The 57,671-nt window shown below is 52.2% G+C and carries 46 protein-coding genes and 1 tRNA gene (1 of these 47 running past the window's edge); 18 read left to right on the top strand and 29 right to left on the bottom strand.

Annotated features, from left to right (window positions below; all coding sequences use genetic code 11):
- Window positions 1-4,127 carry the 3' portion of a choice-of-anchor J domain-containing protein gene (locus tag Q1K76_RS03270; protein ID WP_300131017.1) on the top strand. It extends 250 nt beyond the left edge of the window, so 4,127 of the gene's 4,377 nt are visible here — the last part of the coding sequence; the start codon falls outside the window, past its left edge; its stop codon occupies window positions 4,125-4,127.
- A gap of 175 nt (window positions 4,128-4,302) precedes the next feature.
- Here the strand turns inward: Q1K76_RS03270 and Q1K76_RS03265 are convergent, their stop codons facing one another.
- From Q1K76_RS03265 to Q1K76_RS03245, 5 genes are read right to left on the bottom strand one after another with little or no spacing between them, the layout of a single operon-like run.
- The gene (locus Q1K76_RS03265) at window positions 4,303-5,424 is read right to left on the bottom strand and encodes a DegT/DnrJ/EryC1/StrS aminotransferase family protein (RefSeq protein WP_087408617.1); all 1,122 of its coding nucleotides are present in this window, start codon (window positions 5,422-5,424) and stop codon (window positions 4,303-4,305) included.
- The gene (locus Q1K76_RS03260; protein ID WP_087408618.1) at window positions 5,421-5,843 is read right to left on the bottom strand and encodes an FdtA/QdtA family cupin domain-containing protein; all 423 of its coding nucleotides are present in this window, start codon (window positions 5,841-5,843) and stop codon (window positions 5,421-5,423) included. Before Q1K76_RS03260 ends, Q1K76_RS03265 begins: the two co-directional genes overlap by 4 nt.
- Window positions 5,836-6,255 carry an FdtA/QdtA family cupin domain-containing protein gene (locus tag Q1K76_RS03255; protein WP_289541169.1) on the bottom strand — a complete coding sequence of 140 codons (420 nt, stop codon included), beginning with the start codon at window positions 6,253-6,255 and terminating at the stop codon, window positions 5,836-5,838. Before Q1K76_RS03255 ends, Q1K76_RS03260 begins: the two co-directional genes overlap by 8 nt.
- Window positions 6,245-7,123, bottom strand: a complete 879-nt coding sequence (gene rfbA, locus Q1K76_RS03250; RefSeq protein ID WP_298663091.1) for a glucose-1-phosphate thymidylyltransferase RfbA — start codon at window positions 7,121-7,123, stop codon at window positions 6,245-6,247. Before rfbA ends, Q1K76_RS03255 begins: the two co-directional genes overlap by 11 nt.
- 23 nt (window positions 7,124-7,146) lie before the next feature.
- A complete protein-coding gene (locus Q1K76_RS03245) occupies window positions 7,147-8,349 on the bottom strand; it encodes a dTDP-glucose 4,6-dehydratase (protein WP_300131012.1) in 1,203 nt (400 codons plus the stop codon).
- A 349-nt stretch (window positions 8,350-8,698) separates the two neighbouring features.
- Here Q1K76_RS03245 and Q1K76_RS03240 point away from each other — a divergent pair, with 349 nt between their 5' ends.
- From Q1K76_RS03240 to Q1K76_RS03230, 3 genes are all read left to right on the top strand, one after another.
- The gene (locus tag Q1K76_RS03240) at window positions 8,699-10,390 is read left to right on the top strand and encodes a T9SS type A sorting domain-containing protein (RefSeq protein WP_300131009.1); all 1,692 of its coding nucleotides are present in this window, start codon (window positions 8,699-8,701) and stop codon (window positions 10,388-10,390) included.
- Between the two features lie 98 nt (window positions 10,391-10,488).
- Window positions 10,489-12,069 carry a GEVED domain-containing protein gene (locus tag Q1K76_RS03235; RefSeq protein WP_206422483.1) on the top strand — a complete coding sequence of 527 codons (1,581 nt, stop codon included), beginning with the start codon at window positions 10,489-10,491 and terminating at the stop codon, window positions 12,067-12,069.
- Window positions 12,070-12,086: 17 nt separating this feature from the next.
- Window positions 12,087-13,490 carry an arylsulfatase gene (locus Q1K76_RS03230; protein WP_300131006.1) on the top strand — a complete coding sequence of 468 codons (1,404 nt, stop codon included), beginning with the start codon at window positions 12,087-12,089 and terminating at the stop codon, window positions 13,488-13,490.
- Window positions 13,491-13,606: 116 nt separating this feature from the next.
- Here the strand turns inward: Q1K76_RS03230 and Q1K76_RS03225 are convergent, their stop codons facing one another.
- Window positions 13,607-14,608 carry a malate dehydrogenase gene (locus tag Q1K76_RS03225; RefSeq protein ID WP_087408624.1) on the bottom strand — a complete coding sequence of 334 codons (1,002 nt, stop codon included), beginning with the start codon at window positions 14,606-14,608 and terminating at the stop codon, window positions 13,607-13,609.
- A 507-nt stretch (window positions 14,609-15,115) separates the two neighbouring features.
- Between Q1K76_RS03225 and Q1K76_RS03220 the strand changes: the two genes are divergently transcribed.
- Both Q1K76_RS03220 and Q1K76_RS03215 read left to right on the top strand, forming a co-directional pair.
- A complete protein-coding gene (locus tag Q1K76_RS03220; RefSeq protein WP_298663238.1) occupies window positions 15,116-15,733 on the top strand; it encodes a CDP-alcohol phosphatidyltransferase family protein in 618 nt (205 codons plus the stop codon).
- Between the two features lie 19 nt (window positions 15,734-15,752).
- Entirely contained in the window at window positions 15,753-16,235 is a 483-nt protein-coding gene (locus tag Q1K76_RS03215; protein WP_241147826.1) for a GtrA family protein, read from the top strand.
- A 256-nt stretch (window positions 16,236-16,491) separates the two neighbouring features.
- Here Q1K76_RS03215 and Q1K76_RS03210 read toward each other — a convergent pair.
- Window positions 16,492-16,565: transfer RNA gene (locus Q1K76_RS03210), tRNA-Arg, on the bottom strand.
- Window positions 16,566-16,661: 96 nt separating this feature from the next.
- Window positions 16,662-18,965, bottom strand: a complete 2,304-nt coding sequence (locus tag Q1K76_RS03205; RefSeq protein ID WP_300131002.1) for a BamA/TamA family outer membrane protein — start codon at window positions 18,963-18,965, stop codon at window positions 16,662-16,664.
- A gap of 478 nt (window positions 18,966-19,443) precedes the next feature.
- Between Q1K76_RS03205 and ilvD the strand changes: the two genes are divergently transcribed.
- From ilvD to Q1K76_RS03175, 6 genes are all read left to right on the top strand, one after another.
- A complete protein-coding gene (gene ilvD, locus Q1K76_RS03200; protein WP_300131000.1) occupies window positions 19,444-21,270 on the top strand; it encodes a dihydroxy-acid dehydratase in 1,827 nt (608 codons plus the stop codon).
- A gap of 28 nt (window positions 21,271-21,298) precedes the next feature.
- Window positions 21,299-23,011 (top strand): biosynthetic-type acetolactate synthase large subunit, encoded by a 1,713-nt coding sequence (gene ilvB / locus Q1K76_RS03195; protein ID WP_087408628.1) that lies wholly within the window; start codon window positions 21,299-21,301, stop codon window positions 23,009-23,011.
- A 4-nt stretch (window positions 23,012-23,015) separates the two neighbouring features.
- Window positions 23,016-23,561: an acetolactate synthase small subunit gene (gene ilvN / locus Q1K76_RS03190; protein ID WP_087408668.1), complete on the top strand. Its 546-nt coding sequence runs from the start codon at window positions 23,016-23,018 to the stop codon at window positions 23,559-23,561.
- Window positions 23,558-24,322: an acyl-ACP thioesterase domain-containing protein gene (locus Q1K76_RS03185; protein ID WP_300130997.1), complete on the top strand. Its 765-nt coding sequence runs from the start codon at window positions 23,558-23,560 to the stop codon at window positions 24,320-24,322. Before ilvN ends, Q1K76_RS03185 begins: the two co-directional genes overlap by 4 nt.
- A gap of 34 nt (window positions 24,323-24,356) precedes the next feature.
- The gene (ilvC, locus tag Q1K76_RS03180; protein WP_087408630.1) at window positions 24,357-25,403 is read left to right on the top strand and encodes a ketol-acid reductoisomerase; all 1,047 of its coding nucleotides are present in this window, start codon (window positions 24,357-24,359) and stop codon (window positions 25,401-25,403) included.
- A gap of 261 nt (window positions 25,404-25,664) precedes the next feature.
- Complete coding sequence (locus Q1K76_RS03175; protein WP_300130994.1) at window positions 25,665-27,575, top strand: glycerophosphodiester phosphodiesterase family protein; 1,911 nt, start codon at window positions 25,665-25,667, stop codon at window positions 27,573-27,575.
- An 8-nt stretch (window positions 27,576-27,583) separates the two neighbouring features.
- On the opposite strand, the gene Q1K76_RS03170 is transcribed toward Q1K76_RS03175, so the two are convergent.
- The 3 genes from Q1K76_RS03170 to Q1K76_RS03160 form a co-directional block, all read right to left on the bottom strand.
- Entirely contained in the window at window positions 27,584-28,129 is a 546-nt protein-coding gene (locus Q1K76_RS03170) for a hypothetical protein (protein WP_300130992.1), read from the bottom strand.
- Window positions 28,130-28,231: 102 nt separating this feature from the next.
- Window positions 28,232-30,130 carry a membrane protein insertase YidC gene (gene yidC, locus Q1K76_RS03165; RefSeq protein WP_087408633.1) on the bottom strand — a complete coding sequence of 633 codons (1,899 nt, stop codon included), beginning with the start codon at window positions 30,128-30,130 and terminating at the stop codon, window positions 28,232-28,234.
- A 26-nt stretch (window positions 30,131-30,156) separates the two neighbouring features.
- Window positions 30,157-31,761, bottom strand: a complete 1,605-nt coding sequence (locus tag Q1K76_RS03160) for a CTP synthase (protein ID WP_087408634.1) — start codon at window positions 31,759-31,761, stop codon at window positions 30,157-30,159.
- Window positions 31,762-32,227: 466 nt separating this feature from the next.
- On the opposite strand from Q1K76_RS03160, the gene Q1K76_RS03155 reads away from it, so the two are divergent.
- Window positions 32,228-33,682, top strand: coding sequence for a DUF3078 domain-containing protein (locus Q1K76_RS03155; protein WP_087408635.1), 1,455 nt, complete (start codon window positions 32,228-32,230; stop codon window positions 33,680-33,682).
- On the top strand, window positions 33,682-34,251 hold the full coding sequence (locus Q1K76_RS03150) for a hypothetical protein (protein ID WP_300130990.1): 570 nt from the start codon (window positions 33,682-33,684) through the stop codon (window positions 34,249-34,251). Before Q1K76_RS03155 ends, Q1K76_RS03150 begins: the two co-directional genes overlap by 1 nt.
- Window positions 34,252-34,265: 14 nt before the next feature.
- Here the strand turns inward: Q1K76_RS03150 and Q1K76_RS03145 are convergent, their stop codons facing one another.
- The 13 genes from Q1K76_RS03145 to Q1K76_RS03085 all read right to left on the bottom strand — a co-directional run bounded on the left by Q1K76_RS03145 (window position 34,266) and on the right by Q1K76_RS03085 (window position 49,331).
- Complete coding sequence (locus Q1K76_RS03145) at window positions 34,266-34,712, bottom strand: lipocalin-like domain-containing protein (RefSeq protein ID WP_087408637.1); 447 nt, start codon at window positions 34,710-34,712, stop codon at window positions 34,266-34,268.
- Window positions 34,709-36,268, bottom strand: a complete 1,560-nt coding sequence (locus tag Q1K76_RS03140; protein ID WP_300130988.1) for a capsule assembly Wzi family protein — start codon at window positions 36,266-36,268, stop codon at window positions 34,709-34,711. The genes Q1K76_RS03145 and Q1K76_RS03140 overlap by 4 nt, the downstream gene beginning before the upstream one ends.
- A gap of 193 nt (window positions 36,269-36,461) precedes the next feature.
- Complete coding sequence (locus Q1K76_RS03135; RefSeq protein ID WP_300130986.1) at window positions 36,462-37,091, bottom strand: outer membrane beta-barrel protein; 630 nt, start codon at window positions 37,089-37,091, stop codon at window positions 36,462-36,464.
- 45 nt (window positions 37,092-37,136) lie between these two features.
- A complete protein-coding gene (locus tag Q1K76_RS03130) occupies window positions 37,137-37,772 on the bottom strand; it encodes a DUF4136 domain-containing protein (protein WP_258328170.1) in 636 nt (211 codons plus the stop codon).
- A gap of 120 nt (window positions 37,773-37,892) precedes the next feature.
- Window positions 37,893-38,978: a glycosyltransferase family 4 protein gene (locus Q1K76_RS03125; RefSeq protein ID WP_300130984.1), complete on the bottom strand. Its 1,086-nt coding sequence runs from the start codon at window positions 38,976-38,978 to the stop codon at window positions 37,893-37,895.
- A 22-nt stretch (window positions 38,979-39,000) separates the two neighbouring features.
- A complete protein-coding gene (locus Q1K76_RS03120) occupies window positions 39,001-40,068 on the bottom strand; it encodes a radical SAM protein (RefSeq protein ID WP_087408669.1) in 1,068 nt (355 codons plus the stop codon).
- 55 nt (window positions 40,069-40,123) lie between these two features.
- Window positions 40,124-41,338, bottom strand: a complete 1,215-nt coding sequence (locus Q1K76_RS03115; protein ID WP_300130981.1) for a glycosyltransferase — start codon at window positions 41,336-41,338, stop codon at window positions 40,124-40,126.
- 14 nt (window positions 41,339-41,352) lie between these two features.
- Window positions 41,353-42,327, bottom strand: a complete 975-nt coding sequence (locus tag Q1K76_RS03110; RefSeq protein WP_300130978.1) for an acyltransferase family protein — start codon at window positions 42,325-42,327, stop codon at window positions 41,353-41,355.
- Between the two features lies 1 nt (window position 42,328).
- Complete coding sequence (locus tag Q1K76_RS03105; RefSeq protein ID WP_300130975.1) at window positions 42,329-43,441, bottom strand: glycosyltransferase family 4 protein; 1,113 nt, start codon at window positions 43,439-43,441, stop codon at window positions 42,329-42,331.
- Window positions 43,442-43,506: 65 nt separating this feature from the next.
- Entirely contained in the window at window positions 43,507-44,934 is a 1,428-nt protein-coding gene (locus tag Q1K76_RS03100; RefSeq protein ID WP_087408645.1) for a lipopolysaccharide biosynthesis protein, read from the bottom strand.
- Complete coding sequence (locus tag Q1K76_RS03095) at window positions 44,931-46,169, bottom strand: hypothetical protein (RefSeq protein ID WP_300130971.1); 1,239 nt, start codon at window positions 46,167-46,169, stop codon at window positions 44,931-44,933. Before Q1K76_RS03095 ends, Q1K76_RS03100 begins: the two co-directional genes overlap by 4 nt.
- Before the next feature lie 3 nt (window positions 46,170-46,172).
- Window positions 46,173-48,515 (bottom strand): polysaccharide biosynthesis tyrosine autokinase, encoded by a 2,343-nt coding sequence (locus tag Q1K76_RS03090; RefSeq protein ID WP_300130969.1) that lies wholly within the window; start codon window positions 48,513-48,515, stop codon window positions 46,173-46,175.
- 18 nt (window positions 48,516-48,533) lie between these two features.
- Window positions 48,534-49,331 carry a polysaccharide biosynthesis/export family protein gene (locus Q1K76_RS03085; RefSeq protein ID WP_087408648.1) on the bottom strand — a complete coding sequence of 266 codons (798 nt, stop codon included), beginning with the start codon at window positions 49,329-49,331 and terminating at the stop codon, window positions 48,534-48,536.
- A 338-nt stretch (window positions 49,332-49,669) separates the two neighbouring features.
- On the opposite strand from Q1K76_RS03085, the gene Q1K76_RS03080 reads away from it, so the two are divergent.
- Window positions 49,670-50,788, top strand: a complete 1,119-nt coding sequence (locus Q1K76_RS03080) for a glycosyltransferase (RefSeq protein ID WP_300130967.1) — start codon at window positions 49,670-49,672, stop codon at window positions 50,786-50,788.
- A gap of 123 nt (window positions 50,789-50,911) precedes the next feature.
- Here the strand turns inward: Q1K76_RS03080 and Q1K76_RS03075 are convergent, their stop codons facing one another.
- From Q1K76_RS03075 to Q1K76_RS03060, 4 genes are all read right to left on the bottom strand, one after another.
- Window positions 50,912-51,337: an Hsp20/alpha crystallin family protein gene (locus Q1K76_RS03075; RefSeq protein ID WP_087408649.1), complete on the bottom strand. Its 426-nt coding sequence runs from the start codon at window positions 51,335-51,337 to the stop codon at window positions 50,912-50,914.
- 135 nt (window positions 51,338-51,472) lie between these two features.
- A complete protein-coding gene (locus tag Q1K76_RS03070; protein WP_258328160.1) occupies window positions 51,473-52,009 on the bottom strand; it encodes a hypothetical protein in 537 nt (178 codons plus the stop codon).
- Window positions 52,006-52,893 (bottom strand): 1,4-dihydroxy-2-naphthoate polyprenyltransferase, encoded by an 888-nt coding sequence (locus Q1K76_RS03065; RefSeq protein WP_087408651.1) that lies wholly within the window; start codon window positions 52,891-52,893, stop codon window positions 52,006-52,008. Before Q1K76_RS03065 ends, Q1K76_RS03070 begins: the two co-directional genes overlap by 4 nt.
- Window positions 52,886-54,475, bottom strand: coding sequence for a DUF4435 domain-containing protein (locus Q1K76_RS03060; protein WP_087408652.1), 1,590 nt, complete (start codon window positions 54,473-54,475; stop codon window positions 52,886-52,888). Before Q1K76_RS03060 ends, Q1K76_RS03065 begins: the two co-directional genes overlap by 8 nt.
- A 204-nt stretch (window positions 54,476-54,679) precedes the next feature.
- Between Q1K76_RS03060 and Q1K76_RS03055 the strand changes: the two genes are divergently transcribed.
- Window positions 54,680-55,288, top strand: a complete 609-nt coding sequence (locus Q1K76_RS03055; RefSeq protein WP_087408653.1) for a riboflavin synthase — start codon at window positions 54,680-54,682, stop codon at window positions 55,286-55,288.
- A gap of 6 nt (window positions 55,289-55,294) precedes the next feature.
- The gene (locus Q1K76_RS03050; protein ID WP_258328159.1) at window positions 55,295-55,840 is read left to right on the top strand and encodes a nitroreductase family protein; all 546 of its coding nucleotides are present in this window, start codon (window positions 55,295-55,297) and stop codon (window positions 55,838-55,840) included.
- A gap of 110 nt (window positions 55,841-55,950) precedes the next feature.
- Here Q1K76_RS03050 and Q1K76_RS03045 read toward each other — a convergent pair whose 3' ends face one another.
- Window positions 55,951-56,499 (bottom strand): tetratricopeptide repeat protein, encoded by a 549-nt coding sequence (locus Q1K76_RS03045; protein WP_300130961.1) that lies wholly within the window; start codon window positions 56,497-56,499, stop codon window positions 55,951-55,953.
- Window positions 56,500-56,861: 362 nt separating this feature from the next.
- Between Q1K76_RS03045 and Q1K76_RS03040 the strand changes: the two genes are divergently transcribed.
- On the top strand, window positions 56,862-57,122 hold the full coding sequence (locus Q1K76_RS03040; protein ID WP_300130959.1) for a thioredoxin family protein: 261 nt from the start codon (window positions 56,862-56,864) through the stop codon (window positions 57,120-57,122).
- Window positions 57,123-57,671: the final 549 nt, after the last annotated feature.

The raw sequence follows: 57,671 nt of genomic DNA, 5'->3' as shown, positions 1-57,671 counted from the left end.
CCATCAAAACCGACTATACCCTGAATGCGAGCAATGGCGGTGCCGCCCTGGACGGCAAATACATCTGCTGCTTCATGGACCAGTACATGGGGCAGGTATACGGCGCATACTACCGGCTGTTCGACATAGATGACTGGTCGCTGCTCGAACAAAACTACCAGGCCGACTTCAACCTGATGGCCGAGTGTATGACCTCCGACGGCAGCGACATATACGGCTGCTTCTACAAACAGGACCTGAGCGGATACGAGTTGGGCAAAATGAGTCTGACTCCCGTGAAACGGACCGGCACCATCTGCTCGCTCGACGAGCCCTATATCGCACTGGCATGCGATGCCAAGGCGCTATACGGAATCTATGGCGACGGACGCCTGGTAGAAATCAATAAAAGTACGGGCGAAGAGACCCCACTTGCCAACACGGGCATCGTGTCGAACTACCTTACTTCAGCTGCCTATGACAGCAAAACGGAGATTCTCTACTACGCATCCTGTACCGACACCGAGACCGCTCTCTACTCGATCGACTTCAACAACGCCTATGCCGTGGCCAAAATCTGCGACTTGCAGGGCGAGGTATGCGGCATGCACCTCATCGCTCCGCTTGCCGAAGATGGCGCACCGGCTGCGGTTACCGACCTGGCCGTATCGTTCACCGACGGCTCTCTGAGCGGAAACGCCACATTCACCATGCCCGTCCAGACGTTTGCCGGCGGCAGCCTCACGGGCGACCTGCCCTACAGCATCCGGGCAAACGACGAAGAGATAGCTCACGGCCAGGCTGCTCCCGGTGCGGCAATCGACGTACCGGTTCAAGTGGCCGAAGCAGGCATGTACAAATTCACCGTGCTTGTGAGCAATAGCGTGGGCGACTCTCCCTCGAGCAACAAAGTGAACCTGTGGGTGGGCCCCGACAAACCATACGCTCCCGCAACCGTGACTATCGCTTACCAAGAGGGTACATTCGACATCAGCTGGGATGCCGTGACCACCTCTGAGAACAACGGCTATTTCGACGCAAGCCGGGTGACCTATACGGTAGTTCGCTACAACAACGGCGTGGAGGAATCGGTCGTTGCCAGCCACATCGCCGCCACACAATGCACCGACGCCGTAGCCGCACCCGAGAAGCTCTCGATATATACCTATAAGGTAGTGGCCGAGTTCGAAGGGGTAACCTCGAACGAGACCAAATCCAATGCCGTAGTAATGGGTAGCATCATGCCGCCATATACCAACGCATTTGCAACCGGCGACGACTTCCTCCCCTTCACCGTTATCGACTCGAACGACGACTTCAACACGTGGGGCTGGAACGAGTCGGGCTGTGCATACATCGGGTACAGCTGGCAGAACGACATGAACGACTGGTTAGTGTCGGCCCCCGTAAAACTGGAAGCAGGCAAAGCCTATCGCCTGGCCATCGATGCACGAGGTGAGGCTAACTACAAAGATCACTTTGAGGTCAAGATGGGAACTCAGGCCAACGTGGATGCCCTGGTAACCGCACTCATCGATACCGTAGAACTGACCGATGCCACCTATCGCACCTACTACGCTGTCATCGCTCCCGAAACAACGGGTACCTACTACATCGGTATCCACTGCTTGTCCAAGATAAACATGGGAGCCATCTACATCGACAACTTCACCATCGAAGCTCCTATCCCCGACACGGCACCGGCCATTGTTGAAAACGTAAAATTCACGGCCCAACCCGACGGATCGGCAGCTATCGACGTCAGCCTCAATGCCCCCGACAAGAACATCGCCGGCAACCAACTCGCCTCCATCACATCCGTAACCGTAACCCGAGACGGCGAAATGGTGAAACAATTCACCAACGTATCACCCGGCGCTCCCCTCTCCTTCAAAGACGAAGTGGGCAAAGAGACAACCGTTCACTACACCATCGTAGCCTCGAACGAATCTGGAGCGGGCATACCCTATGACCAAGATGCCTATGCCGGTCTGAAACTGCCTGCCACCCCTACCGACTGCAAAATCACGGAGAGTGCCACTACTCCCGGAGAGGTGACGGTCACCTGGAATCCCCTGGCACAAGATGTAGACGGCGACTCCATCAACAGCGACCTGATTACTTATACAATGGTCGACATCAACGAGCAGATTGTGGCCACCGGACTCACGGCCGAAGATGCCAGAAAGGGCTGGACTACCACGATTGAAACACCGGCCGATGAGGAACAGGCTCTGGCCATATTCTATATTTTCGCCGAGAACCGTGTCGGCCGCAACCCCGTCAACGGCTACACCTCGATGATACCCGTAGGCGAGGCCTATCAGGTTCCATTCAAGGAGTCGTGTCCCGAGGCACTGCTCCAACATGTGTGGATGAACGAAGGGGCATACTGGAGCACGGCCCAGTCGTGCTACCAGCCGGTGTGCATGCCGCAAGACGATGACCAGGGCATGTTCTACCTCGAGCCCTTCCTGGCCAAGGAGAACAACCTGCTGCTCTCGGGCAAGATTGCAATTCCCGAGAGTGACAAGATAGGGCTGTCGTTCTACTATTGCGGAACGACCGACGACCTGTTTGACCTCGCCCCCACCGTGCGCATTCCCAGTGGCGAAACCTATTATCTGACCGAACCGATACATACCAATTCGGCAGGCACGGGTTGGCAACGCGTATTTGTTTCGCTGGCCCAGTTCAAAGGTCAAACGGTTCAAGTGGGTGTGAATGTAAATGCCCGCTCACAGCAAGACTACTTCCTGCTCGACAACATCGAGGTACGCGAGTTTGCCGGATATGATGTGGTCGTTACAGACTTCACCACTCCCGCAACCATGACTCTGGGCGTCGACAACCAAGTGACAGCCACCATCTCCAACGCCGGTACTTACGAAGCCGACCACATCGCCGTACAACTGCTTGCCAACGACGAGGTAGTCAAGACCGAAACCATCGATCACCTTGCAGTATCGGCCCAGCAGACGGTCGAAATGACGGTATGCCCGCCCGTTACCCAAACCGAAGCAATCAGCTACAAAATACATGCGGCGTTCGATGCTGACGAAGACCTCTCCAACAACGACAGCGAGGCCAAGACGGTAGAATTTACCGCCTCTAATCTCCCGACTGTAACCCTGAATGGAGAGGTAGAGGGCAATCGGGTCACCCTCTCCTGGGAGGCACCCGACACGGAGAGCAAGACCGTGCAGGTAACCGACGACCTGGAAGGGTACGAGTCGTTCTCGATCGGGAAGGCCGGCAACTATACCTTCTACGATATGGACGGCGACGACACATTCGGACTTGAAGGCGGTGTCATGTTCCAGAATCAGGGACAACCCATGTCGTATATTGTATTCGACATTGACGGTATCGACGAAGCAAGCCAATCGATGGTATCAGACTTTGCCCACTCGGGTTCCAAATGCCTGGCAGCCTTCGCCTCGACAACCAAGGCCAACGACGACTGGCTGATTTCGCCCGAGCTCCCCGGCATTCAACAGGTAATCAGTTTCTGGAACCGCTCGGTGAATGTCAACTATGGCTTCGACCAGTTCGAAGTACTCTATTCCACCACGGGCAACACGCCTGCCGACTTCACGAAACTGGGCGATACCTACGCCTCGAATCTGGGGTGGTCTCAAGTAGAAGTAGAACTGCCGGAGGGTACCAAATACTTTGCCATCCGGTACATCTCCTACATGACCCTGGCCTGGCTGGTAGACGACATCAGCTACACATACGGTACCCCCAGCTACACGATTGCAGGTTACAATATCTATCGCGACGGCATCCGACTCAACGATAAGGTATTGACCGAAACCCAGTATGTCGACGACCTCTCCGGCATCCCGTCGGAGACGGGCTCGCACCGCTACCAGGTAACTGCCGTATACGCCGAAGGTGAATCGGGACTTTCGAACGAATACGAAGCAAGCGTATCCTCCGGCATGGAAGGGCTCTCTGCAGACAGCATCTCCATCCGGGTAGAGCACAGAGTGATTCGGGTCGATGGAGCCGACGACATAGCGGTATATGGCATAGACGGCAAGATTTACGGGATTGGGCACGACACGGCATCCATCGCCGTAGAGCCCGGCATCTACGTAGTAAAGGCCGACGGCCAAGTGACCAGAGTCTGCGTGCGCTAATCTCCCCCCACAGACCATAAAAGAGGGCAACCCCAGAGTCTACGACTCAACAGGGTTGCCCTCTTTCTATTCTTCTTTTTCTTCGGCTTGAATCGACGAGTTACATTCGTCAATATTACTCTTGAAAGGGAATCACCAAACGGTATTCCTCCCATTCAAAAACAAAGATATGGTATTACGCAAACCGATTGATGATAGAGGCAATCTCGTGCACATCGTCGTCGGTCAGATAAGACGACATGGGCAGGCTCAATACCTCGTGGGCTAGCGTTTCGGCCAGCGGCAGATGCAGGTGGTTGTATTCGCGATAGCACTGTTGCTTGTGCGGCGGTATGGGGTAGTGAATGAGACTGCCTACCCCCTGCGACTCGAGATAACGCATCAGCCGGTCGCGCTCGGTGCACCGCACCACATACTGGTGCCAGATGTGTTCGCCGGGCTCTCCGGCCTGTGGCAGGATGAGCCGCTCGTTGTCAATCGACTCGGTATAGAGGCGCGCTATCTCGACCCGACGGCGGTTCTCCTCGTCGAGGTGTTTCAACTTTACCAAAAGGAAGGCGGCCTGCAAATCGTCCATGCGGCTGTTCACCCCTTTGTATTCGTTGACATAGCGCACGGCCGAGCCGTAATTGCCCAAGGCCCGCACCACATCGGCCACCTCGCGGTCGTCGGTAGTCACGGCCCCGGCATCGCCCAGGGCTCCCAGGTTTTTGGTGGGATAGAAACTTTCGCCTGCGGCATCGCCCAGCGCCCCGGTATGGTGCGAACCTTGCAGTCCGGCGACCGACGAGACGGCCCCGAAGGCCTGGGCATTGTCCTCGACAATCTTGAGTCCGTGACGGGCAGCTACCGACTTCAGTGTCTCGTCCCAACAGGCCCGGCCATAGAGGTGCACCACCATGATGGCCCGCGTGCGCGGGGTAATGGCCTGCTCGATCAGCGAGGTGTCGAGGTTGTAGGTATCGACCGAAGGCTCTACAAAAACCGGCACCAGTCGGTTGTCGGTTATGGCCAGAACCGAAGCCACATAGGTGTTCGACGGTACGATAACCTCGTCGCCCGGCTGCATTACCCCCCTCTCGATATAGGCTCGCAACATCAACCGCAGCGCATCGAGCCCGTTGCCCGTAGCCACCGCATAGCGGCAACCCAGGTATTGGCACAACAGCTCCTCGAGCTGCGACACATATTTGCCCCGGATATACCAGCCGCCCTCGATTACCTCGGCAGCGACGGCCTTCATCTCGGCCATATAGGGTTCATTGGCCCGTTTCAAAGAGAGGTGGGGATATTTCATTCTTGACTGTCTATCTGCTTGAAATCGTTATACTCGCGCACATAATCGGACTCGTCGTAATAGTCGGAGGTCAGCACCAGACACACCGAGCCCGACGAAAAGTTGTTGAGGACCCGCCAGATACCCGGCACGATGAGCAAGCCGTAATAGGGACGATTCAACGTCACCGTGCGGGTGTGCTCGCCATCGTCGAGCAACACGTCGAACGAGCCGCCGGCTGCCACCAGAAACTCGTACAGCTGCTTGTGCGAATGGCCGCCACGCTCCTCGCCGCCCGGCACATCGTAGAGATAATAGACCCGCTTCACGGCAAAGGGTAACTCGCGGTTGTTCTCCACCACCGTAATGCTGCCGCTCTCCTGCATGTGCTTGGGCAACTGAATGATGCGGCAATCGTCTACCGAAACCCGTTTACTCATCTCGACCTCCTTTCAACAACGTGCGATACTCCTCGAAATCTTCGATATAATCGGCGGCATCGTAGGGGGTCGACGAAAGCACCAGCGCCAACGAGTTGGTGGAGAAGTTATCGAGCTCGCGCCACATCATACGAGGCACATAAAGCCCGTAGTACGAGCGGGCCATGTGGTAGCGCCGCGTCTCGGTGCCGTCGTTCAGCACCACGTCGAAGCTACCCGAAAGGGCTACGATGAACTCCTCTTGCTGCCGAAAGGCGTGACCGTTGCGCCGCTCGTCGCCCGGCACGTCGTAGAGCCAATAGGTGCGCGCAATCTCAAACGGGATGTGCCGGTCGCTCTCGATAAACGACAGGTTGCCCCGCTTGTCGGCCACTTTGGGCAAATCGATCAATCGCACCCGGTTAAAGCTCATTGTTCGCCAATCTTATCAAATATTGTCCATACTGGTTTTTCTTCATCGGTTCGGCCAGCTCGAGCAGTTGAGTCCGGTCGATCCATCCCATGCGATAGGCCACCTCTTCGAGCGAAGCTACCTTGAGGCCTTGACGGTGCTCGATGGTTTCGATGAAGTTGGAAGCTTCATAGAGCGACTCGTGCGTACCGGTATCCAGCCAGGCAAAACCACGCCCCATCAACTGAACACCCAGTGCCTGCGACTCGAGAAAAGCCTGATTTACCGAGGTAATCTCCAACTCGCCCCGGGCCGAGGGTTTCACCTGCTTGGCCACCTCGACTACCCGGTTGGGATAGAAATAGAGCCCCACCACGGCATAGTTGGACCGCGGCTTGGCCGGTTTCTCCTCGATGCTGATGGCGCGTCCGCTCTCGTCGAACTCGACTACACCGTAGCGCTCGGGGTCTCCCACCCGATAGCCAAACACCGTAGCCATGCCCTTGTCGGCCTCGGCCACAGCCTGCCGCAGCATGCGGGTAAAGCTCTGCCCATAAAAGATATTGTCGCCCAACACCAGGCAAACGGTGTCGTTCCCGATAAACTGCTCGCCGATGATAAAGGCCTGGGCCAATCCGTCGGGCGAAGGTTGCTCGGCATACTCGAACTTCACGCCGAACTGACTGCCGTCGCCCAGCAACCGCTTGAACCCGGGCAGGTCGGTAGGCGTGCTGATGATGAGTATCTCGCGAATCCCAGCTAGCATCAATACCGATATGGGATAATAAATCATGGGTTTGTCATACACGGGCAGCATCTGTTTCGACACACCCCGCGTAATGGGATACAATCTCGTACCGGAACCTCCGGCCAATACTATGCCTTTCATTGTATATCTGTTCTAACAGGCAATCAACGATTGCCATACATTTGTTCGTAATATTTTTGATAATCACCGCTTACTACCTCGTCGACCCAGTCCTGATGGTCGAGGTACCAGCGTACGGTCTTCTCGATACCTACCTTGAAGGGAGTCTCGGGATACCAGCCCAACTCGCGGGCAATCTTCGACGGGTCGATGGCGTAGCGCATGTCGTGTCCCGGGCGGTCGCCCACGAAGGTAATCAAATCTTCGTTGATATTCTCGACATCGGTCTTCAGCACCTTGCGATATTCAGGCTCCTCGCGCATGATGCGGGCAATGATGGAAATCACCAGTTTCACAATGTTGATATTCTTCTCTTCGTTGAAACCGCCCACGTTGTAGACCTCGCCTATGCGGCCGTGCTCCAGCACGGCATCGATAGCCTTGGCATGATCCTCGACATAGAGCCAGTCGCGCACATTGTCGCCCTTGCCATAAACGGGAAGTTTCTGGCCGGCCAGGATATTCTTTATAATCAGCGGAATCAATTTCTCGGGGAAGTGGTACGGCCCGTAGTTATTCGAGCAGCGAGTAATGTTTACCGGCATGCCATAGGTCTCGTGATAGGCCCGTACAAAGAGGTCGGCACTGGTTTTCGAAGCCGAATAGGGCGAACGCGGATCGAGCGGCGTCGTCTCGGTAAAGAAGTGCTTGCCATAGGTGTGCAGGTCGGTACGGCCGCTTACTACCCTGCGCACGTCGGGGTCGGTAATTTCGAGCGGATGCGGCTCGTCGTAGTCTTTGGTCAGCGAACCATACACCTCGTCGGTCGACACCTGCAAGAACTTCTTCCCTTCGGCATAGACCGGCTTACCCTCGGCGTCCTTCCCGCGATACCACGCCTTGCGGGCGCAGTCAAGCATGTTCTGGGCCCCCAGAATATTGGTCTCCAGGAAGAGTTGCGGATTGGTGATACTGCGATCGACATGCGACTCGGCCGCAAAGTTGACCACATAGTCTATATCGGTCTCGGCAAAAATATTGGCTACCAATTCGGCATTGCGTATATCCCCTCTGATGAATCGTACCCGAGGGTCGGCAATCTCCTCCTTGATTGTACCCAAGTTGCCGGCATAGGTGAGCTTATCCAAAACTACCACATAAATATCGTTTCCATACTTCTTCAACAAGTATTTCAAAAAGTTAGCACCAATGAAGCCGGCTGCGCCGGTAACCAAATATTTTTTCATGTTCGACAATTAAAAAATTCGTCGCAATTTACGACTTTTTTAAGAAAAAATACAATACGAGCTTCATTATGTTTCAAAGTTACATCAAAGATTCTGCCCTACACATCCATTTACCTTTCACAATAAAAAGAGAAGAAAAACATCTCTTACCTCCAAACGAGTTCCAATAAATCGATAGATGCGCTACCAAATACAAAAACACGAGACAATATTGTTAAAATATATTTATCACATTAGGGATAACTCGATTCCCCCGGTTTAATATTATGCGAAGGTTTTGTTTTTTCAAGCTTTCGATTACCATGAAACAACAAATTTAAAAACCAAATATCCATTAAAAACACTCTTTATGAAAAAGAATTTACTTTTATCGTTACTTTTTGTAACAGGTTTATTTACCACCAATCACATCGAAGCAGCCGTTACTCCTCTGGATGGAGCCGTAGTACCCGAAATCAGCACCGCCGATTCGCCCAAATGGTATCTGCTGATGTCGTCGCACCTCTCGGACAACACCCGTAAGAACCGCTTTCTGAAATTGGACGGCACCACATTGTGCACCGAACAATTCATGTCGGGCATTCCCGAAGGTCAAGTAACCGAGGCCTTCATCTGGCGCTTGGAGTCGGCCAACGATGGAACAAGCACGCACGCCTATCTGGTCAACAGCAACGGTCAGCGGGTATTTGTTCCCACTTCGGCTACAGCAGAAGACGGATCGACACACGTAAATACCCCGCTCGAAATGAACGAGACCGGTACGGTGTGGGACGTAATCACCAGCCAATCGACCGGTATCAGCAACGATTGTGCTGCCAACCAATACGCATTGCAATATATCGGATATAGCGGGGCTCGTGCCTTCATGAATGCCATGGACGGCGGCACCCAGTTCGGCGTTACCATCTACGCCGCCGGCGTACACCAAGCCTCGGGCTGGTTCTTCTACGAGACCGACTACTCTCCGGCAGTGCAAAAAACTGTCACCATTGCATCAAGCGATGACAGCAAAGGCTCTGTTTCAATCGAGGGCAGCAACGAAAACAGCGTAGAGGTTGGCTCGACCGACGCCGTAACCGTAAAAGCAGAGGCCGCCGAGAACTATATGTTTTACCGTTGGGTTGAAGAGGGTACCGAAAATGCAGTCAGCTACCGCCCCACCTACTCCTATGCCGGAGAGGAGAGCATCAATCTCGTGGCCGAATTTGTAGAAAAAGACTATCCCATCATGACTCGTTTCTATGAGGTAGGCTTGAATCAACAAAACCGCTACCTGGGTGCCGCTTCTTATACAGCAGGTGATGAGAGCCACGAACTCTTCACTTGCAACAGTCAGGAAGAACTGCCCTTCACCGAATACAAGGAAGTACATACCCCCCAAATCGAAGGTGCTGTTATCGACAAGACCTCTACGCCTATCGAACTGACCGAAGGCCTCGAATCTTTCACCTTGAAACTGAAACAATATAACAGCGACATCACTGTAAATGAAAACGTGTGCGAACCCGAACTGGTTTGGACTCGTCAGGCTCTCTACATCGACTGGAACAACGACAAGACATTCGCCGGTGAAAACGAGCTTTACGAGCCGCTGGGCGACAGCAGCAAGAACAACAACTTTGGCGATCCCAACGGCAGCGTTGCCGAAGGTTGGCAAAGAACCATCGCCATTCCCGAGGGAACACCCGACGGCACCTATCGCATGCGTGTCGTATACATGGCCCCCAATCCCTATACCGAGGACTGGAACACGAAAGTATTTACCGATTTCTTCAACGAACTGAGAAATGGTATCGCTTATGATTTCAATATCCATATCTCACCGGCATCGGGTATCGAAACCGTTGCAGCCCAAGCCGCCTATTATGACCGTCAGGCACAGGTGCTTGTAGTTCCCCAAATGAAGAAAGTGGTCATTTACAACCTGGGCGGCCAAATCGTATGGCAGGCCGAAAACACCCCTGAGGTTTCGGTAGCGGATCTCGCTCAAGGTGTATATATAGCCAACATCGACGGAACGATGATCAAGTTCATCAAATAATCCAGTAACACTCGTAGGGGAGGAAAACAAACGGAAAGCCTCCCCTACGCTTTGTTTCTACTCACCCTCCCCCCCAAAAAAAATTAAAGAAACTCCTCATGAACAAATTTTTCAAATCCCTATTCATCATTCCTCTTGTAGCCTCGGCCTTACCGATAGCGGCAGCCGATACGACAGCCGACAGCTACATCACGTCGGATCCTTTCGAAACAATGGTCCGTCTGGGACGCATCAGCGAAAACAGCCCCATCTACCAAATGCCGGCAGGCTCGGCCAATGGCGGATACATCACCTCGGCTACCACCTCGGGCAATGCCATTATCTATCCGCTGGGATATGTCAAATCGAGTGCCCCAAGCAGCTACTTTACAATCGTATCGAAAGAGACTTCGCTGCTGATTGCCGGCGAAAGTTTCGAACTCAATGCCACGATGTCGGTCGACCCGTCGAGCTACGTAATCACGGCTTATACCGACTGGGACCGCAACGGTATATATGAAAAAGAGTCGCAAACGGCACAAGTAAACGCCTCGACCCGCAGTTTCGTGCAACCCATCACCATCCCCGAGACGGCTGCATTGGGTAAGACCCGCGTGCGGATAAGAGTCGAATCGTCCACCCCCTCGTCGGCCGATGCCTCGATTTCGGGACGCATATACGACTTCGTAGTCTATGTGATGGAGGCTTCGGACCGTACCGACTGCTTCATCAGCGTAACCTCGAACAACAACGAATTGGGAACGGCTCTTATCGAAACAGCACCAAACGAAGCCGGCCGCTACGAAATCGGCAGCCAGGTTACCGTCAAGGCCGTTATCAACGAAGAGTCTGAAACCGTGATTGACTTCAAAGGCTGGCAAGAAGGCGGCGAAATCGTGAGCGAAGAGGCAGTCTACACCTTTACCGTGAGCAAGAGTACGAGCCTCATCGCCGTATTCGAAGCGGCTGTTCCCCAACTGGCTACCCCCGAGGTGAGCACGGCCGAGAATCCCATTTGGTATCAGATTATGAATGCCCACACCTCCGAAACCCGCAAAGAGCGTTATATTGCATACGACACCAACATCGGAGGCGACTATACCACCGAATTGCGCGTAGAGAAGCCGGCCAACCAAACCGACAAGTTCCTGTGGCGGCTCGAAGACGCCGGCAACAATCAGGTGTATATTGTAAACCGTGGCACCGACCTGCGCATATCGGGATCGAAAGTGCTCGAGACTGTAAACTTCACGGCTTCGGCTACCGGCAACCGGTTTGAAATCGCCCCCAGCGGAAACGCCAACGGCAGCTATTCGATCAAATACGAAGGCGACAACTCCTACCTGCTCAATGCCAAGGACGGCGTGTGGAGCGTAGTGCTGTACAATGCCGGTATCGGTACCGGGTCGGGCTGGTATTTCTACAAGGTGTCAATCAAAACACCCACCGCTATCGACGATGAAACCCAAAGCGTAGCTCCTCGGGCCCGGCTCTACGACGGACACCTCACGGTAACCGGTCTCGACGGCCGCAACCGGGTGAGAGTCATCAGCCTCTCGGGACAGTTGCTGGGCGACTATCTGGCAACCGATACCACCTTCGAAGGCGACCTGCGATACTCCGAGCGATTCATCATCGTAGTCATCGAATCGGAAACAGGAAAGACCACCTCACTCAAACTTCTCGACAGCAAACTCTAAATATCAAACATACCAACATGAATACCAGTAAATTTATATATCCGGCCAGCGGCCTGCTCCTCACCTCAGGCATGTGCTTTGCCCAAGAAAGAGATGCCGTAGCCACGACCGAACGTCCGAACGTCATCTACCTGCTCTGCGACGACATGGGATACAGCGACATCGAGGCCTATGGCCAGCAAATGATTTCGACTCCCAACCTCAACCGGCTCGTCAACCAGGGTATGACCTTCACCCAATTCTACGCCAGCACCGCCGTGAGTGCCCCCTCGCGAGCCTCGTTGATGACCGGCCAACACACAGGCCACACCAAAATCCGTGGCAATAAAGAGATTCAGCCCGAAGGGCAGGAACCGCTCGACCCGAACGTAGAGACCTTGGGCAACTTGTTCCAAAAAAACGGGTATGTAACCGGCTGCTTCGGCAAATGGGGCATGGGCTATCCCGGCTCTGGTGGCGAAGCCAACGACATGGGCTTCGACGTGTTCTACGGCTACAACTGCCAGCGCAAGGCCCACTCCTACTACCCCGAATATCTGTGGAACAACAAGACCAAGGAGTATCAAAACGGGCGCTACTCGCAGGATGCCATCCACGAGCATGCCATGAAGTTCATCGAAGACAACAAGGATAAAGCCTTCTTCGGCTACTTCACCTATACCATCCCGCATGCCGAGCTGCGCCAGCCGCAAGACAGCATTGTGGACATGTATAAAGGCAAATTCCAGGAGCCCAAACCCTGGTATAGCGACGGAGACTACGGAACGGCGACCGACCCGCGCACCCAGTTCGCTGCCATGATTACCCGCCTCGATACCTATGTAGGCCAAATCATCGACAAACTCGAAGAGCTGGGTATCGCCGAGAAGACCCTCTTCATCTTCACCAGCGACAACGGCCCTCACAACGAAGGCGGTGCCGACCCCACATTCTTCAACACCGAAGAGCGGCTAAGAGGATTGAAACGCGCCTTGTACGAGGGCGGTATGCGTGTACCCTACATCGCTTATTGGCCCGGAACCATTCAACCCGGTTCGATTACCGACCTGATGGCTGCCGGCTGGGATATGATGCCAACCTTCGTCGAACTGTTGGGCGAAAGTCCCAACTGGCGCGACGAGGCCATGGACGGCTTGTCGATACTCCCTACCCTCACCGGTAAAGGCGAGCAACAACAGCATGAGTTCCTCTATTGGGAATTTCACGAAGAGAACGGACGCCAGGCCGTGAGAGCCGGTGAATGGAAACTGATACGCCAGAATATCAAGAACGGCAATCCTACCCACGAGCTCTACAACATCGACGAAGATCCCCACGAAGACAATAACCTGGCCAACACCTACCCCGACAAGGTAGAGGAACTGAAGGTCATCATGGACCGTGAACACACGCCGTCCACGATATTCAACTTCGGACGCTAAAGGTACACAACACACCTCTTCAATTTGATAAAAACAGATAGCGGCCTCGAGTTCATTCTCGAGACCGCTATTCTGTTTTTGCCCCTCACACGGGGCTATCTCTCTCAAACCGGCAATCAGTCGATGTTGGCATTGAGCTTGTGCCACTCGGCGATGGGCGGGATAATACCCATTTCAATCACTTCGTCGCGCAGTTCGCACAAGTGTTTGTAACTGTTCTCCAGTTCCTTCTCCTCCTCGGGCGTACCGTAAACGGGGTTGTAGTGAACGCCGTTGCGGTCGATAATCGTCTCCATGGCCATGAGGATGTGGTTGAACTTCCCTTCCGAGAGGTACACACCGGCCGGCCAGGTAAAGGGATTTCCACCCATGGCGGCGGCAATCATCTCGATCGAGAGGTAAGCCGGGCTCTGGAACGACGAGCGACCACGCAGGTCGATAATGTGTTTACCGCCTTGTACTACCTGATGGCGAATCTTCTCCCAATCTTCGGCAGGCAACTTGTCGGTACCGATCAGGTCGGTGAGCGGCGTACCCTTCACCTTGGTCGTCGAGGCAAAGACAGCCATCTGCTCGCCATGACCGCCATAGGTACGGCAATTCTCGATTTCGTCGGCAACGGCATGGAAATATTTGGCCAGTTCGCTTTGCAGACGGGTGCTGTCGAGAGCGGCAAGCGTCGATACCTGCGAAGGTTTCAGACCCGAATAGAGCAGAACGATGAGGCCCGTAATATCGGCCGGGTTGAAGATAACGACAACATGTTTCACATCGGGGCAATAGGCACGCAGGTTTTTACCAAATTCGGCAGCAATCTCGGCATTACCCTTGAGCAAGTCTTCACGAGTCATACCGGCTTTACGGGCAGCACCACCCGACGATACCACGTAAGCAGCACCCGTAAGAGCCTCTTTCACATCGCTCGTATAGGTCAGGTTCACCCCTTTGAAAGCACAGTGACGCAACTCCTCGGCTACCCCTTCGAGAGCCGGAGCATACGGGTCGTACAAACATACATTGGGAGTCAAGTGCATCATCAAGGCCGTTTGAGCCATGTTCGAACCGATCATGCCGGCTGCGCCGACGATCGTCAATTTCTCGTTTGTCAAAAATTCCATAATCGTTTTTATTTTAAGTTCTGTATTTCGTATTTGAACTACATGACGAATATAGGTAAAGAGCCGTGCAGAAGCAAAAGAAAACCGAAGTTTTCCAGTTTGACTATGCCAAGTGTATCCTTTATTCGTGTAACAAAGATAACAAGTAAAACCCGATTTTGATTATCATTCTTTTTTACTTTCCATAACAAAAGGTTATTGCTTGCCGCATGCCCAAACCGCCGAAACGATAATCTTCTCATATAAAAACGATTAGCCAGAATCTCACAGAATGCCGATGACAAGGGACTTTGGTCCTAAATTGACAAAAGCCTTGCCAGAGAGCTTCACCGAACCGAAACAGAAATTTCAAATCTTTTACACACCCCCGTAAATTCATGGATTTTTTTTACTCGGTTTTCCAAATAATCTGTACTTTTGTACAAAATTTAGGATATGGGGAAAGAAACATCAGAAAGGATTCAGACCTCTCTGCTCAATGCAGCAGAGAAAAAAGCATTAGTTTGGTTGGCTCAACGTCAGCCCTCGTGGGTTACGTCGGACTTCCTCACCTATACGGGTCTGCTGGGTGCAGTCATCTGCGCAGTCGGTTTTATACTGGCACATATCGATAAGAATTACTTGTGGCTTTCGTCACTGGGTCTGTTCATCAACTGGTACGGCGACAGCCTCGACGGCACGCTGGCACGTGTGCGCAATACGCAACGCCCGGTCTACGGATTCTTTATCGACCACTCGCTCGATGCCATCACCATCTGCATCATGTGTATCGGTGCCGGTTTGTCGCCGATGTTCCGCCTCGATGTAGCCATGCTGGTACTGGCCGGTTATCTGGTGCTCTCGATTTATACCTATATCTCGACCATCGTCAAAGGCAAATTCCTGCTTACCTACGGTAAACTGGGCCCCACCGAATTGCGACTGGTTATCATCTTGATTAACACCATATTCATATATACTTCGCTCGAAGATATCAAATGGACTATCGGCGGCCAGACACTGGGCTTGTTCGATGTAGCCGGCCTCTTCATCGCCTGCTTCCTCTTCATCGCCTGGCTCGTGCAATTCGTAACCGACCGCCGCGCCCTGTCGCAGCAAGACCCGTTGAAACCCTTCCAGAAATAAGTAACGAAGCGAAAAGGTCGTGAAAGCCGGAATATTGAAACTACGCATCTATCTGCAATTCGTGGTCAGCCGCCTGTTTGGTACAGGGGTCGACACCTTCGTGCTATGGATATGCGACCACTTCATATTCACCAGCTATTTCGGCAAATACATACTCTCACCCACCATCAGCTTCGAATTTGCCGTACTGAGCAACTTCATGTGCTCCTACTTCTGGATTTGGAAAAGTCGTCTGGGACATCGCTCCACACGCGATTTCTGCCTCAGATTCCTGGTATTCAATCTTTCGTCGGGTGCAGGATTCCTGATCAAGATGGTATTCCTTCTCATCTTCCAGAAGATATTCGAGTGGAATGTAGTCTACTGTAATCTCGCCGCCCTGCTCATCTCGGGTGTATTCAACTACCTGGTGGCCGACATGTTGGTATTCAAGTCGAGCAAACAGGTAAAAGTGGGCAGCGTGGGCGGTGGCAGCGACGAGTGTGACTCGCTGGGCGCATAACCGCCACTCTACGCCTCTTATCAAACACAACACCCCACACGTAACGGCAACCGGCACACCTATCAATGGCCGCTGCATGCGCTATACATACGCCTCACGAAAAAGCACATTACCCCACTACTTCTATTCCCGATTGAACATATCGCCCGAATGCGATGCCAAACCCCTTGTACAGGCAATACCAGCCTGCCACCCGGGGGCTTTGAAGATTGGGCCATAAAAAAAGGGAGCAAACGAAATGCTTGCTCCCTTGAGGTGATTGAGTTGGGATTCGAACCCAAGACCCACAGCTTAGAAGGCTGTTGCTCTATCCAGCTGAGCTACTCAACCGACCTTTCATAGAAAAGTGCTGCAAAGTTAGGGATATTTCGCGATATTCCAAATATAAGAATCTACTTTTTTTAGCTACACCCCCAAGCCCGTGCATCAGAAGGGATACCCCACCGTGAAGTGAAAGGCCGAGTCGCGCTTGAAATTCTGCGAAGCAATGGCCCAATGCTCCTGTCCAGCAGCCGGGTTATAGGCTTTCATACCCAAGTCGAACCGCAAGAGGAAGTAGCTGAAGTCGAGACGAATGCCCAGACCATAGGCCAACGCAATCTCTTTATAGAACGAGTCGAGCCGGAACTGCCCGCCGGGCTGCGCCTCGTAGTTGCGAATGGTCCAGATGTTGCCGGCATCGATAAAGGCGCCTAACTCGACTTTCCAGAAAAGTTTGGCCCGATACTCGAGATTCATGTCGAGCCGGATGTCGCCGCACTGGTTGATAAACTCCGACACCAGGTTGTTGCCATTATAGCTACCGGGACCCAACGTACGCACCGACCACCCCCGCACACTGTTGGCACCACCCGAGTAGTAGCGTTTCTCAAAAGGCAGAATATCGGAGTTGCCGTACGGAATACCGATACCGCCCCCCACGTGAAAAGCCACCGAGTTGCGGTCATCGATCAGGTGGGTAAAGCTGTAATCGAAATCGAACTTGGCATACTGCGAATAGCGGATGCCGAATATCTTGTAACCGTCGGTCGGCTGCGACTTCGAGGTGAGCCGCGAAAAGGCGTTGAGCACGTTGCCGGCCACCTCCCCGGCAGCCCGCAGCGTATAGACGTTGGTGCGACGCTGCACGGGATTGGAGGGGTTCAGGTTCGAACAATAGAAGGTATACCCCATGCGCATGATGAAGTGATCCTCGTAACTATACCGCAACAGCGGGTTGTCGGGGGCGATGGTCTCGAGGAAGTCGTCGGTCTTGTGGGGCAGATAGACGTAGTTTATATCCAGCAGGTCGTAGTTGTGGCGGAAGAATCCGCGATTGGTCGTCCACTTGTATTTCCAGGCCGTGCCCCAGATGACACGGGTATACTCGGGCCGCTGCTGGAAGTTGAAGTTCACGCTGTACTCGGTGCTGGCCTTCATGCGCCGACGGAAATCGGTGCGCAGAAAGGGAAAGAGAAACTTCGGGTAGGTGATGCCCACCTCGCCCCCCAGCTCGGTGTAGCGGTCGTTGATGAGTCCGCTCAAGTCGCCCGAGAGACTCTCGTAGGCCCCGCGCACCTTGGTCGAAAAGGTCTCGGAACCCTTGAAGATGTTGCGGTGCTCGTAGGTGGCCCCCACGGCAAACCCCAGGTCTCCCTCCGAATTGGTACCCTCGACCTCGAGCGAAACCGACTGAGGCTTGTCCTCGCTGAGCAGAATATAGCAGTCGAGCTCGTTACGCCCCTCGACACTTCGACCGGCCGATTCGAAACGGATATTGACATACTTGACAATGTGCAACCGGCCGAAAGCGGTATAGGTGTTGTCGACATCGCGGCTGCTGAAGAGGAGCCCCGGCCGGATAAAGCAGTTTTCGACCAGTGTCTCGCGACGTATATAGGGGTGATCGCCCTCGATGAAATAGTAGTTTTTGTACTCCCCGGCGTTGGAGACATCGATAGCATCGGTAGCCGTAGGGTCGTAGGAGAGCACGAAATAGATTTTGCGCATGTAGTAGCGCTCGTAAGGTCGATAACCCGACGTGTTGACCATCGAATCGGGCCGTATGTTCAGCGTCAGGTTCACCGCCTTGGAGTGGTCGGCGGTATCGGCCGTATAGGTGATGAGCTCCTTGTTGAAGGCATAGAAACCGTCGCGCCGCAAGATGTCGGAGATGCGCTGCCGCTCCTCGTCGAGCACGTTCCGGTCGAAGTTGTCGCCCTTCTTCAAGAGCGAATGGTTCGAGAACCGCCGCTCGATCAGCCGCGACAGAGTATCGTTGGCAATGTGATAATCGACATTGGCTATATAGTGCGGCGTATTGGCCGACACGCGATAGACCACATCCATGCGCTTGCCTCGCGAAGTGGTATCGGCCTCGACCCGGGCAGACATATAGCCCTTGTTGAACATCGCCTTCTCCATCTGCAGGCGCGAGTTCTCCATCAGCATCGGGTCGTAGATGACGGGCGGGGTTCCGGCATTTCTCACCCAGCGGTTGAACCACTTGGTCGAGTCGTTGCCCGAGAGGTTGTAGAGCCCCAGCGTGAAACGAAACAGGCCGAACATCCGGTGGTTGGGCTCCTGTCGCAGATACGACTTCAGATCCGAGGGTTTCACCTCCTTCGCATCGGTCTCTATCTTCACATGGTCGAGCAGATAGCTGCCGTCGGGGACATGACGGGTAGGACTGCACGCCACCAACACCCCACAGGCGATGGCTACTCCACAGGCTGTTATGAAACGTCGCATTCTCAAGGTTCCCCGAATTATATGGATTTTATACCTATCTCGTTATCGTAATAAGGCACTGCAAATATACACTTTATTTTTTCAAATCCCCTCTATTTGCCGGCGAGATGCACAACCGAGGGCTACACTCCGGTTGAGGAGTTTTGGCAAAGACACATTATTATATATCTTCTTGTTGCAAAAACAAGCAAAACAAAAGCAAAATTAAATTTCAACCACAAATTTTCTTTCAAAACTTTTGCTTATTTCACGAAAGAGTTTTACATTTGCAATACCATTTAATCACACAGCATGATGATTATGATACTACATGTCATTTCTCTATCGATTATTATTAGCGAACTTATTGTCGTGAGTCGGTAAGGTGGAAAGGCGTATGTAGTTACTTCAATTCATAGTTATAAACAATCAAGAGTAATTGTAAAACCTTTCCACCTGCGCGGAAAGGTTTTTCTTTTTTTTGTAAACAGTAGATACGATGAAACATCAGTTACGAAGCACAACCAGTACGGCCGGCAGGCGAATGGCCGGAGCCCGGGCCCTGTGGCGGGCCAACGGTATGAAGGCCGAGCAGATGGGACGCCCCATCATTGCCATAGTCAACTCGTTCACCCAGTTTGTCCCGGGGCATGTACACCTGCACGAAATCGGACAGACGGTCAAAAAGGAGATTGAGAAACTGGGGTGCTTTGCCGCCGAATTCAACACCATCGCCATCGACGACGGTATAGCCATGGGACACGACGGCATGCTCTATTCGCTCCCCTCGCGCGACCTCATCGCCGACAGCGTGGAGTACATGGTCAACGCACACAAGGCCGACGCCATGGTGTGCATCAGCAACTGCGACAAGATAACGCCGGGCATGCTCATGGCTGCCATGCGGCTGAATATCCCCACCCTCTTCGTATCGGGCGGTCCCATGGAGGCCGGACACCTCGACGGACGGGGCCTCGACCTGATCGACGCCATGGTCGAATCGGCCGACGAGAGCATCGACGACGAGCAGGTGCGCCGCGTGGAACATGCGGCTTGCCCCACCTGCGGCTCCTGCTCGGGCATGTTTACCGCCAACTCCATGAACTGCCTCAACGAAGCCATCGGGCTAGCCCTTCCGGGCAACGGCACCATCGTGGCCACGCACCGCAACCGCGAACGGCTCTTCGTCGAAGCGGCCCGACAGATTGTCGAAAACTGCCAGGCCTACTACCGCGACGGCGACGAGAGCGTGCTGCCCCGCTCGATAGCTACCCGCGCGGCCTTCCTCAACGCCATGACGCTCGACATCGCCATGGGCGGCTCGACCAACACCGTGCTGCACCTGCTGGCCATCGCCCGCGAGGCGGGTGTCGACTTCACGATAAGCGACATCGACCGGCTGTCGCGCAAGTCGCCGGTACTCTGCAAGGTGGCCCCCAACTCACACTACCACATACAGGATGTGAACCGGGCCGGCGGTATCCTCTCGATTCTGGCTATCCTGGCCGACGAGGGACTCATCGATACCTCGGTGCACCGGGTCGACCGCCACACGCTGGCCGAGGCCATCGAAGCCTATGCCATACGTGGCGGCGTATGTCCGACCAAGGCCAAACAGGTGTGGCACAGCGCACCGGGCAACCGCTTCAACCTGGTACTGGGCTCGCAAGAGAACTACTACAACAACCTCGATACCGACCGCAGCACGGGTTGTATTCGTGACTTCGAGCACGCCTATGTCAAAGACGGCGGCCTGGCCGTGCTCTTCGGCAACATCGCCCGGGACGGCTGCATCGTCAAGACGGCCGGTGTCGACGAAAAGATATTCCACTTCAAGGGCCGGGCCAAAGTATTCGAGTCGCAGGAAGAGGCTTGCGAAGGGATACTCGGCGGTCGGGTCGAAAGCGGCGACGTGGTGGTGATTACCTACGAAGGCCCCAAGGGTGGCCCCGGCATGCAGGAGATGCTCTACCCCACCTCCTACATCAAGTCGAAACACCTGGGCAGAGCCTGCGCCCTCATTACCGACGGACGCTTCTCGGGCGGCACCTCGGGACTGTCGATCGGCCACATTTCGCCCGAGGCTGCGGCGGGAGGCAATATTGGTCTCGTACGCGACGGCGACCTCATCGAGATAGACATCCCCAACCGAAGCATCGAGCTGCTGGTCGACGATGCCGAACTGGAACGGCGGCGCGCCGAAGAGCTGGCGCGAGGCCAGGCGGCCTTCACCCCCCGGCAACGGCAACGCACCGTATCGAAAGCCCTGCAGGCCTATGCGGCCCTGGTCAGCTCGGCCGACAAAGGTGCCGTTCGACTCATCTAATCCCCCCTCTAAAATCTACGAAACGATTATGGCAACAGAAAAAATACGCGGAGCAGAAGCACTCATCAGAGCCTTGATTGCAGAACAGACAGAATATATTTTCGGGTATCCGGGCGGAGCCATCATGCCGGTATTCGACGTACTTTACGACTATCGCGACCAGATAAACCACATACTCGTGCGCCACGAGCAGGGCGCCACCCACGCCGCCCAGGGCTACGCCCGGGTATCGGGCAAGACGGGTGTCGTGCTGGTCACCTCGGGACCGGCGGCGACCAACATCATCACCGGCCTGTCGGATGCCATGATGGACAGCACGCCGCTCATCGTCATCACGGGGCAGGTAGGTTCGTCGCTGCTGGGCTCCGACGCCTTCCAGGAGACCGACGTGGTGGGCATCACCCAGCCGGTCACCAAATGGAGCTACCAGATACGCCGCAGCGACGAGATTGCCTGGGCCGTGGCCCGCGCCTTCTACATTGCCGGCAACGGACGCCCCGGCCCGGTAGTGCTCGACTTCGCCAAAGATGCCCAGACGGGATTGACCGACTTCGACTACCAGCCCTGCCAGTTCATCCGCAGCTACAACCCCTACCCGGCCATCAAGCCGGCCGAAATCGATGAAGCCGCCCGCCTCATCAACCAGGCCCGCAAACCCCTTATCCTGGCCGGACAGGGCGTGATTATCGCCCAGGCCGAAGCCGAACTGGCCGCTCTGGCCGAAAAGGCCGACATTCCCGTGGGCTGCACCCTGCTGGGCCTCTCGGCCATCCCCACCGACCACCCGCTCTACAAGGGCATGCTGGGCATGCACGGCAGCGTGGCCGCCAATATCAAGACCAACGAATGCGACCTGCTCATCGCCATAGGCATGCGCTTCGACGACCGGGTAACGGGCGACGTGAACCAGTATGCCCGACAGGCCCGTATCATCCACATCGACATAGACCCCTCGGAGTTCAACAAAAACGTGAAGTGCGACGTGTCGGTACTGGGCGACGCCCGGGCCGTGCTGCAGGCCCTGCTCCCGAAGGTGGAACCGGCCCGACACACCGAGTGGCTCGAGTCGTTTGTCCCCTGCGAAGAGGCGGAGCGCGTCAAGGTCATCGAGCCCGAGATACACCCGCAAAAGCCGCTCATGAACATGGGCGAGGTGGCCCGCAAGGTATCGGAGGCGACCGGCAACGAGAGCATTCTGGTAACCGACGTGGGCCAGAATCAGATGCTGTCGGCCCGCTACTACCGGTTCAAGCACCCGCGCAGCCTCGTCACCTCGGGCGGTCTGGGCACGATGGGATTCGGTCTGCCGGCAGCCATCGGCGCCAAGATAGGCAACCCCGACCGCACCGTCTGCTTCTTTACCGGCGACGGGGGCATACAGATGACCATCCAGGAACTGGGCACCATCATGCAATACGGCATCGATGTGAAAATCATCATCCTCAACAACAACTTTCTGGGCATGGTGCGGCAGTGGCAGGCCCTCTTCTTCGACCACCGCTACTCCGAGACCCCCATGCTCAACCCCGACTTTACAATGATAGCCGCAGCCTACGGCATAGACGGCGAACGGGTAGCCACCCGCGAGGAGCTCGACGATGCCATCGAACGGATGCTCTCTCACCGCGGCTCCTACCTGCTCGACGTACAAATAGACCCCGACGGTATGGTATTCCCCATGACTCCCGCCGGAGCCTGTGTAACCCACATCATGCTCAACGCTACCGAAAAATATGAATAACGATATGACAGACAAAACATTATATACCGTAACCGTCTACTCCGAGAATCAGGTGGGTCTGCTCAACCAAATCTCGATTATCTTCACCCGTCGACAGCTCAACATCGAGAGCCTGTCGGTATCGGCCTCGGCCGCCGAGGGAATACACAAGTTCACCATCACCACATACAGCGACCGCGAAACGATGGAGAAACTGGTCAAGCAGATCGAGAAACGCATCGACGTGCTGCGGGCCTTCTTCTACACCGACGACGAAATCGTGTTCCAAGAGGTGGCCCTCTACAAGGTGCCTACCGACAAACTGCTCGACGACAGCCGTATCGAGGAGCTGATACGGAAACACAACGCCCGCATCCTGGAGGTGAACCGTACCTACACGGTCATCGAGAAATCGGGGCATACCGACGAAACCCAAGCCCTCTTCGAGGAGCTGAGCCGCTACGAGGTGATGCAGTTCGTGCGGTCGGGCCGCGTGGCCATCACCAAATCGACGGTCGAGCACGTAAGCCTGTTTTTACAAGAACAACAATATCGCCAGAACCAACTATGAAAGAGAATCAAGCACTTTCGGAATCGCCCGTCCAGCCGGTCTACACCCACAGCTATACGGTAGAACCGGCCGAGGCCAATGCCCAACAGGAGCTGCCCTTGCCCCTGCTGGTGAAGCGGATACTCGAGGTAGCCACGCTGCATGCCGAATCGTGGGGCATCGGGTACAGCGACCTCATCAAACAGCGGCAAGTGTGGGTACTCTCGCGACTGAGTATCGAGATGACCCGCTACCCGCGCATCCACAAGAGCTACACGCTCGAGACTTGGATCGAGGGGTACAACAAGCACTTCTCGTCGCGCAACTTTGCCATCTACGGGGCCGACGGAACCCCCTGCGGCTATGCCCGCACGATATGGGTGGTAATCGACCTGGAGACCCGGGCATCGGTCGACCTCAGCCAGCTCGACTACATCGCCCGCAACATCACCGACCGTCCCTGCCCCATCGACAAGCAGTCGCGAGTGCGCGACGTGCACGACGACCATCCCGCCACGCATCGCGTGGGATACATCGACATCGACCTCAACCGGCACGTCAACAGCGTGAAGTATATCGAGCATCTGCTCGACCTCTTCGACCTCGAGCGCTACGACCGCCAGCAGGTGCACCGCTTCGAAATCAGCTATGCCAACGAGGCCCGTTACGGCACCCCGCTGCAACTGCTCAAAGCCGAGGAGGCGCCCGACAACTTCGCCCTCGAGATACGCAACGACCAGACCGTCTATTGCAAAGGACGAATCATTTTTGAAAACAGATAAATACAAATTCCATAACCTCAAAACGTAAAAGAACATGGCAATCATGAATTTTGGCGGTGTTGACGAGAACGTAGTTACCCGCGAAGAGTTTCCTTTGGAGAAAGCAAGAGAAGTACTCAAGAACGAGACAATCGCCGTTATCGGGTATGGCGTGCAGGGCCCGGGACAGAGCATGAACCTGCGCGACAACGGCTTCAAGGTAATTGTGGGCCAGCGTAAAAATTCCAAGACCTGGGACAAGGCGGTAGCCGACGGCTGGGTACCCGGCGAAACGCTCTTCGAAATCGAAGAGGCTTGCAAACGGGGTACGATTATCGAATACCTGCTCTCCGACGCCGCACAAATCGAGGTGTGGCCGCAGGTGAAAAAACACCTCACGCCGGGCAAGACGCTCTACTTCTCGCACGGCTTTGCCATCACCTACAAAGAGCGTACAGGCATCGTGCCTCCCGCCGATGTCGACGTGGTACTGGTAGCCCCCAAGGGGTCGGGTACGAGTCTGCGCCGCATGTTCCTGCAAGGCCGCGGCCTCAACTCGAGCTACGCCGTATTCCAGGATGCGACCGGGCACGCCAAGGAGAAAGTATTGGCTCTGGGTATCGGGGTCGGCTCGGGCTATCTGTTCGAGACCACCTTCAAACGCGAGGTTTACTCCGACCTCACCGGCGAGCGCGGTACCCTCATGGGGGCCATCCAGGGTATTTTTGCCGCCCAGTACGACACCCTGCGGGCTCACGGTCACAGCCCCTCGGAAGCCTTCAACGAAACCGTCGAGGAGCTTACCCAGTCGCTCATGCCCCTCATCGCCGAGAACGGTATGGACTGGATGTATGCCAACTGCTCGACCACGGCCCAACGGGGAGCCCTCGACTGGTGGAAGCGTTTCCGCGACGCCACCAAACCGGTATTCGAAGAGCTGTATGACGAGGTAGCCAAGGGTAACGAGGCTCAACGCTCGATCGACGCCAACAGCAAGGAGGGATACCGCGAAGGGTTGAACAAGGAGCTGAAGGAGTTGCGCGACAGCGAAATGTGGCAAGCCGGTGTTACCGTGCGCAAACTGCGCCCCGAAAACAACTGATCGAGCCATAGGTTTAGTTTATATAGCGAGAGGCCTCCGTATTCCCGGCTGGGAACGGAGGCCTCTCTCGTTTTTTCCACCATTCGGCATCTTTCCTAGAACGATGTGCACCCGGCCGACCATTTATTCCGTAACATCCTCCATAGCCACATACAAACGTAACTCGACCATCCCCGGGGTGTGTAAGAAGACTTACCCGGCTTTTTAATATTGTATATAAAAATTTTATTATTTTTGAACAAACCAAAAAACCTGCATTCCATGAAAAAGATTCTCATCGCCCTCTCCTGCCTGGCTCTGACCCCGAGCCTGTTGCAGGCCCAGCCGCAACTGGTGGGCCACCGGGGCAGCTATTGGGGCGTGGAAAACACGGCCGAAGCCTTTGTCAACGGAGCCCGGGCCGGATACGACGGCCTGGAGTGTGACATCAAGATTACGGCCGACGGCGAATATGTAATCTCGCACGACGACGATTTGTCTCGCCTGGGCCATTCGGTCTCGATCGAGGGCTCTACCCTCGCCTCGCTTCAGGAGTTGGAGTTGAGCCAGACCCGCGGCGGGGTGGCCTATACCGGCCGACTCTGCACGCTGGCCGAGTATCTCGACATCTGCAACCAGTACGACTGCTTCCCCGTAATCGAACTGAAATGGTGCACCGGCATACACTCCAACGAATCGGGCAACAACGACTTTTCAAAGATACCCGGTCTCATCGGCCTCATCCGGGAAAAGGGTCTTGCCGAGAAGGCGGTGATACTCTCGTCGATGAGAGGATGCCTCGAATACATTCGCAGCAACTACTCCGAGATACAGATACAATTCCTCACCGGCCAATACTGGGCCAACCACTTCGACTGGTGTGTCGAACAGGGATTCGACGTAGACATACAAATAGGCTATTTCGACGAGAAGGCCGTCAAGCAGTTTCACGATGCGGGACTGAAGGTAAACGTGTGGACCGTCAACTCGGAGAGCAACTTCCTCACCTACTACGACTACGGGTGCGACATGATGACGACCGACTACTTCAAGCTATCGGACATCACGGCCGACATCTCGGTGGGTATTTCGTCGCTCTGGTCGAAACGGAAAAGCGAACTCTCCTACCTCACGACCGAAGGACAAAACGCAATGGGTGTTTATGAGGGGAGACTCTACATACCCAACCGCGAGACGGGCCGCTTCGTGGTAGTCGACGGAACCGACGGCTCCCTCATCGCAGAACACGACACCGGACTTTCGGGCCGCAAGATGAGCGGACTGGCCATTACCGACGACGGAGCCATGCTGCTGGGTGGTACCGGTGGCAATTCCGATACACTTTATATCGCACAGTGCGACCGGGAACAGGGAAGCATCGTACAACAGTTTGCCCTGCCCGTACCGGGATTGGGCGAGGCCGACTATCTGGCTGCCACCGGAGCCTTCTATTCGGCCGAAGGGGGCTATCTGGCCACAGCCGGGAACTCGGGAATGGCAGCTATCATACCCTTTGCCAACGGTACGTTTGGCGAGCCTCGCGTCATACCGGGTCACGGCATGACGGCCCCCGCTTCGCAAGCGGTCATCCGCGATGCGAGTTCGTTCTTCATCACCGGACAATACTGCCCCCGCAAACTCTACAACCTCAACGGCGAAGTAATCGGTGAGTTCGGCGAAGAGAGACCGGCCACCGATGCTTCGAGTGCCGTATGCTTCACATTAGGCGGGAAAGAGATTTTCGTCTCGGCCGAGAATAAGGTAGGCATTCTCAAAGTATTCAACATCACCGGCGGACTGGCACAAGCTACTGTTATCGGCAACACCACCCCGGCCATGGGACGTGGAGCCAATGCCAACCTCACCACCCCGCTGTGCGTGGAGTATGTCGACGACTATGCCATCGTCTACTTGCTGGCACCCAACAACGGCATGGCGGCCTACAAGATTTACCGGCGGGGCGCCTCGACCGTAGAGCCGGCAACAGACGACGGAATCCGCATCTTTGCCAGCAACAATCTTATTCAGGTCGAGGGTGTCGCTCCGGGCCAATCCATTGCCGTATATGACCTCAAGGGACGGCTTATCCAAAGCACGGTGGCAGAGAGCGGCTGCACAACAATAACAAACTCCCAACCCGGGCAAACCTATATCGTAGTCACCTCGGGCCAGGCTGTCAAAGTATGTCTGTAAATGACTGACTAAAAAAGATACCCCAGCCGCACGTTGAAGGCCGGGCCTACCGACACGCTCTTGAAATCGGTCGAGGCGAGGTTCAGCCCCCCGCCCAGTTCAAACAGCAGGTGACGGTACCACACCCGACGGAATCCCCAAAATGGAGTCATCACGAAACCTCCCGAGTTATCGACATGCCGGCGATAATAGGGCGGCAGATCGTATTGCAGATTGCAGGAGAGGAATCCGCCGCTGTTCTTGAGCGCATTTTTCCCGGCCTCGTAGCGTTTCGAGAGGTTGTAATAGTAGCGCGGTTCCACCGAGAAGACCGGATAGAGGCCCACGCTCCAGCGGTGTTCCCGCTCGCCCCAAAAGCTGCTATACGACGCATATTGGATGCCGGCCTGAGTTCCGACCCGGGTCACGAGCGAAAACCGGTCGCCCAGCGGGCACTCATAGGCATACATCAATCCGGCCAGTTCGACCGAAACCGAATGGTTGGAGACAACCTCTTGCGCCGCAAGCGGCGAAAGGCTCAAAACTGTGGTAAAGAGACAAATGAACTTTTTCAATCGCATGGCTATTCTATACTATACTTCAATAGTCATAACGAAAAAAAAGAGGCGCCCCCTACTCGGGAGAGCGCCTCTCTCATATAAAATATCTAAAACGGCTTAACGGCGACGTTGCTGTTTGGCACGTTGTTTCTGTTGCTCGCGCAGGGCAGCCTGCTGCTGGCGTTGAGCCTCTTCGAGGCGAGCCATGAAACCGCTCTTCTTACGGGGCTTCTTCTGGTTCTCTTTCAGCTCGGCCAATACCTTCTCTTCGTTGATACACTTACGGAAAGCGTAGGTTTGAATAATGGTAATCAACAACGAGAGGAAGTAGTAGTAGCTCAAACCGGCCGAATAGTTGTTGAAGAATACCAGGAACATGATGGGCATGAGGTACATCATGAATTTCATACCGGGCATCTGTTGTTGGCCGGCCGTGTTCTGCATGTTGATTTTGGTATAAATCAAGTTGGTGATGGTCATCAACAGACAGAAAAGGCTGATGTGGTTGCCGAAGTAAGGCGTGATGAGCGGTATGTAGGTATCCCAACTTACGATGGCATCGTAGGTCGAAAGGTCTTTGGCCCACAGGAACGATTCACCTCGCAGCTCGATAGACGAGGGGAAGAAGGTGAACATGGCAATGAGGATAGGCATCTGCAACAGCAGCGGCAGACAGCCACCCATGGGGTTGACACCCGCCTTGCTGTACAGGTCCATCGTGAGTCGCTGACGCTCCATGGCATTCTCCTGCCCCGGGTACTTGTCGTTAATCTCCTTGATTTGCGGAGCCAGTACCCGCATGCGGGCCTGCGACTTGTACGACTTGTAGGTGAAGGGGAAGAGGACGAGTTTGATGAAAATCGTCAACAACAGAATGATGACACCGTAGTTGCTGAAGAACTTGCCGAGGAAGGTGAAGACCGGGATGACGATAAGGGTGTTGATCCAGCGGAAGAACTTGTAGCCCAGCGGCACGAGTTTGTCGAGGTCGAGGGTCTGGTCGCCCGAACGGCCGTCGTCATACGACGACAACAGGGGGTACGAGTTGGGTCCCAGGAAGATGTTGAAACCGGCCACCTGCGGCTCTTTCGAGTCGTAGTCGATGGTGCTCTCGGCGTGGAAACGCTTCAGGTACTTACCCTCTTTGAAAGACTCCGAAGTGAAGGCTCCGTCGTTGAACTTGCCGTCAGCAATGAAGGCGGTCGAGAAGAACTGGTTTTTGAAACCGATCCATTTGAGACTGGTGGTCGCCTTCTCGTCGTCGCTGCCCGATTCGCTCAGGTGCTCTACGTCGTCGCCGGCAAACTTGTAATAGAGGGCACTGTTACGCTCCTCGAACATACGTCCCTGCTCCTGACGACGCATCGTCTGGTCCCAGATGAAATCCCAGTAGACCACGCTCGAGGGGATGACCCGGTCCATATCCTTCTGCCAGATGTCCATCTTGAGCATATAGCTGTCTTCGGGCAAGGTGTAGCGGATACCCAGCCGGCTGCCGTTGGCCAGTGTCAGCGTCATGTCTACGGTACTGTCGTTGACTACCGGCTCGAAGTAGAGGTCGCGGGTATCGATTACCCGGGCATTGGTGCGCACGATGAAGCCATAGTCGTTTTCGTTGCCGGTGAAGAGAGTCACCTGCGTCGAGTCGTAGGCCATATAATCGTTGAGCACGGCCTCGTAGAGGCGGCCGCCCTTGTTCGAAAACTTCAGGGTCACCTTGTTGTTCGAGAGAGTCGTAAACTCTTCGGTACCCTCGGCACAGGGAGCAAATTCGCCAAACTGAGCCACCAGACCGGCCTGCTTGAGCGAGTCGGCCATCTCGGGCGAGAGGGTATCGGTTTGAGCCGGAGCGGCTGCCTCAGCGGCCTCGGCCATACGTTCTGCCTCGACGGCAGCAATAGAGTCGTTGTACCGACGTTGAGCTTCCAACTGCTCGGGCGATGGCTGCATCCACCACGAGAAGAGCAGCACGACCACTACCATCAGTACAAGACCTAAAATCGTGTTCTTGTCCATTCTTCGGTTTTGAGATTACTAAAAATTTATTTTTTCGAGATTGCGGCTTTGATGAAATCGACGAAAATGGGATTGGGATTGAGCACGGTGCTGTTGTACTCGGGGTGATATTGCACACCTACATACCAGCGTAACGAGGGAACCTCGACCACCTCGACCAGGTGAGTTTCGGGGTTTTCGCCCACACAACGCATGCCGGCATCCTCGAAGGCCTGGCGATACTCGTTGTTGAACTCGAAACGGTGGCGGTGACGCTCACGGATGTGAGTGGTACCATAGGCCTTGGCGGCAATCGAATCCTCGGCCAGCACGCAGTCGTAGGCACCCAGACGCATGGTTCCGCCCATGTTGGTGATGCTCTTCTGCTCCTCCATCAGGTCGATGACGTTGTGTTTGGTGGTTACATCCATCTCGGTCGAGTTGGCATCGGTCAGCCCCATCACGTCGCGGGCATACTCGATGACCATGCACTGCATACCCAGGCAGATACCAAAGGTAGGTATATCGTGCTCACGGGCATACTTGAGGGCTACGAACTTGCCTTCGATACCGCGTTGTCCGAACCCCGGAGCGATAATCACACCGTCGAGCGACGAGAGCATGGCGTCGACATTGCCGCTGTTCAGCTTCTCGGAGTGGATGTATTGCAAATCGAGCTTGCGGTCGTTGTAGGTAGCGGCCTGGAAGAGCGACTCGTTGATGGACTTGTAGGCATCGGGCAACTCGACATACTTACCCACCAGACCGATACGAACCGTTTCGGTGGCATTTTTCATGCGGTGGAGGAAGTTCATCCACGGCTCCAAATGGGGCTCGCCATTGATGGGCAGGCCGGTCTTGGTGAGCACGAGCTCGTCGAGATGCTGCTGGTGCATCTTCAAAGGCACTTCGTAAATCGTGGGTACATCGATCGACTGGATGACGGCAGCCGGGTCTACATTACAGAAGAGGGCCACCTTCTTGCGCAGGTTCAGCGAAAGGTCGTGCTCGGTACGCAGCACCAGAATATCGGGCTGGATACCTACCTCCTGCAACTGTTTTACCGAGTGCTGGGTAGGTTTGGTCTTCAACTCTTTGGCAGCAGCGATATAGGGCACATAGGTGAGGTGTATGCACACACAGTTCTTGCCCAACTCCCAACGCAACTGACGCACGCTCTCGAGATAGGGCAACGACTCGATGTCGCCCACCGTACCGCCGATTTCGGTAATCACAAAGTCGAACTGGTTTTTCGAGCCCAGCAACTTGATGTTGCGTTTGATTTCGTCGGTGATGTGCGGAATGATTTGTACCGTTTTTCCTAAATAATCGCCACGGCGTTCCTTGTCGATCACATTCTGATAGATGCGGCCGGTCGTGATGTTGTTGGCCCGGGTCGTGGGCGTATTGGTGAACCGCTCGTAGTGGCCCAGGTCCAAGTCGGCTTCATGGCCGTCGACCGTCACATAACATTCTCCATGTTCATAAGGGTTCAGCGTACCCGGGTCGATGTTGATATAGGGGTCGAATTTCTGAATCGTCACCTTATATCCACGAGCCAAAAGCAACCGGGCCAAAGAGGCCGAAATAATACCTTTTCCCAACGACGAGGTTACACCTCCCGTAACGAATATATATTTAGTTTCCACGATAAAATATGGTTTTATGTATTTACACTACGGGGCACAAAATTAAGAAAAATAATCTACATACCTGCATAATGTACCGGAGAATTATTTGCAGATGAGAAAACCCGGTTTCCTTTTTGCCACTCCGCACGCTTTTCGCTATCTTTGGATAGACAGGCGCGGTTCGGCAAAATCAAAATTGAAAACTACGTTTTCTTTTGTCTCTGCGCTCTCCTTTTGCTATCTTTTCATAAAATAGGATTCGGTTCGGCATAAAAAATCAAGCGAGCTTATTTTTTCTGCTCTCACCTTTCACTATCTTTGTTACACGAAGAAAGATGGCGGTTCGGCCAAGCAAATAATGCTAGCATTTTTGCTTGTCGCTCACCTTTTGCTATCTTTGTAAAATAATTTAACAAGAGGAAAATGTCCTGCCGGGGTTTCATGCTCCGAGACATGGATTTACAAACGACAAAATATATACGACTCTATGGGTTCACGAATGACCACACTTCTTATCGGTATTCTTTCTGTAACCGGTTTATCGGCCACAACCGTAGCTCCCGCCGACAGTACGGCCAGTGCCGCTCAGCCCTTGCCGGCCGATACCACCCTTGTAGCCGACAGCCTGGCAGCACGGCCTGCACAGGTTACTCCCTTTGACTCGATACAATACCAGCAAGAGGCCGACAAGAGGCTGCTCTCGTTGATGGAGACCGACACGACCGAACAGATGTTGCCGGTCATCAAGATGCTGCGAATGCTCGAATATGCCGACAGCATAAAGGCGGCACAGGGTTCGAACGAAATTCCGGTGAACCCGCTGTTCCTTCCCATCGTATTCAAGGAACAGATGTCGACCCCGCTGCAACATCTGCCGGAGGCTGACAACAACCCCTTCAAGCCCCGTTCGCTCACCGTAAACGACCAGTGGCTGCAACGGGAGATTGAGCGGGAGAAGACTCGCGAAATGGCACAGAACTATGTGATTGTCAACTATCCGAAGATGATTCACTACAACCTCGACAATCTGCCCGAGGTTCCCAAGCAATACATCATCGAAAACGACCCGGTGAAACATGTACTCTCGATTAAGGAGAAACCGCTTATCATCAAAAACGATGTGGGCAAGGAGAAGATAAAGCTGAAACGCTGGGTCGTCAACTTCCAGTCGGCCATACAGTTCTCGCAGGTCTATGTATCGGAGAACTGGTATCAGGGCGGAACCAGCAACGTGAACCTGCTGAGCGACCAACAGTTCTCCATCAAATACAACGACCCCAAAGAGCAGCGCATCCTGTTCGAGAACCTGGTGCAATGGCGTTTGAATATCAACAGCGCCCCCGAAGACACGCTGCGCTCGGTGCGTGTGAGCGAGGACCTGTTCCAGATTAACTCGAAATTCGGTCTCAAGGCTTACAACAAATGGTACTACACGGCCACCCTCAACTTCAAGACCCAGTTCCTCTCGAGCTATACGGCCAACACCAACGACAAGGTGGCCGCCTTCCTGTCGCCGGCCGAGTTGAATATCGGTTTAGGTATGTCGTACCAGTACAAGAACGACAAGAAACAGTTCGAGACGTCGATATCGCTCTCGCCCCTCTCCTACAACCTGCAGTTCATCATCGACAACGATATGGACCCCAGTAGCTTCGGCATCAAATCGGGCAAGAGCATGAACCAATACGGTTCGTCGTTCGAGGGTCGCATCAAGTGGGAGTTCTACCACAACATGGTGTGGACCTGCCGCCTCTTCTACTTTACCAGCTACGACCATGTGCAGGGCGACTGGGAAAATACGTTCGACTTCATACTCAACCGCTTCTTCTCGACGCGACTGTTTGTGCACCTGCGCTACGACGATGCGTTGGCCTTGAACAAAGACTTGGGGCACTTCCAGTTGAAAGAGTTACTCAGTTTCGGATTTAACTACAAGTTCTGATGAAAGCGGCGGCCTGGCTTCTGGTGTGTGCGGGATTTCTCCTGAGCTCCTCGTCGATAGCCGACGAAGAGTGCCGCTACGACGACAAACCGCCCTATCGCAGCTTCATTCTCGAAGGGTACAGCGAGGCCAGTGCCCGACACTACTTCGATACGGCCCCTATCGATAATTGGGAAGGTATATGGCTGATGACCGAGACCGGAGAGCGAGTATCGATCGAGCGTTTCAAGGATGTGAGATTTTCCGAAATCTTCACCCATCGCATTGTCAAATTGGAGTCGTCGGTCCGAACCGAGACACCCATGGGTACAGTCGTGGGATATTTGACTCGCGGCGTGGAAGCTAACACCTGCTTCGTATGGCTCTACAAGCACCGGCTGACAGGCTCGATTCTCATCAAGCCCAAGCGTTATTCGGCCCGTCTGACAACCGATCTGAACGGTATCGTCTTTTGGGGCAACAAGACCAAAAACCTGGGCGACCTTTTCGACCCACGTTCGGGTTTTGTCAAAATCTATCCCCAACAACTCCCCGACGATACCGAAAACCGGGAAATCCGCTATCTGTAAAAAAACAATTACAATCAGAATTTGCGGAAGACAAAGCGCTCGTCTTCGCCTCGCGTGAGCACCATCTTCGACGAGTTCAACGTCTCGATGTGAAACACATTCACATTGTCGATGCCCATCGGCTTCAAATTGAATACAGGCGGGAATACGGCAGGGAACCACGAAGGCTCTACAATACTAAAGCGTAACTCGCCATTCTCTTGTACATAATTTCCATAAAAATTTTCGGTTGTATTCTCTATTCCATTTCGATGGACGAGTTGTAACATTATAATATCTGTCTGAAAATTATAGTAAATGCTGTCGTGAGGAGTCATCGTTTGCCCCTCCCACATCTCGGTGAGCTGCCACTTGCCAAAAATAGGACCTATATATCCATCGTTCTGCGTACACGAAGTGACGGCTACAACCAATAAAACGCCCAATAAAACGCGGCGTACTATATCTATTATTCCTTTCATTTCCCAATCGTTAAAATTCCACTCTTCTTGATTCCAATAGCAACACCCCAGTTGTCGCCATACAGCTTGCCCTTGTCGCCGGCCAGCGACAACGAGAAACTCCACCCCGCGAGTTTCGCAGGCGTGTAATGACACTCGAGCAATCCCGACAAATCGTGCTGGGTATCGGCCAGCGGGAGCTGCAACGACCCCCACGAAGTCCGGTACGAAGCCAACACTTTGTATCGCCACTCGGGGGTAATATATCCCATGGCCCCTACGTGTACCCCACGCATACGATTAAACTTATACTTCAGATAACCATCGGTATTATACAAGGTCGATTTGGCCATCGGGGTACCGTTGGACTGCCCGTAATGAGTCCAACCATTATAGAAGTAATTGTTGTAATAGTCGTCATAGCCTGTTGCTTCGGTCGTCAATACCGGACTTGCATAATCGGTCGGGCACCAGTTCAAGGGGCCGCCCTGATTGGTAAAGTCGACATACTCGACCACCACGTCGGAGAGCCAGTTCTCACGACCGCTCTTGTACTCGATACCCCACAAGCCATCCCAGCCGTTGAGCTTGCCCATGCCCGAAGCATCGTCGTAATACCATTCGAAATATCCCCGGATAGACGATTTGTCCTTAAAGGTATACTGTGCCGACAGGTTCCACTGCCCCACGTGGTTGCCATAGTAATAGGCCTGATCGCCCTGATTGGTACTGCCGTCACCCGAGGTCGGAACCAGAACCTGCAGGAAATCTTTCAGTCGCGTGGGGCTTTTCATCGTAAGCGAGTCAATCAGTACCCCCTTGTCATAATAGCGACGAGTCCCTCCGAACTGGGCAGCCAACTCGGCACCGATAGTCACCACAAAAGGTTTGTCGGGATTGGTACGGAACGAAATCGACTTGTGGTGATACAAGGCTCCGGTAGTGATATACCAGTTGTAATAGTTGTAATGCTCCCGGGCATAATCGCTGTCCATGAATTTACCATAGGCGATGTCACCTTTGATCTGTACCCACCCTTTCGTATAGGGGATGTCGACAAAGTCGATAAAGCCGGCCCGCACCTGAGGAATAGGACGGGCATTGCCCGACCAGACCAAACCGCCGGAACTCAACTCGAAGTTGACAACCGGGTCGGTCAACTCGCGATTCCCGGCCGAGATGAAAATCTTGCGATATTTGATGCCGGCATACAGTTGTTGAATGCGGAACGAGGAGACCCGGGGACGACGTTCCAAGAGACCCTGATTTACATCGTAATAGGCCACCGGCGAAGTAGACGAAAGCATCCCTACCAAATCGACACCGAACTCATAGGAGAAGCGCTTGCTCATATCGATGTCGCGCGACAAGGCGGCTCGCAAATAACCGCTCTTACTGTGAGTTACCAAACCATGCTTGTTAGCCGACAAAAAATAGGGAGCAAAGGTGCCACTACCGGCATTACCGACCATCGACACCGCGTAGTCCATCGAATATTGAGCAAAAGTGTGAAACGAACCTCCCACCATCCACATAAGCGCAGTGAGCAGTACGCCCCAAAAACGACGATACATCATGAATAAATTTTCTAAATACTGTTGTTACGGTAACGACGGAGAGGAGACAGCCCCTCCTCCGACCGGCACAAAAGTAATATATATATCGTTATGGGGCAATCGGCTACGCTTTATTTAACAAAATCGGGAGAGAAAGTGCATGCCGATGCACCCCCTCCCCCGATCGATTCACAGAGGATATAATGTTAACCGATTAGAACGAGATACCTACGCGGAAACCCAGATTGCTGCGTCCGTCGATTTCGTAGGTCAGCACCTTGCTCTTGTTGGTGGCATAGTTGTAATACATGGCCAGGTGCAGTCCATACCGATAGTTGGGACTGGGAAAGATACTGATACCTATCTCGGGCGAGACGGCAAATCCCCAGGTATCGTGATAGAGCTCCCAGGCCTGCATGTAGGACGACATGCGGCTGTAATTGGCACCCATCTTTACCGTCATATAGGGCTCGAACATGCCGCTGGTCGTGAAGCGATATTTGGCCAAAAGACCGAAAGGCAGTTGAAACAGCGAGTGCTGTTGGTCGGTTGTCAGTGCCGAACTGGAGCTCAAGGCCAGTGTCTGCCGGTCGATATACTTGTTGTTGGTATGGTAGGCGATATAAGCACCGATGGCCATGTGGGGCATCACGTAATATCCACCCTCGAAGTTCATACCCCATCCGCTCGCCTTATCGGCATAGCTGTTTCCCATCGGGGCATTGAATTGCCAATCGACATTGAAATAGGTTTTCGAAACGGTTTGCGCGTTTCCACGGGTCGGCACAACCACCATAAAAGCAGCAGCTACCACCCATAACGATATGTGTTTAATAGTTTTCATAATTCGATTTCTGTTTTTATTGGATATACAAAATGGGTAGTCACGTTATTGATTGGTCAAATAGGGCGACTGGTTGAAAGCCTGATCGATGGCTCGGATAACCAAAGTCTGGTTCACCCGGGGAGAGCTGCTCTGCAAACCGGCCATATAGGTATCCCACAGCACCGGCAACCGCTTGCTTGTCGTGGTCTGGTCGGTCAGGTCGACCAGCTCGGCCAGGAAGGAGTTCACGCTATAACTGTATACTACCGGATAGGGATAATACCAACTGCTCCAGTAGGGCCCCCAGTAGCCGGGACCCCAATAGCCGGGGTATCCCCACCACCAGTTGGGACTGGGATAGTTGACAAAATAGTGCACATCCTCGATGTAGCTGACCTGCAGACCCAGGTCGGCCTCCTCCTTGGAGTCGACCAGCATAAAGCCTCGGGCTGCCATATTCTCGGCAAAGGTCTCGAGAATATAGTTGGCCTCGTCGTTGGTCCAGTAGGTGGCTTTTTCGCTATCGGTAATCAGCAGCACACTATCGGGCATGTAGTAGGTAAGATAGTCGCCGAAGCTGGCCGATTTGTCATAATCGGTAAACACCACATAATCGTCATCCAGCTTGGAGAGGCTGGGCTCTTTCTGACAAGCAGTAATGGCTGCCACGACAAAAAGAATCGGGATTAGTTTTTTCATAATCGTTCTGTTTTTGATTGTTTTGTGATATGTTATACCTCAAAAACAAAACAGGCCCGATATGGTTCGAAATCGGGCCGACTTTTTAGTAGGATAGCATTGTCTTTTTCGGTTGAAGATTCACAGCCGATGATACACGGCATCGACCTGGGTAGCTATGTAGTCCCAGTTATACGGAGTGAGGTCGTATTGGCAACGGGTATCGGTCTGTGCCAACTTGCGGGCAAGCGCTTCGGCAAGCGAGCGAATATCGCCCGTTGCGAAAAAATCGTCGGCCGGGAGACAGGAGAGGCGGTTGGCGGGAATATCGCTGACCAGCACCGGCAGGTGATAGCTCAAAGCCTCGAGCAGTACGATGGGCAACCCCTCGTGAAACGAAGGCAACACAAAGAGGCGGGCTTGCGAAAAGAGTTCGTTCAGCTTGGCTCCCCGAATAAAGCCGGTAAGCACCACCCCCCGCTCCCGAGCCAGCTGTTTCAGCGTGGTCGAATAGTGGTCTTCGTGGTCGGCATCACCCGCAATCACCAGTTTGTACCCCTCGTGAGGTATCTGGTCGAATGCCCGGATGAGCAGGTCGAACCCCTTCTCCTCGACAAACCGCCCTACGGCCAATACATATTTATGGGACTCCAGCCCCAACGAGGCTATATAGTCGGTCGTCGTGGCTATGGCAGGAGTATTCACCCCGTTGTAAATCAGGTGAGCATTGCAGCGATGGTACTTCTCGCGCAGAATATTGTCGATGACGGTCGAGATGACAATCACCTCGTTGGCATACTTGACACCCATACGTTCGCCCAACCGCAGCACAGCCTTGGCCACCCGGTTCCACTTCTGCCGGTCATAGTCGGGACCATGGTGAGTCATCACCACCTTCAGTCCCAGCAACCGGGCAAAGGGGACCAGCAACGACGGCCCGATGGCGTGGATATGCAGCACGTCGGCATGCACCCGGCGGGCATAGAGAATAGCCAGGAATGTATGGACAATGGCCTCGATACTCTTCTTGCGGGGTGCATAGGTGTCTTTCAGGCGAACGCCTTTATACGTAGTGATTTTGTTTTGCGGAGTCACGTAGCACGAACGACGTACTACCGTCACGTCGTGGCCCATGGCAGCCAAGCGGGGATACAGCTCCTCGCAATGGGTCTCCACCCCGCCCTGAATATCGGGGATTCCACGCGTACCGGCCACGACTATCTTCATCGCCACGACTATCCTTTCTGCCCTATTCGGGCCTATTGAGGTTTCCCTGTCGGGGATCCTGACCCACATCGTACCACTTCTTGTCGATGCAGACCGGTTTGCCCAGCAGCGAACGCATTTTATTCTTGAGTATCCACCCCATGGGGTGACGCACGTAAGAGAGCTTTTTCATCACCGGCGAAACGGTACCGACCATCCAGCAATTCTTGGGGCACCGCCGTACCAGTTCGCGCACATGCTGTGCCTGCTCGCTGTTCCAGATTTCGTCGAACGAGCCGGCCTTCCGGATGTTGCCCATGCCCTCTTTCCAATATTTCGACTCCAGTCCGTTGCAGGGATAGACCTCGCCATACGGGTCGATAAAGCAATTCATCAGACCGGCCTCACAGGGCAGCAAACGACGGTTGCCCTCGATGTAGTTGATGAGCCCCATGTTGAAGAAGGCTCGGGCCCACGATTTGGGGTGTTTCTCCCGCATCTGCATCTCGATGAGTTGGGCAAAGTTGGCACACACCGTATCGCGATTGGTGATGACGTTGTCGTCTTTATGGAAATAATACGAGTTATGGAAAGCTGCTGTGGCAAACTCCATATCGAGCGCTTTGGAGAGGTGATAGAGCGAAAGCATGTCTTCGGAGTTGTTGTTCGATACCGTAATGCCGAAACCTATATCCTTCACGCCCATCTCTCTCAACTTCAAGAGGGTACGAAGTCCCTTATCGAAACCGCCGGGACGCCCGCGCAACTCGTCGTTTTTTTGCGACAGTCCCTCGATGCTGATACGAATGCCAATTTTGGGGAACTTCTTGGCCAACTCGATTACGCGGTTCTCGAACCACCCCGACGTAGAAATCACTACCCGGGGAGCTTTGCGAAACGCTACCTCTACAATCTTATCCAAATCTTCCCGAACAAAAGGCTCGCCACCCGTAATGTTAATAAACTTGACTCGAGGCAAAACCTCCAACTCCTCGGGACGAATTTCTTGCCGGGGATCGGTGGGATTCTTCCAGATATTACACATCTTGCACTGCATGGGGCAGCGATAGGTGGTAATAATGCTTATATCGGTAGGTGCAGAAATCTTCATTTTTTTCAAATATCGTGCAAAGATAAATCTTTTTCCCAGTCTTTCAAATTTATATTTACCCTTCTATTCCATACACTTTTTTCAGTTCTTGCCAGTAACGCTCTTCCGAAAATCGAGCCCTGGCCCGCTTCGAAATTGCCTGCCGATCGGTATCGGCAACCGACATGCGAGCCTCGATTGCCTCCTCAAGTTCCTCCTTGTCGCCCATGCGAAACAGGGTGCCATCGCCCTCGCGTATCAACTCGGGGATACCGCCCACTTCCGAACCAATAACAGGGGTACCCATGCACAGCGACTCGATAATACTCAATGGGTTGTTTTCGTAACAAACCGACGGGACTACCATCGCTCGAGCTTGACGAACTAAATGCACGACCTCTTGAGGAGAAAGATAGCCCAAGAAATGTATTCTCTCCGAAGCATACGCTCTACGTAATTCTTCAGCCAAAGGTCCATCACCTGCTACATATAACGGATAAGGCAAATTCTGTGCCGCATCGAGCAGCAGGCGGATACCCTTCTCTTCGGAGAGGCGCCCCACATAGCAATAGTACGGCTCAGCAACCGGTTCCGGCTTCTCGGGCTGAGACAAAACGTCGAACTTCTCCTTTTCGAGAAAGTTGTTAATGACAGCCAGTTTGGTATAGTCATACCCGCAAGCCCTCATCTTTTGGGCCATAAATGCACTGGGGCAAACAAAAGCATCGACCCAGCGCTGCAACTTCCGCCGATTCCACCACAACGCTTCGCCATAGGCCAAAGCACTGGCCACGGCACTACCCTTCATACACTTGCGTCGCAACACTTGAGTCAGATCGGTAAAGCAAGCTTCACAAACTTTGCCGTGGCACAAACAGTTGTACGAGGGGCACAACAGTTTATAGTCGTGCAGAGTCCACACCACACGACACCCCATCTCGTGAGCCAACTTGACCACAATGGGCGAAAGATAGGAGTGAATGTTATGGAAGTGAACAATGTTGGGACGGAAATCGTCGAGGATTCGTTGAAACGAGCGTATAATATCGCCCGTACCAAAAAGCCGATTGGCCGCTTTCAATTTCTCCAGCAGCCCACCCGAGAAGGAGACTTCGGTAGCAAAATAACGGGCCGTATCACTGGATAAATTTTTCGGATAAGCCATCGCATAGACAGCAACCTCATAACCCATACGACGCAACAAAGCCTCGAGGTTGATCATGCTGATGCAATCTCCCCCTCTCGGATAGTAAAACTTATTCACCAACAGGATGCGTAGCTTTTGATTCATGGGCGGCGTTCAGGTTATTTAAATATCCGAGCGGTAAACTTGTTTTTTGTCCACACCCACTTGTAGAGACAAATGGGACCAACAATTCCCGCTCCTATTATAAATAACGCAGAGAGCACAAACTCTATTGTATTTCCACCCGACAATATATGTGTTAAAATCGCTTTTCCGCCCCCCATAATCCAGGTGTGAAAAAGGTAAATAGTCATCGACATCACCCCTACCTGACTCAGCCACAGAGACACTGGTCCTGACAGACGAGAAAGCCAGACCGAAACCGAAAGTACCATAAAGCTGCCGGTAATACCCAACGATAATAAAAGGAGTGTAGCCAGCACCCCGGACTGCACGTGGCCATAAGCGAACGAAAAACTTATCGTAATCACTCCCCATAACAGCGGATACCGCCTCATCGCCAGCTGTAAACCTCCCGACCGAGCCACCCACATGCCCCACACGAAGAAGGCCAAATGAGAGCACAACTGCCTGATACAAAAGCTCTGTGGCGCCGTGTCCCAAAAGAACAACCCCAACGCCATTATCGAGAGGATAATGAGCCTTACGCCTTTCTTGAAGAGAGGTGCAAGGCAAAACGTGAGAAACAGCACATACACGAACCACAGGAAATAACCGGCCTCGGGCAAATAGAACACACGATACAGCGCATCGAGTGTCACCGGATGGTCTACCGGCATCACACGGCCTATGCCCACCTTGGTTCCCACAATAGCCCACGAGAGAATAAAATAGGGAATCATCAGGCGCTGGAACTTGCTCCACACAAACGGCAGATAGTCTGTCCGACGGGTAGAGCGATCGTAAAAATAACCGGCTATGATAAAGAAAAGCGGCATGTGGAAATAGTAGATAAAATCTATAAAATCGACATACCATTTCGGAGCTCCGGCCGGAATATAGTGACCGACAACCACCAGGATAATGCCTATCCCTTTGGCTATGTCAAATGCAATATCCCGAGTCTTTTCCATATCAGATATTCTCTTTCGAGGCTTGTTCAAAAGAATCGATAATACGCTGCGCCACAGCATCGACCGTAATCGATTTCGCATACTTCTTACAGTTTGCTACAAATCGATCGTTCTCCTCTATCACTCGAGCTATATCGTCCTCATCCCAATCATCTCGAGCAATTCCCAACTGCTCTTTCTCGACCACCTCACTATCGAAAGGTACTCGATTGGTCACTACCGGGGTCGACATAGCGACCGACTCCATAAGAGCCAACATATTGAGCTCTCGCAATGAGTCAAACAGCGAAGCTTTCGACTCCCGATAATAACGGAAAAGTTCCTCATGAGGCAATTTCCCCAACAAAATAATCTGCTGTTCACGGCCTAACTTCCTTATCTGTTCTTGATACTCGTCTCTCAGCCCTCCATCTCCGGCCACATACAACACATAGTCGTTGTATTGTGGATATTTCGAAAAAAAAGCGGCAGCCTTACGAATTACAGATATTATATTTTTCTCCCAAAAAAGACGGCCAACCGTAAGCAACTGATTTTTCTTAAGCGTTGAAATAGAGTTCTGTTTTACCACAATACCATGGCCTATGGGACTACCCACTCGAGGCATATACTTACTTATAAATCGCTGAGACACATACGACCGAGGTATCACCCAAACCTTACGCATAAAGCAACGGGCTATCACGTTGTACCAAATACGTGACGGCAACATTTTCATCTTGCGATTATGAGCCCCAAGCTCTTGCCATACAACAGTCTTAGAGGGTACGATAAGAGCTGACAGAAACGACGGGATTGAGAACGTCTCGCTCGTCAGTACCATATCGACCTCGTGGCGCCGCTTGCGCAAATAGCTCCACACCCCTGGCATAAAAGGCAATAATCCGGGTTTGAAAACCCGTTTCCAGATCGACTTCAAAAAGACCACTTCAAAATCATAGGCTTCTTCTTTTGCAGGCTTGAAATCAGCAGCAGCAAGCAATGTAACCGAATGCCCCAAACGAAGATAGGCCATGCAAAGGTCATATATCATCGTCTCTTTAATTGTTTGGACAAAAGGAACAACCTCTTTTTCCGGAGTGAAAAGTATAGGATTGATGACGATAATATTCATATAGTTCGTATTTCTGAATACAAAGATAATGGATATAAAGCCCGGCACAAACTTGTTGAGTCAATTCATTCCGAACTTCCCATTTTTTTCTTTACGACACTCTTCAACTTCTCATTTACTTCTTGCCTGATACTTTTAGGCTGGATATAATAACTGAGTATAATTACTGTTATCACATAAAATATTTGCCATACAGCCGAATCGACCCAATAAAAAAACGCAGCTCCTCCGACCAAAAACAAGACAGGATAAATAATTTCCAAAGAGATTCTTACCGGGAAAAACTTCCACGTATCGACCATTCTGAATCCCAACATAAACAGATATGACAATATCGAAGAGAGAATTATTCCCCAGATACTCATGATACGTATAAACAAATAATTCATTATCAAATTCAAAACGGTAGTTACAACAACCCCGGGAAGATTTCTGACCGTTCGTTTAGAACACTGATAGCCCAAATCGTAAAATGCAGCCAAAGCAAAACAGAAAACCGAAATAAACATCGGATAAAGATATTGCAGACTCTCCTGATAACGGACATCAACTAACCACGAATAGTTAAGCTTCAATACAAAGACCAATATCAAAACCAACACCGTAAGGATTACACTATACGCATTAAATATTCGAGAGAAAAAAACCTCTCGATCGGGAGCTTCGTATTGTTTGATTGCCGTCTCCTGCCAAGCTTGATATACAATTACCGAAAACGTCTCGAGTATCGTAGAAAACTTCATCCCTACTGCAAAAATACCATTGGCTTCCAACCCTAAATAATGCTCTATAAACAATCGACTGGAACTACCCAACAGCCACCAGCAAATGGCATTAGGGAGCAATGGTAATGAATACTTCAAAAGAGCCCGATTCAAAGCCTTATCTTTGAAACTGACTACAAAATAGCGTTTAAATACCCGAGTCTGAAATTCGATAACCACCATCGAAACCAAGCGTGCCAATATATTGGAACAGAATATTCCGCCAATACCCATCTTCAACCAAGCTACAAAAATCAGGCTGTATAAACCTATCTGAAAAGCGGTAAGAATCCCCGCAAAAACAAACTGCTTGTTCCGTCCAAGGCCTCGTACGATTTGGATCTGAACTTCATATAGCGAAAGTGTAATAACAAAAGCGATAATCCATCCCCAATCGCGTATCTCATAAAAAAAAGAAAAGATAATGCCAACCAACAAAACCGCCAAAGATGATTGGCTTAACAATTTATACGAAAATGAAACAACCCCTCTACGGGTATATTCATCTTCATTGTCCAACAAGAATCTAAATGTACCATCCCGCAATTGGAAGGTAATAATCCCCATCGCCAAAAATGTGAGCGTAAGCACTATGTCGTAATATCCAAAATCATCTGGCGAGATAAAATAAGTATACAGCGGGACCAATAGGAAAGTGATAAGCTTAGAGCCTAAATTCCCTATAGCATAAATAAAAATATCATGTATAAACTTCGTAGCCCTATTCATACTTCTCCTATTCGCTTGGCAGAACACTCGTAGTGCTCTTTAATAACCACCGCATCTCTCGCCATGAAACCAAGCAGAATCATTACGACAATGCCCGATCCCTGCAAAAAAGCACTACCGGCAATCGATTCTATAAATAAGAACGTCATAATCAGCAGTCCTCCTTTATAGAGCGCTATGGCATCTGAGTCTACAACTGAAATTTTTATTTTTTTATACACCCATACCCAAAAATAAAAGAATATAAAAATACCTACGATTCCAAATTGGGCCAATTCGGGGAAAAAAGTATCAGAGACAAAAGGACAATCCCCTTCGAGCAACCCCCAAACTTCATCTATATTATACTCTTTATACAACAAAGAATACCCTACGTCACCCGACGAAAAGGTCGCATAGGAGGCCAAACCCGATCCCAAGAAAAAATGATCGGCCAAAACCTGTGGTGCTCGCACATACAAAACAGCCCGCGCAAAAGAATCGTCCATATTGGCTACTCCCGAGAAAAGTCCGGAAGAGATAAAGTAATAATTTATCTTTCCCCAAGCTACATACAATACAGCACACAGCACGACTGCCATCATAATCCATTGTTTCAGTTTTACCCGGGACAGGATTCCCGGTTTATACCAAAAGACGATATACATGGCTACCACAAAGAAACCATAAAATTTGGAACGGGTGCTGAAGAATCCCACAGCCAGCATAAGCATCATCACAATCTTATCTCTCTTGGTAAGCCTTTGATAGGAACAGTAATAGTATATCAAAAATAAAACCGTACTGATAATACCATAATAAGCCACATGGAAAAAGATCTTCTTTCCAGCCCCTGCAAGAATAATCGTCAGCATCAAGACACTCAGAAAGACACACAATCGTTTAAGGAATTGCTTCTGGGAAGCATCGAACCGCACACCCATGGAATAGGCGGCATAAAAAGCAATAAAGGGCTTGAGCTGGATAAAGAAGTCGTACATGATTGCCTTAGGTGTATTGTAATGCACAAAAAACAGGGAATACAATACATAAAAAAACATTATACCCACAACCAAAAACAGACCTTTATACCGCTGGTGATTCTTATTGGCCAACAAATCCAACATGCACAGGAGAGCCAACAAGAGTGTAATGAGTTCATCGGAGCTTTGGAACCATAACATTTGATAGGTATAAACTCCTGCAATGAGCATCAAGAAGAATAGCCCAAAGAATATTTTATTCAAGGAAACCATGGCTTATCCTCTTCTCGTATGTTTCTCCGAATATCCGTATGTGTGTTTTACTTCCGTGTCGTTCAGTACAAATATGACATTTTTCAACGAACCTTCTGCGGCAAAATCCATCGCATTGAATACGCTGTTCTTGGGTGTATGGTTTGCCCGGCAAACGTAGAGTGTAGCATCGGCAAAGCGAGTCAACGAGAAGGTATCGGAAACGCGCTCAACCGGAGCCGTATCGATAATGACATAGTCGTAGCGTTCCCGCAGATCGTTCATCAGACGGTCCAACTTGGACGACAGCAGCAACTCCGAAGGATTGGGCGGAACAGGTCCGGCCGTAATGACATCGAGCGACTCGGTTTGCGAATGAATCAACGAACTCTCATCCGCACCATTTTTGGCTACCAAATAATTGATCAAACCGGAAGCCGATGACAGTCCCAGATAATTGGCAATTTGAGGGCTGCGCAAATCCAGGTCGACCAAGACCGTACGCTTGCCGGTCATGGCAATCGCATAGGCCAGGTTGAGGCTGACAAACGATTTACCCTCACCCGGCTCGGACGAAGTTACCAACAGTACCCGCTTTTCATTTCCGGGCAAGATGAACTGCAAGTTGGAGCGCAACAAACGGAACATCTCGGCTACCGGCGAATTGCTGTGACCCTTCATCACTACATAATCGGTCGACAAATTGTGCCCTATCTCGCCAGCCACAGGCAGATTGGTCAAACGGCGCAGGTCGTTGCGGGTAGCAAACTTGACGTTGAAAATACTCTTTCCATAAAGATAAATGACTGGTAGTACCAGACCCACGCCAAAGGCAATCGCCAGCAACAGCAACGACTGGGGTGATACCGGTTTGCTTTTACTGTACGCCGCATTGACAATACGACATTTGGGCGAGGTCGAAGCCAAGGTCATGGCATTCTCCTCACGTCGTTTCATCAAGAAGGTATACAGTTCGTTTTTAATCATCTGATTCCGCTTGATATCCAGGTAGGCTCTCTCCTGCTCAGGGAATCCACGAAGTCTATTCTTAAACTCGGCTTCCTGCTTCTTCAAATCGGCACGAGCTATATCCGAGCTCTCCTTGGCCTTAGATACCGTGTTCAAGATATTCTCACGCATGGCATCAATCTGAGCCGTAAGCGTAAGCAACGACAAGTTCGAGTCCTTGGCCGTACGCAACAGACGCATCCGCTCCAGCAACAACTTGTTATACTCGTTGATAGCCTCGGCAGCACCCTTATCGGGAAGACCGGTTGTAACCGGCACCAACGAATATTTGTTTTCGGGCCTATTCAAGAAACTATCTACCATCGAGATAATCGAGTATTGCGTCTCGGCCTCGAGCAACAGTTTGCGATACTGGCTGTTGGCCTCAAGAATAATTTTGGCCTCAGAGTTAATATCCGAGAGGTCGTTTTCCCGTTTATACTGTTCGATAACCCGCTCGGCCTCATGCAACTCGTTCTCGACCGTTATCAAACGATCATCGATAAAGGCCAGCATGTTTTCTGCTTTCAGGTTTTTATTCAGCACGGCATCCTCGTTATAACACTCAATGAGAGTGTCGAGTATGTCTTGTCCTCTACGTCGATTCGAATCTTCGATTTTCAAAGAGATGCCATTGGCTTTTTTATCCGACAAATCAATTTCAAGACGTTTCGATAAAAGCTCAGCCTGCACATCGTACCCATTGACATGAGCCACAAAGTCCAACTTTTTCCCAGGTGTATAATAGGGAGTCTTATCAATGACTATCCCCTCTCCATAATCGACTTTTACCGGGAACGAGGTAGCTTCGGCCTCTGCCAAAGTTTCAAAGAATCCCCGCTTCAGCACCACCTTGATCTTATCACTCGACTTGTCGGTCTGCACTTTCACAACAAATCCGGAGACCAGAGTATCCAACATCGACTCGGGTACATCGACCGTAATAGGCGAATTGCCATAATACTCGGTCTTGCTGAAAAAATTCTTCTTGCTCGTATATACCTTGTTCAACTCCAAGCGCTGCACCATTTCGCGAATGATGGTATGAGACGAAATCACCAGAATCTCATCGTTTACCGAACCTCCGCCTATCATACCATCCAGAGAGAAACCACCGCCCGATACCCCAGACATCAAAGACGACAAACTACCACTACTCCCTTTTTTCTCATCTTCATTGACCAGAATATCGGCCAACACTTCGTATTGTGGCTTGGCTATCTTTAGATAGCATGCGACCAAGGCCACGCACACCACTACAGAACCGACAAAGAGGTACCATTTCCTGCAAATCGCACGCCACAAGGCTACGACATCGACACTATCGTTTCTTCTTTCGGAGGTATAATTTTCTTCCATAAACGGGATATTTTCTTTTTATTTAATGAACAGCGCTATGGCCAACGAAGCCAATACCGAAATTGCACTCACTACCGTACCGGCTACCGAGATTCGATACGAAGCCAACTGGTTATAATCCGAGTTGTTGCGCTGGGCCCGGTTGGGCATGACATAGACTACATCGTTTTGCTTCAAATAGAAATAGGGCGACTCGAACAACGACTTGTCGGTCAAGTCGAAACGATGGAATATGCGCTTACCATTCTCTTCGCGTATCAGGAGTACATTCTTGCGCTCGCCATAGATAGTCAGGTCACCGGCTGCACCAATGGCATCGAGAACCGACACCCGTTCGGTTTGCACCGGTATTTGTCCCGGATTCTTCACCTCGCCCAATACAACGACTTTGAAGTTCATAAACTGTACCAGCACAAAGGGATCTTCCAACTCGGGACGAATCTTGTCTTCGATATATTTGGCCAACTCGTTACGAGTCATTCCGGCAGCGTGAATACGCCCTACAATCGGGAAATAAATATCACCATCACGGCTTACGGTATACACCTGCAGATTGGGAACAATCGTAAGTTCCTCTTTTCCAGGCTCAGAATAAGAGACTGCAGGCAAATTGTAAGGTGCAGCAGCATCGGGTACAACCGACGAAACGGTAATAGAAAGCATATCGTCGGGGGCAATACGCAACTCGTAATTACCTACATCGACCTGGCCGCTTACCTGCTCTGCATCCAAATTTTCAAAATAAGTCGTCTTATTGGTAGCACACGACGTGAGCACCAACAAAAGGGCAAAAATACTTAACCGGTTTATTTTCATTACACTATTTTTTTCTTCCCGGAATTTCCAGAAAATAATTCTAATTTATAACGATGTACCCCCCTCGTTTATTATATCGCCCCTCTTATCTTTTGACAGTTTTCATAACAGTTTTTTACCCTATTTTCTTTAATCTTCGAAAAGATTCTTACTATCAAAATCTTAACCGTCTTTTCAAAAATTCAATCGCTTTTCCTACAAATGATTTAAACGGGCCATAAGGCTCCTTGTTTGAAAAAGTTTATGTACGTTTGTAACACTTTTTGATATACGTTATGGACTTGAACTTTTCTTGGAATCTCTCCCTCCCCGAAATATATGGAGTCGGGATATTTGCTTTGATTTGGATTATCGAAATAGTGTATCAATTCTACCTGTTCGATCGCCCGTTCCGTTTTTACAAAAAGAGCGAAAAGGGTAAAATCTCATATTCTTCCGAACGCCCGCCCCTATCGGTCATCGTCTATGCCCAGAACGATGCCGAGAACCTTATCCAGTTCATGCCCCGTATCCTGAACCAGGATTATCCGCAATTCGAAGTTATCGTGGTCAACGACGACTCGACCGACGACTCGAAAGACATCCTCACCGCTCTGCAGACTCAATACGACAACTTATACCACACCTATGTACCCGAAGGGTCGCGCAACCTGAGCCACAAAAAACTAGCTCTCACGCTCGGAGTGAAAGCAGCCCAATACGACATCGTCGTATTCACCAATGCCAACTGCTGCCCGCCCGACAGCCAATGGTTGGCCGCCATCGCCCGCAATTTTGTACCGGGCACCGACATTGTGCTGGGCTACACCTCCATGCAATCGAAAGAGAAAGCCCCCCACGATTTCGGCTACTACATCTACGACAAATTGCTCTTTACACTGCGTTACCTCTCGTTTGCCCTCATCGGGCGTCCCTACATGGGCGAGAGTTCCAATTTGGCCTATCGCAAAGAGCTCTTCTTCAAGAACAAGGGTTTCTCAAAGCACTTGCATCTGCACTATGGCGACGACGACCTATTTATCAATGAGATAGCTACCCGAGAAAACACCCGGGTAGAACTCTCACCCTCTTCTCAAATGGCAGCCTCCTATCACGATAACTACGGGGCCTGGAAAGAACTGAAACTGCAATACGACTTCACCTCGAAATACCTGCATACGGCAGCCAAAGCGGTATTCGGGTTGGGCAAGGTGTTCGACTATGCCTTCAACATCCTGTTTATCCTGCTGTTGGCCTGGGGGCTCCTGAACAACTGGCTCTTAGCCATCATCGCCCTGTTGCCCGCGGTGTCGATTTTTGTCATCAAAGCGGTGGTATACCGGCGTGCCTCCCGAGTATTGCACGCCCCTTGCTACACGTTTGCCCTGCCCCTCTTCTCGTTTTTGCAACCGTGGGTAAACCTCTATTTCAACATCATAGGTTCAGCCTCCCGGAAAAAGAATTTCACTTGGCGATAACCAGTCATACCTCATCGGGGCCCGGCAAAAATCAGGGTATAAAAAAACGAAGAGGCCATGCCGCTCAAGCGGGGCACGACCTCCTCGATTATCTGAACTTTGTACCTTCGTACCAAGCGGCGGCTATTTAACCGCGATTTTCTTCTTCTCCGATACGGCAGGGGCGCTCTTTTTGGGAATCTTCACCGTCAACACGCCGTTGTTCTGGCAAGCCTCGATGGCATCGGTATCGACATTATCGGGCAAGATGAGGGTCTGTTGAAATTGAGAATAAGAGAACTCCCTGCGCAGATAGCGCCCCTTCTTACTCTTCTCGTCTTCCTCTTGTTTACGCTCGACCGTGATTACCAGATGATTGTCTTTATCGACCGTAATTTCAAAATCGTCTTTGGTAATACCGGGAGCCGCAATCTCTACCTCATAGGCCTTCTCGGTCTCTACAATGTTGATAGCCGGGGCGGCACTGTTGGTCTTGGCAATCCACTCGTTGCCGAAAAAATCGTTGAAAATACCGGGGAGCCAGTTTTGTTGATGCTTTGCAGGTGTCATAATCTTTACCTCCTAAATAAGTTTATACGTTAAGTCGACGGACAGTTTGTCGCGTCGTTCTCCCTTACAACAAAGAGGCCCGCCCTTTGGCTTGGATAGAGGGCGTTAAAGTTGACGAGAAAAGCTCAAAAAGCGTTACGGCTCCACCACTATATCGTAACGCAGTACCTTATAGGTAACGACAAAGGGCCGACCCGAGACGCGAGTCGGAGGAGAGTCGACATGGTAATAGTTGCGCGAACGGTCGAAACTGTCGATTTCGCACTTGCGCGTGGTCCCGGGCAAAAGGTCGCAATCGACCGTCTGGGTGCGATAGTCGATCATCTGACCACCGGGGTCGCGGTAGAAGAGTTGGAGCACGACCCGCGAGAGCCTGAACGGCGTATTGTTGCGCAGCAGAAAGCTCTCGCGCGTATCGCTCATGCGCTTGTCGAAGGCCAGCATGTCGACCGCCAGCGGCGAAAAGCGCAACGCGCCATAAAGCGTCGAGTCGTTATCGTCCTTCCCCTCCCGTACAATGGGACTCGGGTCGGTGTCGACCGCCGGCTTGTCCATCTGTCTCGTCGAGATTTTGGGCACAGCTCTCTTGCGAGGCATGATGCCCGACGACTGCCCCCACATGGGCAGTACCGACAGTCCCACCACGAAGGCGAGAAGGAGCATCTTCTTCATAACCACACGCTTTTACAAATCCATACTAGCGAAATCAATAGCGTAAATATCAACAGATTACGAGCCGTTCCACCCAATAGTGGATTCAAGGCAACGCCACGGCGACGCCCCATCTCTACCCAAGTCGTCACATGTAAAATCAGGTACAGCACCACGGGAACCAACCCTTCGTAATAGGGAGCCAAGGGGAGCAGCGACGGCAACACCAGCCCCACGGCCACAAAGCCGTTGACCAGGTACCACCCGCGGGCAAAGGGACGGCCGAAAAGGACCACCGTCGTGCGCTTGTTGGCAGCTGCATCCTCCTCCATGTCGCGGTAGTTGTTCACCAACAGGATATTGATCGATAGCAACCCCATGGCAATGGAGAGGAGAAAGACCGCCATATCGAAATGCAACGCCTGCACGTAGTAGGTGAAGTTGACGGCTATCAATCCGAAAAAGAGGAAGACCGTGAGGTCGCCCAGCCCGTGATAGGCCAACGGATAGGGCCCTGCCGTATAGGCCAGTGCAAAGAGTGCGATAACAATACCCACGGGTATCAGCCACCACCCGGCAAAAAAGACAAGCCCCAGCCCCACCAGACAAGCCAACCCCAACACCAGGAACGTGCCCACGAGCATGGCTCGCGGCGAAATGTCGCCCGAGGCTACAGCCCGGCGAGGGCCTACCCGCTGGGCCGTATCGCTGCCCTTCACGTAATCGAAATAGTCGTTGGCCATGTTGGAGGCAATCTGCGCCAACAGGGCAAACAACAGGCAAAGGAGTGCCGGGGCCCAACGGAAGGATCCGTCGTAAAAGGCATAGGCCGAAGCGGCTATCACCGGACTCGCCGAGGCCGGCAGGGTGCGGGGACGAGCCGCCGAAATCCAACTCTTATTCATTATTCTTTTCTTCTTTCTCTTCTTGATCGTCTATTTTGAAACAGGCCCGTATCGAGCTGCGTATCGTCTCGGCTTCGGGGTGATTGTCGCGCAGTATCGTGAGGATTATCCGCAGATACTTGTCTTTATTGGCCAAGCCGCACAGGTTGCACACGTTGCTGTTGGTGACCATCGACTTCTGGTTATAGACCTTCAGCACCGACCGGTAATCCCGATTTTTGACAAAGGTACGAAATTGATTGCAAATGTTGTTATACAAGCCTCGCACGTCGGTATCGTCGGTCAGGTGGTCGATGTGGTCTTCAAACGAAGCTATGTCGTTGAACCGACGGTCTATCTTGTACTCCAGATTGCGCCGTATGCGGTGCCGCGTATGCAGCAATGCCTGCGACTCGATCTCCTGCGCAAAGAGCTGAATGACGTTGTTCTTCACAATCTCGAACACCTTGTTGGCATTGCGCTTCATGCGCCGGGCCACAGCCTTGATTACCCCCTCGAGCATCAGCAGATTCTCCACCTCGGCCACCTCGGGCACATAGATGTGACGGCTGCGCAGATACTCGACCTCGCGCTCGGTGCGCCGGTCGCGGTCGACGATACCTCGCGATTCGAGGTGGTGTATCTCCTTCAAGTCGGCAAAGGCTCGTGTAGCCTCGATTACCTTGTTGCAACCGCCCAACGGCTTCACGATATACTCGGGGAAAATATAGGGATAGAGCTTCACATCGATACTGCCCGTAGCTGCCCCCTCAATAAAAAGCACCGGTTTGCGGCTGCCCAATATATCGAGATACATGCCCTCGGGGAAAGAGTCGCTGTCGTTGATAAACTCGTAGTCCCAGGTCATGTGCTCGGCATCGAACGACCGCACCCAGATACAAGTGCTCTCGACCCGCGACGCGGCAAAGTCGATGTCGTGCGTCAAATAGACAAAGGTACAGTCCTTGCGCAGGCTCTCGATGGAATCCCACAACGATTTCAAGATGGAGTGATGCAGATAAAATTCGGGGTCCTCGACCAGAATCACGGCATCGGGCATAGCATAGAGCACCCCCGCGATGTAGTAAAGCACCGCCTTTTCGCCCGAACTCAGGCGCAACGGGTTGAAGGGTTCGGAGTCCTCGCTCTGAATCAGCAGCTTGCCTTCGGCCCGCAGCATCTTGTTCTTGGGGAATATGCGTTCCCACAACTTCTGCACCCGGTCCAGACGGGTACGGGGCAACTCCACATGCCCCCCTTTCTGTACCTCGAACTTGTAGCTGAACAGATTGCGAAACTCCTCGCTCAGCAACAAGAAAAGCAACTGGTCAAACTCGGTAGGAGTCTCTTTCGAGACGTAGTGCGAACGATCGATAGCCTCCTTGTACTGCGCCTCGATAGAGCCGGGCCACACCTCGTGCGGCGGCATAAGGCACAGTGCCTTCTGTGCCGAAAGCCAAAAGGCGTGCTCCTTGCTCTGGCGGGCTATTTCCAAACCGAAACGGCTCTTGCCCGCACCATTGGCACCAATCACGGTTACGGTTCGCGACGACAATTTATCGCCCGGCAAACCATTGTTTTTTTTCGGGAGCGATATTTCCATGGTACACGTTTTAATGTTACAGAAATCCTTTCTCAAAAATAACTATTTTCGGGAATAATCCATACAAGATACCGAACTATTTTTCTACATTTGTAAAACCGTAGGATACGGTTCGGCACGGGCAAACCGGGGAAAATATAGTTCCGCAGCCTCTGCCTCTCCGTATCGTTGAATACGATTTTTAACCGCTAACTCATCAAAACTATGTTTTCAGGAATTGTCGAAGAAGCCGCTCCCATCGTAGCCCTCAAACACGATAACGGCAATCTGCACCTCACGCTCAAGAGTTCGTTCACGCACGAATTGAAGATAGACCAAAGCGTCGCACACAACGGCGTATGCCTCACCGTGGTCGACATCGACGGCGACTGCTACACCGTCACCGCCATACAGGAGACTCTCGACCGCACCAATCTGGGCTCGCTCAAGGTAGGCGACAAGGTGAACCTCGAGCGCAGCATGCTCATGAACGGCCGCCTCGACGGCCACATCGTGCAGGGCCACGTAGACCAGACAGCCCGTTGCGAACGAATCGACCTGGTCGACGGCAGCCGCTACTACACCTTCGTCTACGACCTCGACCCCAAGATGGCCGCCAAGGGCTACATGACCGTCGAGAAGGGCTCGGTAACGGTCAACGGCGTGAGCCTCACCGTATGCAACTCGCAGGATAACAGCTTCCAGGTGGCCATCATCCCCTACACCTACGAGCACACCAACTTCCACCAAATCGAAGTCGGCAGCATCGTCAACCTCGAGTTCGACATCATCGGCAAATACATCAGCCGCATCATGCACTTCGAAAAAGCATAAACTGCCATGACCGATATTTATGAACTCATTGCCCACCGGCAGAGCGACCGGCAGTACGACCCCAACCGTCCGGTAGAGCCCGAAAAGGTAGCCCGCATCGTCGAGGCTGCCCGCCTGGCCCCTTCGGCCTGCAACGCCCAGCCGTGGCACTTCATCGTGGTCGACGAGCCCGAGCTGCGCAACCAGGTAGCCGACGCCGTGGCCAGCCGTCTGCTGGGGATGAACCACTTCACCAAACAGGCCCCCGTGCACATACTTGTGGTCGAAGAGCGACCCAACTTCACGGCCGGCATCGGCGGTATCATCAAAGACAAGCAATTCCCGCTGCTCGACATCGGTATTGCCGCCGCCCACATCACCCTCGCCGCCACCGCCGAAGGGCTGGGCAGCTGCATCCTCGGCTGGTTCGACGAAAAAGCTGTCCGCCGTCTGCTCCACATCCCCGACAAAAAACGGGTCCTGCTCGACATCGTGCTGGGATACTCTACCCAACCCCTGCGCGAGAAGAAACGCAAACCCGCCAGCGAGGTGATTTCGTATAATAAATACTGAGACCTCACTCCATAGTATAGACACAGCCGGGCAGGACTATCCTACCCGGCTGTGTCTGTCTATTTTATTTATTCGTTACACTCTTTATCATAGACAATCGAGACGAGCTATCATGGCTGATATCCGTTTTGAATAGCCAGATTCTTCCAATACTCGGCCTGTTTGCTGTCCTGATTAACACCTAATCCCTCCTCATAGCAAATGCCCAAACTGTATTGAGCCTCAGCATCGCCTTGCTCGGCGGCCTTCCGCCACCAATAAATAGCCTGCCCATAATCTTGTGAAACCCCTTGTCCTTCAGCATAACAAACAGCCAAATTGTGTTGAGCCCGAGCATCTCCCTGCTCGGCGGCCTGACGATACCAATAAACGGCCTGCCCATAATCTTGTGACACGCCTTCTCCTTCAGCATAACAAACAGCTAAATTGTGCTGAGCCCAAGCATTTCCCTGCTCAGCAGCCTGACGATACCAATAAACGGCCTGCCCATAATCTTGTGAGATTCCCTGTCCTTCTTCAAAACAAAGAGCTAATCTGAACTGAGCCGGAGCATTTCCTCGCTCGGCAGCTTGGCGTATCAATTCGACTCCCTTCTCTTCATTCATGTAGATACCCAACGAATCGTTGCCGGTCAAATACTCTAATCCTAAGCGATACAACGCCTCGGAGGTTGTATCGTTAACTACCGTAGGTACAACACCCCATACTCATAAAGGCATGAACAGGAGAGCAAAAACTATTTTTCTGTACATCGTCTTTTATGTTTTTCAATCATGTATAGATTTCATTTGTAAACAAATATAGTAAAAAAGTTAAAAAACAAGGTCATCGAGATAAAGAACTTTTCTCTACCCCCTCTGTAAACAAAAGAAAAACACATATCCAGCAACTTCACCAGACTGTAAACTACGACTGCCAACCAAATAAAAAGAGACTATCAAACGTAATAAGAGACAAACACAACTATAAACAGAAAAATTATATTGTATATTTGCTCACGAAACCCTAATCCTTGTATAATATGAAACCGATAAAACTTTTCTATCAAACGCTCTGTCCCTTCTGCAAACGGGCTTTCAGTTACATCGACGAACTGAAAAAACGGCCTGAATACAAAGACATCGTTATCGAAACGATCGAAGAGACCGAGCATCCCGACATCGCCGACCAATACGACTACTACTATGTGCCCACTTTCTACATCGGCGACAAAAAAGTACACGAAGGCGGTATCTACCCCAACGAAGTCGAAGCCATCTTCAAAAAAGCGCTGGAGGCATAAACGATCTCCCACACCCATATAACTGCCGTATCGAGGTCAATCCTGCACTCTATTGACGTAGGAAATACTCGATGCGGCTTGTTTTTAGAAGTCATCCCTTTGCTTATGGTCGTGTCACCCCGCACAACGATACGGGGTCCAGTTCATGACCTAAGAGGAATAGCAACAGTGACTCTTCCCCGGATATTTCTGGATTCCGCGTCGGGGTGCGGTATGACTAAGGGTGTCACCTCGCACTCGATGCGCACCGTGTCACCCCGCACCCGATGCGGGGTCCAGGAAAGTGAATCTTACGGGTAATCTTGTCGGTGTGACTAGATGCCGCATCCAAGTGCGGCATGACCGAAGCTCGCAGCCCAGTCCGGCCTATGGGAGAAAGCGGTGGGAAAAATGACGGAGAGGGACGAACAAGGGAAAAAGATGTTTGAGCCGGAGCGAATCAGTCGAAGGGCCCGGAGCAGTAAAGCCTGTGGAATAACGGTGTGGAGCAAGCTCGGCGAGTTCTTTTTCCCCGGGCCTCGCAGTCATTTTTCAGCTTTCGGACATCAG

Origin of the sequence: uncultured Barnesiella sp., from assembly GCF_946496565.1 — a bacterium.
Taxonomy (GTDB): Bacteria; Bacteroidota; Bacteroidia; order Bacteroidales; family Barnesiellaceae; genus Barnesiella; species Barnesiella merdigallinarum.
Note: the sequence above shows the minus strand (reverse complement) of the source record. Positions and strands in the feature narration are given on the sequence as shown.

What these genes read in the sequence shown, in the direction of transcription:
- Q1K76_RS03265 (WP_087408617.1), bottom strand. Translation starts at nt 5,424, where the DNA reads ATGAAATATCCCCACCTCTCTTTGAAACGGGCCAATGAACCCTATATG.
- Q1K76_RS03260 (WP_087408618.1), bottom strand. Translation starts at nt 5,843, where the DNA reads ATGAGTAAACGGGTTTCGGTAGACGATTGCCGCATCATTCAGTTGCCC.
- Q1K76_RS03255 (WP_289541169.1), bottom strand. Translation starts at nt 6,255, where the DNA reads ATGAGCTTTAACCGGGTGCGATTGATCGATTTGCCCAAAGTGGCCGAC.
- rfbA (WP_298663091.1), bottom strand. Translation starts at nt 7,123, where the DNA reads ATGAAAGGCATAGTATTGGCCGGAGGTTCCGGTACGAGATTGTATCCC.
- Q1K76_RS03245 (WP_300131012.1), bottom strand. Translation starts at nt 8,349, where the DNA reads ATGAAAAAATATTTGGTTACCGGCGCAGCCGGCTTCATTGGTGCTAAC.
- Q1K76_RS03240 (WP_300131009.1), top strand. Translation starts at nt 8,699, where the DNA reads ATGAAAAAGAATTTACTTTTATCGTTACTTTTTGTAACAGGTTTATTT.
- Q1K76_RS03235 (WP_206422483.1), top strand. Translation starts at nt 10,489, where the DNA reads ATGAACAAATTTTTCAAATCCCTATTCATCATTCCTCTTGTAGCCTCG.
- Q1K76_RS03230 (WP_300131006.1), top strand. Translation starts at nt 12,087, where the DNA reads ATGAATACCAGTAAATTTATATATCCGGCCAGCGGCCTGCTCCTCACC.
- Q1K76_RS03225 (WP_087408624.1), bottom strand. Translation starts at nt 14,608, where the DNA reads ATGGAATTTTTGACAAACGAGAAATTGACGATCGTCGGCGCAGCCGGC.
- Q1K76_RS03205 (WP_300131002.1), bottom strand. Translation starts at nt 18,965, where the DNA reads ATGCGACGTTTCATAACAGCCTGTGGAGTAGCCATCGCCTGTGGGGTG.
- ilvD (WP_300131000.1), top strand. Translation starts at nt 19,444, where the DNA reads ATGAAACATCAGTTACGAAGCACAACCAGTACGGCCGGCAGGCGAATG.
- ilvB (WP_087408628.1), top strand. Translation starts at nt 21,299, where the DNA reads ATGGCAACAGAAAAAATACGCGGAGCAGAAGCACTCATCAGAGCCTTG.
- ilvN (WP_087408668.1), top strand. Translation starts at nt 23,016, where the DNA reads ATGACAGACAAAACATTATATACCGTAACCGTCTACTCCGAGAATCAG.
- Q1K76_RS03185 (WP_300130997.1), top strand. Translation starts at nt 23,558, where the DNA reads ATGAAAGAGAATCAAGCACTTTCGGAATCGCCCGTCCAGCCGGTCTAC.
- ilvC (WP_087408630.1), top strand. Translation starts at nt 24,357, where the DNA reads ATGGCAATCATGAATTTTGGCGGTGTTGACGAGAACGTAGTTACCCGC.
- Q1K76_RS03175 (WP_300130994.1), top strand. Translation starts at nt 25,665, where the DNA reads ATGAAAAAGATTCTCATCGCCCTCTCCTGCCTGGCTCTGACCCCGAGC.
- yidC (WP_087408633.1), bottom strand. Translation starts at nt 30,130, where the DNA reads ATGGACAAGAACACGATTTTAGGTCTTGTACTGATGGTAGTGGTCGTG.
- Q1K76_RS03155 (WP_087408635.1), top strand. Translation starts at nt 32,228, where the DNA reads ATGGGTTCACGAATGACCACACTTCTTATCGGTATTCTTTCTGTAACC.
- Q1K76_RS03150 (WP_300130990.1), top strand. Translation starts at nt 33,682, where the DNA reads ATGAAAGCGGCGGCCTGGCTTCTGGTGTGTGCGGGATTTCTCCTGAGC.
- Q1K76_RS03145 (WP_087408637.1), bottom strand. Translation starts at nt 34,712, where the DNA reads ATGAAAGGAATAATAGATATAGTACGCCGCGTTTTATTGGGCGTTTTA.
- Q1K76_RS03140 (WP_300130988.1), bottom strand. Translation starts at nt 36,268, where the DNA reads ATGATGTATCGTCGTTTTTGGGGCGTACTGCTCACTGCGCTTATGTGG.
- Q1K76_RS03135 (WP_300130986.1), bottom strand. Translation starts at nt 37,091, where the DNA reads ATGAAAACTATTAAACACATATCGTTATGGGTGGTAGCTGCTGCTTTT.
- Q1K76_RS03130 (WP_258328170.1), bottom strand. Translation starts at nt 37,772, where the DNA reads ATGAAAAAACTAATCCCGATTCTTTTTGTCGTGGCAGCCATTACTGCT.
- Q1K76_RS03125 (WP_300130984.1), bottom strand. Translation starts at nt 38,978, where the DNA reads ATGAAGATAGTCGTGGCCGGTACGCGTGGAATCCCCGATATTCAGGGC.
- Q1K76_RS03120 (WP_087408669.1), bottom strand. Translation starts at nt 40,068, where the DNA reads ATGAAGATTTCTGCACCTACCGATATAAGCATTATTACCACCTATCGC.
- Q1K76_RS03115 (WP_300130981.1), bottom strand. Translation starts at nt 41,338, where the DNA reads ATGAATCAAAAGCTACGCATCCTGTTGGTGAATAAGTTTTACTATCCG.
- Q1K76_RS03110 (WP_300130978.1), bottom strand. Translation starts at nt 42,327, where the DNA reads ATGGAAAAGACTCGGGATATTGCATTTGACATAGCCAAAGGGATAGGC.
- Q1K76_RS03105 (WP_300130975.1), bottom strand. Translation starts at nt 43,441, where the DNA reads ATGAATATTATCGTCATCAATCCTATACTTTTCACTCCGGAAAAAGAG.
- Q1K76_RS03100 (WP_087408645.1), bottom strand. Translation starts at nt 44,934, where the DNA reads ATGAATAGGGCTACGAAGTTTATACATGATATTTTTATTTATGCTATA.
- Q1K76_RS03095 (WP_300130971.1), bottom strand. Translation starts at nt 46,169, where the DNA reads ATGGTTTCCTTGAATAAAATATTCTTTGGGCTATTCTTCTTGATGCTC.
- Q1K76_RS03090 (WP_300130969.1), bottom strand. Translation starts at nt 48,515, where the DNA reads ATGGAAGAAAATTATACCTCCGAAAGAAGAAACGATAGTGTCGATGTC.
- Q1K76_RS03085 (WP_087408648.1), bottom strand. Translation starts at nt 49,331, where the DNA reads ATGAAAATAAACCGGTTAAGTATTTTTGCCCTTTTGTTGGTGCTCACG.
- Q1K76_RS03075 (WP_087408649.1), bottom strand. Translation starts at nt 51,337, where the DNA reads ATGACACCTGCAAAGCATCAACAAAACTGGCTCCCCGGTATTTTCAAC.
- Q1K76_RS03070 (WP_258328160.1), bottom strand. Translation starts at nt 52,009, where the DNA reads ATGAAGAAGATGCTCCTTCTCGCCTTCGTGGTGGGACTGTCGGTACTG.
- Q1K76_RS03065 (WP_087408651.1), bottom strand. Translation starts at nt 52,893, where the DNA reads ATGAATAAGAGTTGGATTTCGGCGGCTCGTCCCCGCACCCTGCCGGCC.
- Q1K76_RS03060 (WP_087408652.1), bottom strand. Translation starts at nt 54,475, where the DNA reads ATGGAAATATCGCTCCCGAAAAAAAACAATGGTTTGCCGGGCGATAAA.
- Q1K76_RS03055 (WP_087408653.1), top strand. Translation starts at nt 54,680, where the DNA reads ATGTTTTCAGGAATTGTCGAAGAAGCCGCTCCCATCGTAGCCCTCAAA.
- Q1K76_RS03050 (WP_258328159.1), top strand. Translation starts at nt 55,295, where the DNA reads ATGACCGATATTTATGAACTCATTGCCCACCGGCAGAGCGACCGGCAG.
- Q1K76_RS03040 (WP_300130959.1), top strand. Translation starts at nt 56,862, where the DNA reads ATGAAACCGATAAAACTTTTCTATCAAACGCTCTGTCCCTTCTGCAAA.